Below are 57,671 nucleotides of genomic sequence, written 5' to 3' on the forward strand. Positions count from 1 at the left end.
TAACGAATTACCGATTTCTGTCCCACTCTCTCTTCTATTTATTCAGCTAAAAGCACTTCTTTGATGGTTTGCTTTTGGAGTTTTCTGTTGGATAGATAAAAGAGGCTTTCATAAACCACCGCAAAACCGATCAAAGTCCAGAAGCACACATTCCAATCAAAGTGATGCTCAATCTTTTCAGGAACCGTATCTTTGATCACACCGATCAAAATTTCCATGATACCGTATTGGTAAACCGTCCCAAGAACAAATCCTAGATAAGCCCAGAAACGATAGGGAGCGAGAATATGACTTTGGCATTCACGATCGGTGTAGCCAAAAGCCTTCATAAGAGCCAAAGTTTCGCGACTTTCAGAGACCACAATCCCCAATGACAAAAAGAGAATCGAGAAAGAAAGGATTAAACCAATCATAATCATCATGGTTTGGATGATATCATCTGTGTAATCCCTGAGGCCAAAGGACAATTGAACCATGGCCGCAAAACACATAGAGCCAAAGACCACAAAAAACAAGATCGATTTTCTCCCCCAAATCAGTGACGAGGATAGTTCTTTTAGGAAAGATTTGTCTTTCTTAGGAGCCCTCTTTCTCCTTTGGCCCTTGATTGGTGTTGGAGATTTTTTCAATAAGCGAAGCGCTGGCGTTTGTAGTTGTCTTCTAGCATAACCAATCGCGAGAAGCATAAAAAATGCTGTTGGAAGAATCACCAAAGCAAGCAAGAGCTGCCAGTGAAAATGAATGGTGATTTCTGGCAGAATCCCCTTTTCATTGCGGAAGTCATAAAAATGTCCCATCATGAGAAAGGAAGCAAAATAACCAAGAAACGCTCCAGCCCCAAAACTGAGTCCAAAGGCCCAAAATCGTTTCGCCAACTGGCCATTGCTATAGCCCAAAGCCTTTAAAATTCCTAATTGTTCCTTGTGGTCATCGACAAATTGTTTGATATAAAAACACATGAGAAGGACCGACGTCAAAGACAAGACAACTCCACTGACCATGGCCACCATCCAGGAAAGCGAAACTTGGGCATTATAGTAGGTCTGAATCATGGGATTGGTTTTCGAAATCTCCAACTGCTCGATATCCAGGTAAAAATTCAAGAAGAGATTGGCCACAAAGACCGCACAGGCTCCAATGATACTAACGACAACTAATTTTCGAATATCTTTTACTGAAAACATGGCTTACCATCCAATCTCATAAGCAGTCTGAGGTTGATCATTGGTCACAACTTCGGTAATTTTGCCACTATTGACACGAATGATGGTTCTGGCCATATCCGCAATATTTTGGTTGTGCGTCACCATAATCAAGGTAAAGCCTAGCTTTTCCTTCAGTTTCCAAATATAGTCGAGAATCTTGCGCCCTGTTTCTTCATCCAGGGCTCCCGTCGGCTCATCTAAGAAAAGAATCTCTGGCTTTTTGGCCAAGGCACGAGCAATGGAGACTCTCTGCTGTTCCCCACCAGACAATTCACTCGGATACTTGTCCAGCTTATCGCCAAGCCCCAAATCCTCGATGATCTGCAAAAAATCATGATTGTTTGCCAGGTCAGCACCCATCTTTACATTCTGTCTGACCGTCAGATTCGGCAATAAATAATACTGCTGGAAGATAAAGGCAATCTTCTCACGTCTAAAGGCTGTCAATTGAGCATCCGTGAGTTGTGATAAATCTTGTCCTTGAATAAGGATATGCCCTTCGTCTACCTTTTCTAAGCCTGATAACACATTTAAGAGAGTTGACTTGCCCGATCCAGAAGGACCGAGGATAACCACATCATCCTGGTCTTGTATCTGCAAATCAATCCCCTTTAAAACCTTGGTTTGGCCGTAACTTTTGTGTACATTTTCTAGTTGAATCATTTCTTTCCTACCATTTCTTTGATGAGAGATTGACAAACCTCTGTCAATAATCCAATCACTTCTTCCATGCCGAACTGATAAATACCAGAAGCAACCATAGAGGCCATCCCGTGTGAGTAGATAAATAGATGCTGGTACAAGCGACTAGCTTCCTCTACAGTCAAAGGATAGTCTGCAACAATCGAATCCAGAACCAATTGGTAACTATGATCCTTCATGGGAAGAAAATCTTGAAAGCGACGAATCGGATTTTTGCTAGGATTTTGGAAAAGCAATTGAAAGAGTTGTGGCTCTTTTGAGGCGAAAAGGATATAAGCAACCCCGACAGATCGAAAAGGCTTTTCATCTTCTAAGGCCTTGCGAATATACCCCACCACGACCATCTCCGCAGCACCAATAACCTCTGCTTGTAACTCAGACATATTAGCAAATTGCCCAAAAATGACTCTCGGTGTGGCTCCCAGTTTCTCCGCTAATGCTCTAGCTGTCAAACCAGCCATCCCCTCTTCTCTCACCAATTGTAAAGCTGTCCCAATGATAGCTTCTTTACTAAATTTAACCTTTGGTGGCATAAGACTCCTTTCACGCAACGTACGTTGCGCAACACTTGTTGCATAAAGAATACCATAAAATAGAAAGACTTGTCAAGAAAAATCTGAAAACTACCAAACAAAAAACCAGACCACCTATAAGAGTGGAATCTGGTTTACTAACAAGATTCTAAGGCAAATCATTTCCCGCCGCCAAGTAGATTTGGTACCATTCCTTGCGCGTTAGGGTGACTGTTGCTGCTTTCCCTGCTTCAAGGACATGCTGTGGCTTGGTCGTTCCAATGACGGCCTGCATCTTACCTGGATAGCGAAGGACCCAAGCGAGGGCAATGGCTGTCGGTGTGACTTGGTATTTTTTCGCCAAGTCATTGAGCACGTGATTGAGGGCCGCAAACTCTTCCTTGCCGACAAAATTCCCCTTGAAATAGCCATGCTGGAGGACAGACCAAGCTTGAATCACCGTATCAGTTAAGCGACAATACTCAAAGACACTACCATCACGAACTGCTGCTTTTGGCCCCTCCATGTTGACATGAAAACCAGCTTCAAAGCTCGGTGTAAAGGCGGCACTCAACTGCAACTGGTTGACCTTGAGAGGTTGTTTGACAGCCGTTTTAAGCAATTCCATCATCATAGGATTTTGATTGGACACCCCAAAATGACGGACCTTGCCCGCTTGCTCCAACTGATCAAAAGCTTCCGCCACCTCTTCAGGCTCCATGAGGGCATCCGGTCGGTGAAGGAGGAGACTATCTAAGCGCTCGATCTGCAGACGATCGAGGATGCCATCGACGGAGTCCAAAATATAGTCCTTGGAAAAATCAAAATAGGTAAAACCGTCTTTGCGAATGCCACACTTGGACTGGATCCACATCTGGTTCCGAAGATCCGGACGGCGCTTGAGAACCTTACCCAACAGGACCTCACACTGGCCATCACCATAGATATCCGCTAGGTCAAAGGTGTTAATGCCAATCGACAAGGCTGCCTCTACCAAGGCCTCCACCTCATCTTCACTCATCTGACTGATCCGCATCATCCCAAGGACAATCGTGGACAGACGCTCATTTTCAGCAAACTCAATATAGTTCATGTCCGCCTCCTTTTCTGTAGTTCTATTGTAGTGAAAAGGATTTCAAAAGTCAATTTGCAATCGAAAAGCCCCAGCAATAACTGAGGCTTGTTTGATTAGCGATAGCTAAGAGCACGTTTGATGGTCTTCCATGGTCCGAGGTCATCGGTCTGAAGGATCAGGCTGGCATAGATACGGGCGATGAGCACTGTTCCCACAATGGTAAAGAGAACCGCAATTCCCAATGAAGCCCAAGCTTCAAGACCAGTCGCATAGCCATTGATGGTACGGAAAGGCATGAAGAAAGTTGAAATGAATGGAATGTACGAACCGATCTTCAATAAGAAGACATCACCAGCACTTCCCAAGGTGGTTACCCCAAAGAAGCTAAAGAGGACTAACATCATCAGTGGCGAAATCGCTTTTCCTGAATCTTCAGGTCGTGCTACTGTGGAGCCTAAGAAGGCAGAGAGCACCACATACATAAAGACCCCAAGGATAATGAAGAAGACCGTATTGAGCGAGATCGCTTCTGCTAGGTGCTGGGTAATTGGAGAGTTTGGAGAGAGAAAATCCTTGACAACAGGGATATCTGCTCTAAAGATCCAAACGGCTACAAGCCCAACGACATAGACAAAAATGTGGGTAAAAATCACTCCGAAAAGTCCGAGCATGCGTGCGAAAAAATAGTCGGTTGCTTTGATACTAGAGAAGACCACTTCCATGATCTTGGTTCCTTTTTCACTGGCCACTTCTTGGGCTGTGATACCAGAGTAGAACATCAAAATCATATAAAGTAGCATTCCTAGAGCACCTGCAACCATGGTTTGCACCATTTTCAAGCCTTCTTTTTTCTCATCAATCTTTTCTTTCAGAGAAACCTGTTGAGACAAGGCTGTCAGTTGCTCTTTGCTTAAATTGGCACGCGCTAGATTGATTCCTTGTTGGACTTGGCTTAATTTTGCAGAGACAAGGGATTTCAATCCCATTTTCATGGCTTGGTCGCCCACATAAGTCGCTTCTAGCTGGCCATCTTTTTCATCGACCGTTAGGTAAGCAGCTGCTTTCTCATCCTTGATAGCTTTTTTAGCTGCAGCTTCATCTTTGTAGTCTAAGGTCAAGCCATCGGTTCCTTTGAGGCTTTCTTTGACAGCTACCACTTCTGTCACCAAGGCCACCTGGTTCTTGGCTTCTGTAGATGAACCTGTCAGATAACCGATTCCAATGCTCAACCCTAAAAAGAGGAAGGGACCGAAGACCATGAAGAGAAAACTCCATGATTTCACTTGTCTGATATAGGTTTCTTTCATTACGACAAACATCTGTTTCATACTTCTACTCCTGATTCAAGTTTAAAGATCTCATCAATAGTTGGGGCTTGGTGGTCAAAGGTCGCAAGGTAGTGGCCCTTGGTCAAGCGATCAAATAATTCTGGTCCAGCTGACGCATCATCCAAGATCAGCTTCCACGTCCCTTGCTTGGTCATGCTGACCTTGGTCACGTGTGGCAGAGCTTCTAGCTCTTCTTTGCTAAAGTCGTTTGAGACAAAGAGGCGAGTCTTGCCATAGCTATTCCGGACCTCTTGGACAGGCCCTGAAAGGACAACCGAACCATCACGGATCATTAGGATATCATCACACAACTCTTCGACGTTGGTCATGACGTGGTCAGAAAAGATAATGGTTGCCCCACGCTCTTTTTCTTCAAAGATGACCTGCTTGAGCACTTCTGTATTGACCGGATCCAATCCGCTAAATGGTTCATCTAAAATGATCAATTTAGGCTCATGGATCAAGGTGATGATCAGTTGCACCTTCTGTTGGTTCCCTTTTGAGAGGCTCTTGATTTTATCAGTCAATTTCCCCTTCACTTGGAGTTTTTCCATCCAAATCGGTAATTTTTCCTTGACCTCGGCAGTGCTCATTCCTTTTAAGGCAGCCAAATAGCGGACCTGCTCAAAAATTGTGAGTTTTGGCATGAGACTACGCTCTTCCGGCAAATAGCCAATTTCTTTGTAAGTTTCTTGCGTAATCGCTTTGCCATCTAGACGGATCTCACCGCTGTAGTCCAAAAAGCGCAGGATGCTGTGGAAAATGGTGGTTTTTCCGGCCCCATTTTTCCCAACCAAACCAAGGATATGACCTTGTTGAGCTGTCAGATCCACTCCAAAGAGGACCTGCTTATTGCCAAAGCTTTTTTCTAAATTTCTAATTTCTAACATGGATGACTCCTTTACTCTTTATAATAACGTTTGGTAATTTTGTATTGTGAAATAAGGATATAAATATAGAGAATGGATACGACGAACAAAGCTAAGAGGATATCCGTTTTGAAGGCAACTCCAATGAGGAGGAGAGCAAGGAGAAAGCTCGGCAAGATATAATTGCTTAACTTAACCACCACTTCGAAATTTTCCTCGTAGTTTATCTGTTTTTCTGCCTCATCCATCATACTCATCATAAATTCACGCATTTCCTTGGCATCGGCATTGCGGGGAATCGGTTTCCCATAAACCAAGTTAAAGGTCTTACGATAGAAGATACCCACTAGGAAAAATAGGACAATCAAGGCAAGAAAAAGGTAGAGCATGGTAAAAGGTCCAAAGATAAAAGCCGCAGGTTTATCCAAATTCACCAATTGAATATAAAAGATGATAATAAAAAAGTATGGCAAGATCATGATTCCTTTAAAGATGGTCGCTAACCCATACAGTTTTTCCTTCTGGATATCATAGTGATAGGCTTCATCCTCGTCTTCTATATGGAGAATCTTGTAATGAAGTTTACTTACCCGCATCAATAGGACCATCGTGATCATAAACACGACCAAGAATAAAACTACTGAGCCCAAAAGGAGCACCTCTTTACTAAAGAAGGATTGGATTTCCAGAGGCTTTTTGGATCCAAACATCCCTGTCAAAAATCCGATAACTCCTCCAATCAAGCCGGAAACTGTGATGATTCCCACATTTCTCCAAAAATGGTAACGATCAGATCGTTCTTGTTGTTGCTTTTTCATTTTTATTCTTCTCCCTCTACTAGACTAAAAACATTCTCCACCGGTTCCTTGAAAATCTGGGCGATGGTGATCGCAATGATAACCGAGGGGGTGTATTCCCCCCGCTCCAAGAGACTGATGGACTGGCGCGAGACTCCTGCTAGCTTGGCTAGCTCGGATTGATTGAGCCCATCACGCGCCCTCAGCTCTTTCAGTCGATTTTTTAAAATCATGGCTTTCGCCCCCTTATAGTTGAATACCTTGAATATCTTCGATGCGAACTAATTGGGTTTCCTTTTCTTTTTTCTTATTCTCACGGCTCAATTTGACCCAATCTTCGTCGATATCCAAAATTTCATACTCGAATCCAACACCACTCACTAAAACAGTGGCCGTTTGGCCTTTCAATTCTTCTAAAAGTCTAGACATGTCTTGATTTCCTTTCACTTGTTTTTCTAATCGTCTGATGCGTTTGTTCAACCTTTTTATCTTCTTTTCTGAGCTTGCATAAAATATAAGCAGAAAAAGGATAAAAATAATCCACACGGCTCCCATAAGAAAACCTCCTCTTCTTTCAACTGAAATCATTGTAACACTTCTTTTTCTTTTTGACAAGTATATTTTACAAAAAAATAAAAATATTTGTCAAAAATAGAAAGATGGTTGACATGTATATTTTGAGTACTTAAAGGAATTTCTTTATTTTTATAGGGTTTTAAGGCCTATAACTTGCAAATCCTGGAAGAAAAAAACAGCTGAGAAATTCTCAACTGTTTCATGTTTTTTAGATTTAGCGCACTTCTGCGTCGACTTTTTCTTCGAGGGAAGCTTGAATTTTTTCCATATAGCGAGCGACTTCTTCGTCAGTCAAGCTATCTTCTGGATTTTGGAAGGTCAAGCTGTAGGCCATAGATTTCATTCCAACACCTAGTTTTTCACCTGAGAAGACGTCAAAGAGTTTGATGTCTGTCAAACGTTTCACGCCCGCAGCTTGGATGGCATCGACCACTTCTTGGTGAGTCACTTCTGCTTTGAGGAGAAGAGCGATATCACGGCTGACTGCTGGGAACTTAGTAATTTCCACAAAGGCTGCTGCTGGTTGAAGGGCTGCTTCAATAGCTGAAAGGTTGATCTCAGCTACATAAGTTTCTGGAATATCGTAAGCCTTAGCCGTCACAGGGTGCACTTGACCGAGGAAACCGACTACTTGATCACCAAGTGAGATCAAGGCTGTGCGTCCTGGGTGAAGACTCTTGATCTCTTGCGTTGCTGTATAGGTCACTTCAAGACCCAAGCGAGCAAATAGAGCTTCCAAAATTCCCTTAGCATAGAAGAAGTCAACTGGAACAGCTGGAGTCTGGAAGTCTTTTTCAGCGACTAAACCAGTCAATGCAAAGGCAAAGCTGTTGATTTCATTTGGTAAGTCTTCTTTTGGATTACCCGTTTGCTCGAAAACTTTTCCAATCTCGTAAAGAGCCAAGTCTTTGTTCTTACGCGCTACGTTGTAGGCAACTGTATCCAAAATACCAGAAACCATATTTTGACGAAGGACTGAACGATCCACAGTCATTGGCCACATGAGCTCCGTTAAGTTACTTGGTGCAGTCGTGAACTCCACTGCTTTTTCAGGTGTTGTCAGTGCATAGGTGATGATTTCTGTCAATCCAGCACCTTCTGCAATGGTCCGAACTTGGCGACGCAATTTTTGAGTCGCTGTCAATTCACCGGCTGTCCCGTCATCTTTTGGAAGGGTTGCTGGTAATTTGTCATAACCATAAATCCGAGCAATTTCTTCAAAAAGATCCGCTTCGATAGTGATGTCCCAACGGCGACGAGGAACTCTGACTGTGAAGGCTTCTGCATTTCCAGAAAGGCCAAAACCAAGACGACGGAAGACATCCTCAACATCCGCGTAGGAAAGCTCTGTTCCAAGGACACGGTTAACGTCTGCAAGAGTGGAAGAAACTTCCACATCTGAAGTATCCAACTGACCTGCTGAAACGATGCCCTTACGCACGGTTGCACCAGCCAATTCAGCAATCATGCTCGCTGCTGCATCAAGGGCTTCATTAACAGTTGCCACGTTGATCCCTTTTTCAAAGCGAGAAGATGATTCAGAACGAAGGTTGAGGCGACCGCTGGTCTTACGGATCGATTTGCCATTGAAGACAGCTGCTTCAAGGACGACACGACTAGAGTTTTCAGAGATTTCTGTAGCCTCTCCACCCATGACACCTGCAAGGGCAACAGGTTTATCAGCAACCGTAATCACGAGGTCACTTGTTTCCAAGTCACGTTCTTCCCCATCCAAGGTCACCAATTTTTCGCCAGCACGCGCTTCACGTACTCGGATATCGTTTCCTTCAAAGGTATCCAGATCAAAGGCATGCATAGGCTGACCAAAGTAAAGCAGAATATAGTTGGTCACGTCAACCACATTATTGATGGGACGGATGCCTTCGTTCATGAGGAGGTTTTGCAACCATTGTGGACTTGGTGCAATGGTCACATTGTCCAAAATACGAGCTGCATAATAAGGAGCCTTGTCTGTGTCAATGCTGACAGAAAGAGCATCCGCTGCAGCTTGGTCTGTTTCGGTCAAGGTAAAGTCTTTGAAGCTCACTGCCTTGTCATAGATGGCTGCTACTTCGTGCGCTACCCCACGCATCGAAAGGGCATCTGCACGGTTTGGAGTGATAGAAAGCTCGATGATTTCATTATCCAAGTCTAAGTAAGAGAAGACTTCCTCACCTGGAACTGCATCATCTGGCAAGATTTGGATGCCATCTGTAAATTCTTTCGGTACAACAGAGTCAGAAATCCCTAATTCACCAAGTGAGCAGATCATTCCGAGAGATTCTAAACCACGGATTTTCCCTTTTTTGATTTTGTAATTGTCAGCGATACGAGCTCCCGGAAGTGCCACCATAACCTTGATGCCTGCACGCACATTTGGTGCTCCACAGACGATTTGACGGGCTTCTTCTTCGCCAACGTTAACCTGACAAACATGGAGGTGAGTTTCTGGCACATCTTCACAAGATAAGACTTCTCCGACGACAATTTTTGAGAGACCGGCAGCTGGTGATTCCACACCTTCTACTTCGATCCCTGTGGTTGACATTTTTTCAGCCAACTCTTGTGATGGTACATCAATGTCCACCAATTCTTTTAACCATTTATAACTAACTAACATATGTAAGATACCAAGGGCTAAGCAGAAATCTAGTTATCTTTCCTAGATCTCCATCCACCCTCGTTTAGATCCTTTCATTTTGTGTTTTCCAGCCCGAGGCTGGCTTAGGTAGGTCTAGTAACCTCCCCTTCTCTAGAATAGAAGTTTCTTGTTCCTTCTAGATCAATTTCTTTCTCAACAACCAGTCTGTATCCACGGTATCTCCGGTTATATACTGGTGTTCACTAAATCGTTCAAAACCAAAGCGGTAGTAAAAATCTTGCGCCTTAAAATTGCGTTCCCAGACACCTAGCCAGGCCCACTCAAAGCCACGTCTCTTGGCTTGATCCAGCGCAAAGGTAAACATTTCCTTGCCGAAACCAGCCCCATGACATTCCTTCTTGACATAGATCCGTTGGATCTCAAAGGACTTGTCCATCTCTACTGGCTCGGTCTGCGCTTGGCCCCAGTTAAACTTGAGAAAACCACAGATTTCTTGTTCTTCATTGAGGACAAAATAGGTTTCGGATTCTGGATCTAGCAGATCCTTCTCAATTTGCTCCAAAGAGAGCACAGTAGAGAAGTAATCTTCCAAATCTTCCTCAACAATATAGGGACCAAAGGTATCCCGATAGGTTTCCACTTCTAGGTCACGTAAGGTCTCTAATTGATCGATTTTTACTCTAACTAACATGATTATTTAAACTGTTCTGAGAAGCGAACATCCCCTTGATAGAAGCCACGGATATCATTGATTCCGTAACGAAGCATGGCCACACGCTCTTGACCAAGTCCAAAGGCAAATCCTGAATAGATTGTTGGATCAATGCCACTCATCTCAAGGACGCGTGGGTGAACCATACCAGCTCCCATGATTTCAATCCAACCAGTTTTCTTACATACGTTACATCCCGCTCCACCACACTTAAAGCAAGAAACGTCCACTTCAACCGATGGCTCAGTGAATGGGAAGTAAGAAGGACGCAAACGGATTTGACGTTCTGCACCAAACATCTTTTGCACGATCAATTGAAGCGTTCCTTGAAGGTCGGCCATGGAAATGTTTTTCCCAACGACCAAACCTTCGATTTGATGGAATTGGTGGCTGTGGGTCGCATCATCTGTATCTCGACGGAAAACACGCCCTGGAGAGATCATCTTCAAAGGCCCCTTGCTAAAGTCATGTGCATCCATCGCCCTCGCCTGTACAGGTGAAGTATGGGTCCGAAGCAAGATTTCTTCTGTGATGTAGAAGGTATCCTGCATATCACGAGCTGGGTGATCTTTAGGCAGATTCATCCGTTCAAAGTTATAATAATCTTGCTCCACTTCAAAGCCGTCTACGACTTGATACCCCATCCCAATAAAGATATCTTCGATTTCTTCACTAGTTTGGGTCAAAATATGACGGTAACCACTAGCAACTGGACGACCTGGAAGGGTCACATCGATGCTTTCGCTCGCTAGTTTAGCTTGGACTTTCTTTTCTTCCAAGAGTTTGGCGGTTTCTTCAAAGGCAGCCGTCAAGACATCACGGGCTTCATTGACGTGTTTTCCAATAACCGGACGCATCTCAGCAGAGACATCCTTCATCCCTTTAAGAATTTCCGTCAGAGATCCTTTTTTCCCAAGGACAGAGACCCGTAGTTCTTGCAATTCTTTTTTATTTTCAGCAGAGATCTGCTTCAAAGCTGCCAGCGTTTCTTCACGAAGCGCTTTTAATTGTTCTTCAATCGTTGACATATTTCCTCCATCATGGTCCCTCTACAGACATAGAAAAAACCACGCGCCAACACCCTCATTCGGAGCGTTGACACGCGGTACCATCCGTTTTTATCTGTAAACCAGACCTTAATTTCTAAATCCTTTACGCAAGTGAATTCACTCAGCTTTCATGCAAAGAGCTTTCAGTCACGGCCCTTCTCCCTGTCGCACTTCCCTTGAGGTACTAGTCTTGCAGATTTCTATTCAATTACTACATAGTTTATCAGATTTTTAGTTAAAAAACAAGTTAGATGAGACTAATTCAATAGAAAAAGGAACAAGAGACCGTGCATTATCTATTTGCCTTGTCTGTTTCATCTGATTGCCTTTTCAATAGAAGAGTTGCTGCTTGGTTAAAACCATCACACCAGTTATACCATTTTGCTTCATACTCATCTTGAGGTAAGATACGATGTTTTAAATCCAAAACAGAGGATATCTTTCTTTCCTCGCAAGCTTGCGCATAGAGAGCATACAATTCATCGCCACCATCTCTATCAAACTCAGCAGAAATCGTATCCCGACCTGCCAATAAAGCCTGATAAGCCCTGTGATGCCCGTCTGTAATCAAGAAGCGATTTCCAAATGCAAGAACACTAATTGGATCCACATTGATGATGTCTGCCGACTGATCCAGCATCTGGATAGCTTGTAACTTCTTTTCTGATAAATAAAGTTGGGTCGGATGAAGATCTGTTATCTTGACTTCCATTTCTTTCTCCTCTACCAAGAGTATAAAAGTTGGTTCTGGGCACTGGTAGACATTTTCAAAGGTCACGATTTAAAGACCTGCCAAAGCCAAATTCCCCCGCCATTCTTGTGATTCGTTTTCTTTTTATTTAATGACTTGTCCAGCATCTTTCAAGACAGATTCTGGAATAGTAATACCCAATTCATCTGCGACTTTTTTATTGATGACAGATTTTCCTTGGCTAAAGATTTCAACAGGTGTATCCGCAGGTTTTTGACCTTTCAAGATCTTCGCAGCCATTTTACCAGTTGCTACCCCAAGATCGTGTTGGTCGACAACGACTGAACCAAGACCACCAGCTTCTACCATAGCTGTCGCACTTGGGAAGATTGGTTTTTTAGCTGTTTTGTTGGCTTCGACAACTGTTGAGAAGGCTGAAGCGATGGTATTGTCGATTGGAACCCAGATGGCATCGACTTTGCCTGACATTACAGACACAGTGGAAGCAATTTCGTTTGTAGAAGGAACAGAATAAGGAACGACCTTGTAGCCTGCTTTTTCAGCCAATTTTGTAAATTCTTCTACTTGAGATTTTGAGTTATCTTCACTGGTTGAGTACAGGATCCCAATTGTTTTCACGTTCGGAGTCAATTCTTTGATTAATTTCAACTGTTGCTCAGTTGGATTGTGGTCAGATACCCCAGTGATATTGCCACCTGGTTTTTTCAAATCTTTGACCAAGTTTGCGCCGACCGGATCAGTGACAGCTCCCATAACGATGGGTTTGTCTTTTGTTGCACTAGCCAATCCTTGAGCAGATGGAGTTGCAATTCCAATCAAGACTTGGTTATCCTTGTCTACCAATTGTTTACTCATGGTTGCAACTTTGTTTTGGTCGCCTTCAGCATTAAGGAAATCAATGTCCACTTTATCCTTATCATAACCTTCTTCAGCCAAACCATCTTGAATTCCCTTGTAGATCAAGTCAAGCGAAGGGTGGCTGACCAGCTGTAAGACCCCAACTTTAGCCTTTTCATTGCTGCTTGCTGCCTTGTTGTCTTTGCCTGCTGTAGCTGAATAGATCGCTGTCCCAATGACTGCTGCTGCAATCAAACCAATAATTCCCATTAAACGTTTATTTTTCATTTTTAATACCTCTTCTATTTTTCATTTTCTTCTTTTTTTCATCCTCTAAAGAATGAGACGCCATCGTTTCTTCATATCTTTTCTCCCTTCTCATCTAAAACAAAAAACACGCCCACACATAGCAAAAGCTATGTGAGGACGTGTCATCGCGGTACCACCTCACTTATGGGAAAAGGATAGTCTCCCCCATATCTCTGTCTTGTCTAGCAACAAGTTGCACGATAAGGTGTGCCAACCGAATTTTTATTGTTTCAAATTCATCTCATCATTAGTCCAATTTCATAAACTGCCGCTACCTACTCTCAGCAACCGTAGGCTCTCTTGAAACTTTCATTTACTACTTTTCTAATTTCTTACATTTTAAAGTTTTCTTTCAAAAATGTCAATACTTTTTCTGCATTTTTTTGGAAACGTTCGCATTTTCTATTCAACATCCTCTTGCTTCTTTCTGGGATTTCCGCACTAATTTTGTTATAATTTACTAGAATAAACGCTAGAATGATGAGGAATCCCATGTCTTTTGATGGATTTTTTTTACACCATATGGTGCAAGAATTGAAGGCCGAACTCTTGAGTGGCCGCATTCAAAAAATTAACCAACCCTTCGAGCAAGAATTAGTGCTCCAAATCCGAGGCAATCGGAAAAACCAAAAACTCTTACTCTCAGCCCATTCTGTCTTTGGACGGATTCAACGGACCCAGACCAACTTTGAAAATCCTGCCTTTCCCAATACCTTTATTATGGTTATGCGCAAATATCTTCAAGGCGCTGTCATCGAAGGGATTGAACAAATGGAGAACGACCGGATTCTCGAAATCCGTGTCTCCAATAAAAATGAAATTGGAGATGCTATTTCTGTCAGCCTCATGATCGAAATCATGGGCAAGCACAGTAATATTATTCTCCTGGACCGCACCAGCAATAAAATCATCGAAGCTATCAAACACGTCGGCTTCTCACAAAATAGCTACCGGACCATTCTCCCTGGATCAACTTATGTAGCTCCTCCGAAAACCGACGCTGTCAATCCTTTTACTATTGGAGATGAAGCCCTTTTTGCCCTTCTTCACAAGGAAGAGTTAAGTCCAAAGAACCTTCAAAAATGTTTCCAAGGTTTGGGGCGAGATACGGCTCAAGAATTAGCCAAGCGACTTGAGACGGATGGAAAATTAAAGACCTTCCGTGCCTTTTTCCAAGCTCCAACTGAGCCACGCCTAACAACCAAATCCTTCTCGGCTATCCCCTTTGCAGATGCGACTAGTCAAACGTTTGAGACACTTTCCGATCTGCTGGATGACTATTACCGAGACAAGGCTGAGCGCGATCGGGTGCAACAACAGGCCAGTGAGTTGATCCGCAAGGTCGAAAACGATCTTGAAAAGAACCGGAAAAAATTAGCCAAACAAGAGGCGGAGTTAGCGGCGACCGACAATGCGGAAGAATTCCGCCAAAAAGGAGAATTGCTGACAACCTTCCTCCATCAGGTACCAAACGACCAAGACCAAGTTGTCCTGGACAATTACTATACCAACGAGCCCATTACCATCCAACTCAACAAGGTCCTGACCCCCAATCAAAATGCCCAACGCTACTTTAAACGCTACCAGAAGTTAAAAGAAGCCGTCAAACATTTGACCATCCTCATTCAAGAAACCAAGGAAACCATTTCTTATCTTGAAACGGTTGAAACAGCCCTTTCTCAAGCGAGCCTAGCTGAGGTGGCAGAAATTCGAGAAGAGCTAATCCAGACCGGCTTTATCAAACGGCGCAATCGCGAAAAAATTCATAAACGGAAAAAACCTGAGAAATACCTAGCTAGTGATGGAAAAACCATCATTTTAGTGGGTCGCAATAATTTGCAAAACGATGAACTGACCTTTAAGATCGCTAAGAAAGATGAGCTCTGGTTCCATGCCAAAGATATCCCGGGAAGCCACGTCGTCATTACAGGAAATCTAAATCCATCGGATGAAGTGAAGACCGATGCTGCAGAGTTGGCCGCCTACTATTCCAAGGCCCGTCTCTCAAACCTGGTCCAAGTAGATATGATCGAAGTCAAGAAACTCAATAAACCAACTGGTGGAAAGCCAGGTTTTGTCACCTACACCGGCCAAAAGACTCTGCGGGTCACCCCAGAAGAAGAAAAAATCAAAGCCATGAAACTAAAGGACTGATTTCAAAAATAAAAGAGAGTGGGACAGAAATCGGTAATTCGTTAGTATTCGATTTCGTTGTCCCACCTCCGCACAGTTGAGTAAGGCTGTAAAAGCTGATGAAATCAGCGTAGTATATCCCACTCAACCACTGCGTCTTGCTCGACAGTCCAAAAACAATTGAGAGGCCAGGAGTTTTGTCCCAGCCTCTTTTTATTCTGCTTTATTGATGTCCTCTTTGACCTCATCAACATTGAATTTGGCAAAGAGGTACTGACGGTCTTGAACTGGGAAACGTTGATCCAGCTGATCGATGGCCCCCACCTCTACAATCCCTTCTGTGATGACAAAATCCATGACATGGCCACCAAAGGTGTGGTCATCTGAAATAAAGTGCAAATGATAACCAGCCACACTCACGCCATGGAAAATTTCGGGTGTCCAAAAACCGACGATGGTTCCAGTGACATTTTCCCGTGTATACTCTGGCTGATGGGTTGCAACCTCTGCAAACTTCATTTCTGGCGTTGATTTTGGAATCATACGGACATGCATCTTGGCAAAGTCACCACGAATCTTAATGGAGCGGAAAAGATTTTCCCCATCATAATAAGACTCAATACGGGCTTCCAATTCCTCGTCCGTCATTTCAAAGCGTTGGCGGAAAATCACTTCTGCTTGGTGAGGGACGACTGCTGCATAAGGAACCTTAGCATCCGGAGAAACTTCGACTATTTCAGGATGGTCCCCTGATCCCTTTGCCTGATATGCCTTACCATCTAATACAATCAACTCTCCATCAATAGAATCAAGCGTCCCAACTCCTAGATCTCCGTGTTCCAAGAGTTCTCCAATCGTAAATGAACCCCCGTACAGACCCGCCATTAGGGCACCTAAGGTATTGTATTGAAAAAGTTTCACTGGTTCCATGTTTTTCTCTCCTCATTCTATCTTCTACCAGTATACCACAAACTATTCCGAATCTTCACGATATGGTTTTGATTAGAGGCTATCATAGAGGGTTTGCATCTGTACATCGTCTGGTACGATAGCCAAATACTGATTAGCCACTTCACGCGCCTTCGTCACATCTCCAGCCTCACGCAACAAATAAACATAGGCTTCGAGGAATTCTGGGTTGTCCTTTAAGTCCTCATAGAGCTCTTGGTAGGCTAAGACGGCCTCTTCTGTTTTCTCCAAGGCAGCCAAGGCACGGGCAATGTTCCACCGGGTAACAACTGTTTCGACTTCTTCATTTTGCCAAGCCAAGACTTGGTCAAAGCGTTCCTGTTCCAAATAAAGGGTAGTCAGGCGAAGAGCAATCTCTTCGAGATCATCTGCCACTTCTTTAGCCTCTAATAGATAAGCTTCTGCCTGTTCAGGCTGGTGAAGTTCATAAGAAAGCTGAGAAGCAAGAAGCTTCAACTGGGCATCAAAGGGATTCTTCTGGATCCCTTGTTTAGCAATCTCAAGCGCTTTTTCACGGTCATTTTCAGCCTGTAAAGCCAAGGCATAACCATACTCATAGCCCTCAAAATCAGGCGACAAGGTATCAATTTGTTTGTAGTAAATCAAGGCTTTTTGGAATTCTTCTTGGTCAGACAATAGGGTCGCTAATTCGTAAGCAATCTGGTCATCAAACTCAATCTCCAGAGCTTTCTCTAAGAAGGGAACAGCTGCTTCAAACTTACCAAGATTGGCATAGGCAAAACCAATTCGTTGATAGGTGGAAATTCCTGTTGCTTCCAAAATCTCCCGATTGTCCAACTGGGCATACTCTTGGATAGCCTCTTGGTAGCGTTCCAATTCCAGATCAATTTCAGCTAGTCCTAATTGAATGATGGGATCATCAGACAGACGGGCTGCTTCAACTAATTTTTCACGCGCCACATCTGCTAAACCTTCCATCTGATAGAGATCCGCCTTAACCAAGAGACTCGCCACATACCAGTTAGAGTCTGGCTCAATTTCTTCTAAATAAGCAAAGGCCTCTTCCATTTGTCCTTCCTCTGCAAGGATAGTTGCCAAACTTAGATACACTTCTGGATAGATTTCTGCAATCTGTTCATAGATCTCTTTTGCCTGAGGGTAAAAACCGATACTTTCAAGATATTGACCTAAATCCAATAATTGTGCTTCACTATCTTCTAACAAAGCCTGTTGAAATTGAACTTCTGCCTCTTCTAGCTTTTGCCGATCGAGAGCCTCTACCATTTGTTGACTATGACTCACTGTGTGTTTCCTCTTCTACTTCATTATGTTCTTCATACAAACCACTGACGACCTTATACCATTCAAAGATAGCTCCAATCACCACCTTAGCAGATGCATAGACTGGAATTCCAAGGAAAACTCCCCAGATTCCAAACATAGATCCTGACGTCAAGAGCACAAATAAAATGGTAATCGGGTGGATATTTAACTGGCTTCCCAAAACCAACGGTGATACAAAACGTCCTTCAATGGTTTGCTCCACTGCAAATACAATCAAGACCTTGATAAACATCTCTGGTCCTGCTACCAAGCCCAATACTAAGGCAGGTAACATGGCTAAAAAACTACCCAAGTAAGGGATCAAATTCAAGATCCCCGCAGAGATCCCAAGTGTCACCGCATAGCGCAAACCAATGATCTTAAAGAAGATGATGAACATAATGGCGACGACAATAGCTACCGTAATTTGCCCTCGAACGTAGTTGGAGAGTTGAGTGTTGACATCTGAGAGAACTTGTTCAGCCGATTTACGAATCTTAGTCGGTAAGAAGCGAACAATGTGGCCCTTTAAATTTTTTCCATCTCGCAGAAGATAAAAGACAATAAAAGGCATGATGATCAAGGCAACAATAACTTGCGAAGCCACTCCGATCAAGTTGCTGACCCAATTGACAGCCCGCCCAGAGATCGAACTGGCCCAAGAAGTAATGTTTGCAGACAATTCCTTGGTAATCTCATCTAACTGGGGTTTGATATCAGAGGAGACGCGATTATCTAGAAAATCATCGATGGTTGCATTGGCCTTTTCCAAATAAGTTGGCAGGTTATGAAAGAAACTCACCACTTGTCGTTGGACGGATGGAATCACTACAGCTAGACCCCAAATTAAAAGCACTGCAATCAAGAAAAAGACTAAGGAAATCGCAAAAATTCGCTTAAGTCCTTTTCTTTCAAGAAAGTCAACAATGGGGTTAAGCAGGTAATAGAGCAAACCAGAAATAATGACAGGCAGCATGACGGCTCCTGCAAACTCAAAAATAGGAATAAAAATAAAGGTGATTTTACTCAAAACCAAAAGGTTCAAGCCCAACAGCAAGGTAACTAAAAATACGGTAATGGCCTTGTTGTCTAAAAACCATCTAAAAAACCAAGACAAACTAAACTGTTTTTCTTTATTATCCACAGAGAACTCCTTTTCATTTCAATCTGTTTCTATTTTAGCATTTTTTGAGCTTGAAGTTACGAAAAAACTAGCAAAATAAGAAAGAAAGGCCCTCCCCTTTTCAACTAGCAATTGCCTTCCAATAGGACCTTTGATATAATAAACCTAACAAATCATACGAGGTGACCTATGTCTCAAACCATTTATTTCGGTACCTATACCAAAAAAGAATCCAAAGGAATTTACAAGGCACAATTTGATCCTGAAACAGGGGCATTGAGCCATCTTGAACTAGTGGCAGCTGAACCCAATCCAACCTATATCGCTTTTTCTGAAAAAGGAAACCTCTACAGTGTCGGAGCTGAAGAGGGTAAAGGAGGAATCGCAAGCTTTACAGCTGATTTTCAGCCGCTCAATCACGTTGTTGAAGAGGGGGCTCCACTCTGCTATGTCTCTGTCGATGACAAGCGTCAACTGGTCTATGGAGCCAACTATCACAAAGGCCAAGTTCTCGTATATAAGATAGAGGCAGATGGGCGTTTGTCCTTTGTCGATCAAGACACCCACAAAGGAAGTGGTCCTCATGCCAATCAAGCAAGTCCACATACCCACTATGCAGACCTTACGCCAGATCAGTACTTGATCACGTGTGACCTAGGAACTGATAGTTTTCATGTCTATGATGTCAGTGAGGAAGGAAAACTGACCCTGATCAATCAGTATCAAACAGCTCCAGGGGCAGGACCTCGTCACCTGGTCTTTCATCCTCACTATAAGACTGCCTATCTCATCAATGAATTAAATGCTACGATCGATGTACTCTTTTATGACGGTATGGGTGAATTCGAACACTTCCAAACTGTTTCCACACTTCCATCAGACTACGATGGTCAAAAATGGGCTTCTGCAATCAAGCTCTCAGCTGATGGAAAATTCCTCTATGCATCTAACCGTGCTCATAATTCCATCGCTGTCTTCAAAGTTGTGGCTGATGGTAGCCTAGAACTGATTGAAATTGTTCCAAGTCAAGGGCTCAATCCACGTGATTTTACGCTTAGTCCTGATCAAAACTATTTGATCGCAGTCCATCAAGATTCACCTAATGCCACCGTCTTCAAACGAGATTCTGCTAGCGGAAAATTGACCCTTCTATCCGACGACTTCTATGTTCCAGAGGCCGTTTGTACGGTTTTTCATTAAGTCGTTTTAGTTGTCAAACCTCTAAAAAAATGATTAAATAGATGAGAAAAAGGCGCGAGCCTGACTTCACAACTTATATTTTAGGAGACCCTAACATGAATCCATTAGACTTATTTAACCAAGTGAAAGAAATGATCGAAAAGAAAGATTTCGACGCTGCAAAGAAATTTGTTGAAGACAACAAAGACAACCTCGGTGACTACCTTGAACAAGCAAAAGGGCTTGTTTCTGGAAATGAAATGGTCAGCGGTGCCTTGGACAAAATCAAAGGCTTGTTCTAATAACACTACTCCTCAACGCTGTAGTTGAGGAGTTTTTATTTGAGCTGATCGCAAAAAAGATCCTTGAGAAAACTCAAGGATCTTTTTAGTCTAGTAAACTAGATTATTTCTTAAGGTTGTAGAATGATTTCAATCCACGGTATTCAGCTACTTCACCAAGTTGATCTTCGATACGAAGCAATTGGTTGTATTTAGCGATACGGTCTGTACGTGAAAGTGAACCAGTCTTGATTTGTCCTGCGTTTGTTGCAACTGCGATGTCAGCGATTGTTGAATCTTCAGTTTCACCTGAACGGTGTGATACAACGGCAGTGTAACCAGCTTCTTTAGCCATTTCGATAGCATCGAATGTTTCAGTAAGAGTACCGATTTGGTTAACTTTGATAAGGATTGAGTTAGCAGCACCTTCTTCGATACCACGTGAAAGGTAGTCAGTGTTTGTTACGAAGAAGTCGTCACCAACCAATTGAACTTTCTTACCAAGACGTTCAGTAAGAGCTTTCCAACCTTCCCAGTCGTTTTCATCCATACCATCTTCGATAGTGATGATAGGGTATTTGTCAACCAATCCTTCAAGGTAAGCGATTTGTTCTTCAGCAGTACGAACAGCAGCGCCTTCACCTTCGAATTTAGTGTAGTCGTATACTTTACGTTCTTTATCGTAGAATTCTGATGAAGCACAGTCAAATCCGATAAATACATCTTTACCTGGAACATAACCAGCAGCTTCGATAGCAGCGATGATAGTTTCTACACCATCTTCAGTTCCGTCGAAACGAGGAGCGAATCCACCTTCGTCACCAACGGCTGTTTCAAGACCACGACCTTTAAGAATTTTCTTAAGTGCGTGGAAGATTTCAGCACCCCAACGAAGAGCTTCTTTGAATGTAGGTGCACCAGCAGGTACGATCATGAATTCTTGGAAAGCGATTGGAGCATCTGAGTGAGATCCACCATTGATGATGTTCATCATTGGAGTTGGAAGAACTTTAGTGTTGAATCCACCAAGGTAGCTGTAAAGTGGGATTTCAAGGTAGTCAGCAGCAGCACGAGCTACAGCAATAGACACACCAAGGATTGCGTTTGCTCCCAATTTACCTTTGTTAGGAGTACCGTCAAGAGCGATCATTGCACGGTCAATAGCTTGTTGGTCACGTACATCGTAGCCGATGATTGCTTCAGCAATGATGTTGTTTACATTGTCAACAGCTTTTTGAGTTCCAAGACCACCGTAACGAGATTTGTCACCGTCGCGAAGTTCTACTGCTTCGTGTTCACCAGTAGAAGCTCCTGATGGAACCATACCACGTCCGAAAGCACCTGATTCAGTATAAACTTCTACTTCAAGTGTTGGGTTACCGCGTGAGTCTAGGACTTCGCGAGCGTAAACATCAGTAATAATTGACATTTCTTACTCTCCTTATTGAGTTATATTTTTTACTCCTCTATCATATCGTAATTAGGCTATTTTTTCAAGAAAAAACAAGGAAATCTACGAAAATTGAGAAGTTTTTAACAAGAAAACGGTTGCACTATCTTATTTTCTTCCATTTCTCCTCCTTATTTAATTTTTTAGCATTCTTCTACTCTTCTGCTACGCTTTATGCTATACTAAACTTATGACAGATATTAATAAAACGATTTTAGAAAAAGCTGCTGGTCCTACTCGGTTCAATCCTGATGAACAGCGTCGATTTTTGGAGACTTATGAGGAGCGTGTGATTGCATCATGTACCTTGGAGGAGGCAAGGGACAATCTCTATTTGGAGCACTATTCTTCAATTCTTACGAACATTTCAGAACGCTTTGAACCTGTATTGGTCAAGATTTCGCCTGCCTTGGATGAAAGCAGCCAACTTCAATATTTGAAAAAGACAAAGGATCTTGGACTTGTGGCAAGTATCGTTTCGGATGACTGTCGCCATTCTCCATTTGGTCTCATCATCCATACTGACCACCCATCTGGAATTTCACCAACAGATATGAGTCTCCAGTATCCAAATTTATTTGAAAAGAAAGAAGAGACTGCCAGTCCAGAAAAGAAATCATTTTGGAAACGTCTCTTTAGCTAAAGAAAAACCAATGGAAGGGAACATCCCTTTTCCATTGGTTTTTTAGTTTGCTTTTATTTTTAAAAGGTTCCCAATATTTCGAGCACAGGAAATCAGATTCCTTTCAGCATGAGCGAGTGCATCTGCTACCTCACAAGGACCAGGTACGATAGAGAAGGCAGCATCAATGTGATGACTAGGAAAAACAGGCAAATCCTCCGCTAAGCTACCACAAATAGCAAGCACTGGGATCTTCTCTGGTGTTCGTTTGGCCACCCCGACAGGTGCTTTCCCAGAAAGGGATTGGAGATCCATCCTACCTTCCCCGACCACGACCAGATCAGCTTTTTGTACTTTGTGATCAAAGTCAATCAAATCGAGGCTTTTTTCAATTCCTGAGGAGATCTGACCACCGGAAAAAGCGACCAAGCCAGCAGCCATGCCACCTCCAGCTCCGGCACCAGGCATGGGCAATATTCGTGCATCTACTAATTGGTAAAAACCCTGCATAGCCTGATCAACAGCTGGAAACAGAAGGGGATTTAATCCCTTTTGCCCACCAAAGATATAGGTCGCTCCTTGACTGCCACAGAGAGGATTGGTTACATCCGTTAAGACTTGGAGCTCGATGTCTTCTAAAACTTTTGGAACCGCACTGGTATCTATTCTAGCCACACGACCGAGCGAAGCCCCGACAGGACGAAGCAGATGGCCTTGTTCATCATAGAAGGCTACCCCAAGTCCAGCAGCCATCCCAATCCCACCATCATTCGTTGCAGAACCGCCAATTCCCACACAGATTGTTTTAACCCCTTGGTCAACCAATTGCAAAATAAGTTCACCAATGCCTCGTGTTTCCAGTTCAAGAGGATTTCGTTTTTCAGCTGGAATGGAGCCTAAACCGACAAGTGAGGCCATTTCAAAAAAAGCCATCTCATCTTTTTGGTAGTAAGACATTGAAACAGGCTGTCCAAATGGTCCGGTTACTTGAGTTTGGTACTCCGTTACATCCAGAACTCCAGCTAGAGTTTCCATGGTGCCTTCGCCACCATCCCCTATAGGAAGGAGGTCAAAAGTTGCATCTGGTAGAGCCTCTTGAAATCCTTTTTTCAAGGCTTCTGCCACTTGTTTGGCAGATAATGATTCTTTAAATGAATCCGGGGCTAGTAGGATATGCATGCTGTTTCCTTTCTATGCTGGTCTAGAATTTCAAGAACAAGGCTTAAATCCCTCTTCTCGATACGATATGGGGCTCGCTCAGCGACGATTGGCTTGGCCATAAAGGAAATCCCGATACCGGCTGTTTCAATCATCGGAAGATCATTGGCACCATCTCCCATCGCAATCGTCTGACTTCGTGGGACATGATTTTCTTTCGCCCAGGTTAAAAGTGCCTCTTTTTTCCTTTCAGGAGTGATTATCCCACCGAGGACTTCCCCTGTTAGACGGCCATCAAAAGTCCGCAAACGATTGGCAAGGACCAGATCAATTCCTAAAGACCTTGCGATGGGATCAATGACTTCATGAAATCCCCCCGAAACAAGACCAACCTTGTAACCTCTTTGATGCAGTTCCATGATCAATGTCTCAGCACCCGGTGTGACTTCCATCTGCTCCAAAATTTTCGGAAAGATAGAGGTCTCTAATCCCTTCAATAAAGCAACACGCGCCTCTAAAGATGCTGAAAAATCCAGCTCCCCTTTCATCGCTTGTGCTGTAATCTCTGCCACTTTTTCTCCCACGCCAGCTTCTTGAGCTAGTAGATCAATCCCTTCCTGTCGGACCAAGGTTCCATCTACATCCATAACGAGGAGACCTGTTACTTCTTTCATCGCTTTCCTTTCTTATTTCTCCCTTACTATACAAAAATAGGGTTTAAATTTCAAGTTTCAATGATGATTTGAAGATAAAAAAATGACCTCCTAAAAGGTCATTTTTCTGTTATTAGAAGCGAATTTGCTCCCGGGTTTTTTCGTATGAAGTAACAAAGCGATCAGTTACGCCAGCTTCTACCATTTCCAAAGCATCTGAGATAACTTTGAAGGAAGCCGCATAGTCATATTCTCTTTCGAAAATATAAAGCGACTCATCAAAGGCTGCCTGCACATGATCATCAAATGAACGGTAACGGTTCGAGTATTGCAACAATTGTTCTGTCAATGTCGCATTTTGAACAATTCGATACGCCGCTTCTTCCAATTCATTCATATCATTGGTCAAGATTTCCAACAAACGATTGGTTGATTCGATGTTGATCTTATCCCCTTCCAACTCATCCATCAAAGCTTCTGTATTGTTACTTGCAGTGAAGAAAATTTCTAAGAATTCTTGAGGAATTCCTGGCAAGTTTCGTTTGTCCATATAGCGTTTAATGGCATGCAAACGGTTGGCATAGATGTTGACTTTTTGGCGAGCGTTGGCATCGTCTTTTTCAATTTTTGAAAGAGAATCACTTAAGCCAATTTGCTCATCTTCGATTTCTTTCAAGCGAGCTTCGATAGCTTCTAACTCTTCTTCTACGATAGAATAGGCCTTTTGTGTTTCAGATGAATCTTTCAAGGCATCTTCTACTACATTTTCTTGTGAAGATAGCTCAGCTTCCAACTCTTTTAACTGTTGGCTGAAGCTTTCATTCAAGACAAATGTTTTACCAAGACGTTCCACTTCTGCCGCAAGGTTGCTATTGTTATCTTTAGCATGTTTCAAATAGCCAGGCAGTTGTTTCACTAACTTCTTCACAACTTTTTGTGATTCAATTTCACGGGTAAAGATGTGATACAAGGCATCGATTTCTTCTTGAATTTGTTCATTTTCGTAAATGGCATTGTCCAATTCAAGGGCAGATACATTTGCCATATTGTTCTTCAAGGAAGCATGCAATTGTTGGAAACGAGATTCAATATCTGTTTCAGTGAAGTGGTAACCAGATTCCAAAAGCTTGCGGTAGCCACTTTCCAAATCCTCTAATTGATCAGGAAGTTTTGTTTGAAGGGCAGTGACAATTTCTGGCACTCGCTCAACAATTTGTTTTAAGGCTACAATATGATTTTCAGCTGTATCAAGGATTTCAGCAGCTTCAACAGGGTCACCTGAAGAATTCAAGGTTACAAATTGTGAAAACTCAGATTGAATATTTCCAATTTGTTTTTCAATTTCAGGAAGCGCACTGCCATAACGATCTGGGTCTGAAGTGACTTCTTTTTGAAGTTCTTCAAACATATCCAAGGCATGAACCACACGACCGCTATTCTTTTGTTCCTGCTCTTCCAGATCAGAAAGGGCTTTCCGAATCGCCTTGATATCTTCGTCAATCAATTGGATCTGACTTTCGATATTGTCAATGGCTTGTTTAGCCTTCATGAAACGGAAAGAATTGTTATAGCCTTCCGCTTCAAACAGATTGTTTTCAATATCAGCAAATGAATTTAAGGATAAATCTACCCATTTTTGATTCCATTCACGAAATGCAATTTGACTTTGACCAATCAAATGCATATTTTTTACGGCCTCTACTTCATCGTTGACCGGAAGGTTGTATAACTTTTCTTTTCGTTCTTCCAGTGCTGCCAGTAAGGCTTCATTTCGTTTTCTCAAAATGACTGCAACCACATATCCTACAATCAAGATAAGGGCGACAATAAAGATGAGAACAATTAGTCCACTAGACATATAAAAACTCCTTCATCGTATTACTTGAACGTAATCCTAGTAATTATACCATAAAATATCCATTAATGGGAAGCGTTCGGTGAATTTTATACATCGAGTGTACTATATTCAGCGTTTTCTTCGATAAATTCACGACGTGGTTCCACACGGTCCCCCATCAACATATCAAAGATCTTATCTGCTTCCGCAGCATCGTCTACTGATACTCGTGCCATCAAGCGGTGTTCTGGATTCATGGTTGTTTCCCATAATTGGTGATCATCCATTTCTCCAAGACCTTTATAGCGTTGGATGGTTGGTTTTGAGCGACCTTCTGAATAACGTTCCAAAGCTGCAGCTAATTCAGCTTCTTGGTTGGCACCAGGTTGGATATATTCTTTGATTTCACTACCGACTTTGACCCCATAGATTGGTGGTTGCGCGATGTAAACATATCCCGCTTCCAAGACTGGTTTCATATAGCGATAGATCAAGGTCAATAGAAGGGTTCGGATATGAGCGCCATCGACATCGGCATCGGTCATGATCACTAATTTTTGATAACGCGCTTTTGTAACATCAAATTCGGCACCAAATCCAGTTCCCATAGCAGTAAATAAACTACGGATCTCTTCATTGGCTAGAATTTTGTCCATACTTGCTTTTTCAACGTTCAAGATCTTACCACGGATTGGGAGAATCGCTTGGAATTCCCGATTTCGACCAGATTTTGCAGATCCACCGGCTGAATCCCCTTCGACGATAAAGAGTTCTGTTTCTTGTGGATTATTTGAAGAACAATCTGCCAATTTACCAGGTAGGTTGGAAATCTCAAGCCCTGATTTCTTACGGGTCACCTCACGCGCTCGCTTAGCAGCCACCCGAGCTTTCGCCGCTAAAATCCCTTTTTCGACGATTTTCTTAGCAATTTGCGGATTTTCCAAAAGGAAATCAGAAAAGGCATCACTAAAGAGTCGATTGGTAATCTTAACAACTTCTGAATTTCCAAGCTTGGTCTTGGTTTGTCCTTCAAACTGTGGATTTGGATGTTTAACCGAGATCACTGCTGTTAAGCCTTCTCGAACATCTTCCCCTGTTAGATTGTCTTCGTTTTCTTTTAAGAGCTTATTTTTCTTAGCATAATCATTGATCACACGAGTGAGAGCTGTACGGAAGCCCTGTTCATGAGTCCCACCTTCATGGGTATGAATGTTATTCGCAAAACTCATGACCGTCTCATGGTAGCCTGTGGTATATTGCATAGCTACTTCAACTGTAATATCATCCATTTCACCATCTGTGTAGATTGGTTTTTCAAAGATGACATCTTTGTTTTCATTGATGTATTCGACGTAACTAGAGATCCCACCTTCGTAGTGGTAATGCTTTTCTTGCTCCAGGCCTTCTCGCTTATCCGTCAAAGAAATACGCAAGCCACGATTCAAAAAGGCTAACTCTTGAATCCGTTTATTTAATTTTTCAAAATCATACTCGGTGGTTTCCGTGAAGATTTCTGGGTCTGGAATAAAGTGGACGGTTGTCCCTGTCCGATCTGTCTCCCCGATGACTTTCAAATCATCCACAACGTGTCCACGTCGATACTCTTGGTAATGGATACTGCCATTTTTATAGACGCGAACATCGAGGGATGTGGAGAGGGCATTGACAACGGATGACCCTACCCCGTGAAGACCACCAGAAACCTTGTAGCCGCCTCCGCCGAATTTTCCTCCTGCGTGAAGTACGGTAAAGACAGTTTCGACGGCAGGTCGACCTGTCTTTTCTTGGATATCCACTGGGATCCCACGACCATCATCGACAACCGTGATCGAATTATCTGCTTCAATGAAAACTTCAATATGGCTAGCAAAACCAGCTAAGGCTTCGTCAATCGAGTTATCTACGATTTCCCAGACCAGGTGATGAAGACCTTCTTTTGAGGTAGAACCAATATACATTCCCGGACGCATCCGAACGGCTTCTAGTCCTTCCAAGACCTGAATCTGACTGGCATCATATTCTTGTGCTTGATTTTCTTGCTGTTTATCCTCTGTCATAATTTCCCTTTTCTATTCAAATATAAACTGGTGTAAGTGTGGCATGGAATCAAATAAATAGGTCGAAAGCCCTGCAGCCTTTCCAGCTTCTATATCGATCGGACGATCTCCGATGACCAGACCGTCTTGAATACCATATTTTTCCTTCAAATAAAGCATAGAGGCTGGGTCTGGTTTTCGAGGAAAGCCCTCGTCTGCCGTTACAATCTCCGTAAAGTAGGGTGCAATGCCTGTCTGTTCAATAAGGGTCAAAACTTGGCGATCCCGATGAGATACCAAAAAATGGCGTCCTCCATGTGCTTGGATCTCTTCTAGTAACTCTTTTGCTCCCTCAAATAAGACCGGCTCTTGCAAGCCCAAGGCTTCTTTTTTCTTGTATTCCGTACGAAAATTAGGAATATGAGGCGCAAAGGTATGGATTGCATCCTGTGTTGAGATTTTTAACGCTGCATAAACAGAATCATGATCGGCTTGGATATGAAAGTCCTTCAATGTCGCTACAAAGGCATTTGTGGACGTTTCGTAATTATCCAATAGCGTCCCACCAAGATCCCATATAAAATCATGATAATTCATAGTCAATATTATACCACAAATGGACAAAAAAAATAAGCTAAAACCCTCATTTAGGGGGGATTTTAGCCATTTTTTACGGTCATTTCATCTTAAATCAAATAAAACTCATTTCACACTATAAAAAGTGATCTATCACCAGAAACCGTTGTGTCCAAAAGAGCCCTTTTATGCACCTCCAAAGACATCCTGATAGAGCATTCCTTGCCGAAGGCTTTGGGCATCTCCTCCAAAATGATCCACCAAGGCATAAGCTAAGGCTAGGGCTGTTGAAGGACCACGACTGGTGAGAAGATTACCGTCTTTCACCACTGTTTCTTTCTGATAATGGCCATCTTGAATCTCTTCTTCAAAGCCATCGTAACACGTATAGTGTTTATCTTTTAAGAGACCTGCACGCGCCAAAACAATGGGAGCGGCACAAATTGCAGAGATGGTTTTTCCTTTGCCACTTTCTTCCTGAAGAGCTGTGATCAATTCTGCATTATCCCTCAAATTCGCTGCTCCTGGCATCCCACCTGGTAAGAAGATTCCATCATAATCTGAAAGATCTCCATTCCAAAGGCGATCTACTTCCACTGTAATTTGGTGAGAACCTGTGACTGTTTCTTCCATGCCAATGAGGTCGCAGTCAATCCCAGCACGTCTCAAAACATCGACAATGGTCAAGGCTTCAATTTCTTCAAAACCGTTTGCTAAAATCGTTGCTACTTTTTTCATTTTCATTCCTTCTTTCTAACTATTGCGCCTTTTTAAGGACTACTTTTTTACGGATTGGAACCTCTTCTTCTGGTCCTTTCTTTTTACTACTATGATTATATATTGAGAGTACTAGACCAATACCAATCAGATTACTAATAATAGAGGAACCTCCTTGTGAGATAAAGGGGAGAGGAATCCCCGTCAAGGGGAGAAGGCCCGTTACCGCTCCGACATTTTCAAAAATATGAAAGACCAGCATCATAATAAATCCAATAGAAATATAGGTATAAAATTGGTTGTTGGACTGGAGGGTGATTTTTAAAATACGGTAAATCAGGGACACATATAAAATCAACAGCACAAGAGCTCCAACAAAGCCAAAGTCTTCTGCTACTACTGTAAAAATCATATCACTTTCCCTTACGGGAACCAATAAATTAGAGACATTAAATCCTTGACCAAAGAGGCCACCACTGGCAATGGCTAGCTGTCCTTGCGCCTGCTGGTAGGTGGTTGTTTGTGCATAGTCAAAAGGATTTAACCAGGCTAAAATACGGTTCATTTGGTAGGTTGGCATCCCTACTTGCTGGTGCAGAAAAGCCCGACCCCCTTCTGATAGAAAGAGAAAGAGAAAGCCTGCTAACCCACCTGCTAGAAGCAAGATGACCGGCAAGATTATTTTCCAAGAAACTCCTGAAACGAGCACTAAGCCCGCAAAGATGGCCAAGAATACTAAGGCCGTTCCCAAGTCCTGCTGGAGGGCCAATAAGGCAAAGACCGGAATTGTATAGATGGTCAACTCTAGAATTAAAAACCAATCTTGTCGTAACAATCGCTCACGCCCCTTATTTCTTTGTAAAAATCGAACAATAGAACGTGACAGCATCAGGATGAAGGGAATCTTCATAAATTCTGAAGGCTGAAATAAGGTGATGTTTCCATAAGCTACCCAGTTTTTTGCACCTGTTGAAGCCACCAAGTTTGGATTATAAAAAACAAGAGGAAGAACCATCAAGGCCAAGCCTAGTAGGTAAAGAAAGGGAGTGATTTTCCAAAGAAATTTCGTACTAAAAATCGTCACAATCAGGCAAATGATACATCCCACACCAATCCAGGCTAATTGCTGCCCCAAAAAAGGCCACACCATTTGGGGATAATCATGAGAAACTGCCACATAAACGGATAAGATCCCTATCATAAGTAGGGTGAAGACAATTCCAATGATCGAATAATCCAGGTGGATCGTCCAAAAATGATTTTTCTTCATTCACGTTCCTTTCTGTGAGAATCATCAAATTAATTAATAGAACAACATCTGTAGAATCAAGCTAGATCCTGCCACACAGAACCAAGCAATCAAACCTACCAGAAGGGGGGCTGCTCCTGCCGCACGGAACTGTTTCCAAGAAACCTTGCTTCCGATTCCAACCAAGGCCATGGCCATAAAGAGGTGAGAAAGGTCATTTAGGTAAGGTAGGACCACTTTAGGTACCAGGCCAATAGAAGAAAGAATGGAAGCCACAATAAACCAGATAATAAACCAAGGAATAATTTTCTTTAACATTCCTTTGTTTCTTCCTTGTTGTTTACTCCTATACCATTTTAAACCGATCAAGCCCAAACAAACTGGTACAATCATCAGGGCGCGTGTTAACTTAACAATTGTAGCCATTTGCCCCGCTGCTTTACTGTAAGAAAATGCTGCTGCTACAACAGATGACGTATCGTTAATGGCTGTTCCTGACCAGAGGCCAAATTGGAAATTAGACATATGCCATAAATGCCCTAATACTGGAAAGATAAAGACAGCCAAAATGTTGAAGAAGAAGATAGTTGACATAGATAGGGCAATTTCCTCTTCGTCTGCTTCAATGATCGGAGCTGCTGCTGCAATAGCAGATCCACCACAAATAGCTGTACCAAACCCAATTAAGGTCCGTAGATGAGATTTCAGGTGGAAGACTCTCCCAAAAATAATCGCTGCAAGAAAGGCAACGGTTATCGTCGGCAGACTAATCTTTAAAGAAGATAAACCTGTAGAGGCAACTGTCGCAATGGGCAAGCTAAATCCCATGAAGATAATCGAATACTGCAACAATTTCTTACCGGACCAGTTCAAGCCTGGTCGTGAATTCTCCGGCAAATCCACAAATTCATTAAGGACAATTCCTAAAATTAAGGCAAAAACACTGGAGCCAATAATGGGAAAGAAAGTTCCCAACAACATAGCACAAAGTGCCAGTACAAATGCAATTGCAAGTCCAAATCCTTTATTTTTCATTTTCTCAATTCCTTTCAAAAAAGTCAGCTGCTTGCTCAACAAGCCGCTCTCTCAATGTCGTGTGAAGGGGCAACACTTGTTGCAACCCGTCCAAAATTTGTTTTCCATATCGCTTGGTTACCACCCGCTGATCCAATAAGAGGACCAGAGATTCCTGATCTTGAAAACGGCTGGTTCTCCCAATAGCCTGTTTTAGCCTTAAAATCGCGACTGGAAGACTATAGTCGTAAAAGGGATTTTTCCCCTGTTCTCTGAGTTTTGTATTCAGCTTTTGAACCATATAATCTTTAGGATTGTCAAAAGGAAGGCGCGTGATGATTTGAATCACTTCTTTTTGTTGAGAGAAATCGACTCCCTCCCAGAAGCTTCCTGTTCCCAATAAAATGGAGCTTTCTCCTCGGTCAAATCGCCGCTTAATATTGGCTGCATCCCCATTTCGATACTGGGCCAAATGAGGAAACTTCAAGGCGTTTGACGTCTCCAGTAACAATTCTTTTGAGGTAAACAAAAGAAAAATTGGTTTTCTTAGAGGAAGGAGTTCATCGATGAGCTGACAAATCTCTCCTGCATACTCCACGGAAGATAAAGAAACGACATCTGGAAAATCTATCGGCACCAACAATTCCTGGTGTTGTTTGACTGTTATTGGCACCCGGTAGATTTGCTGCTCTTGGTATCCCAAAAGGGCAGGTAAATGCACCTTTTTACTGATCGCGATCGTCGCTGATACAAAGAGCACGGGCACTTCTTCAGGCACAAACTCCTTAAAGGATAGCAAGTCCTCAACTCCTCCATGGAGACGAAGAATCTGGTGGTTTTCGACCACTTCTTTGTCCATCCAAAAGGTTTGGTAGCGCTCATCAAACAATTCCCTTAGATTCTCTAGAGATTCGTTTTTTAATTCCGATACATCCTGTCGAATTTTTGCCACTGTTTGATCTGATAAGATCGCTGTTTTTCCTTGTACAACTTCCTTAGAGCAGGCATTTAGTTCAAATTGAATACTCTCCAGCAACCGTCGCTGCAGCAGATCTTTTTCCTCTTCGATGGCGTGTTGCAAGCCTAGAAGAAGAGATTGCAAGGTTTCTTCTCTCTGTGAAAACTGCTCTAAAGCAAAGAAGAGTTTTTGCGCTTCATCCACTACCAGAACAGATTCTTGAAGTAGACTCTTATCATCCTCTAGACGAGTTAACAGATAGGCATGATTGGTCAGAATTACCTGGCTGGTTTTCACTTTTTCCTGGCCGAGGCGCCAAAAATCTTCCTGATAGAAAAGTGAACGCTTCGACAATTGGCCATCGTGGCAAATGTCAGCTACAAAATGAAGATGACGATAGAGTTGGCCAATTTCACTGAACTCTCCCGTTTCTGTCATCGTCAGCCAAACCAAGAGTTGCATTTTAAAGCGTCGAATCATCCCATTATCTGACCCACTCTGTAAGGCCTCATAAAATTTATCGAGTTGGATGTAATCCTTGGGACTTTTCAGGCTATGAAAGGGAATTTGGAAAAGATCTTGGATGGTCTTTCCTTCCTTCTTCATAATTTGATCTTGAAGAATTTTAGTGGGAACACTGACAAGAATGCGCTTGGAGGTTTTCGCTAAAAGCGTTAATAGATAGGCATAGGTCTTCCCGATACCCGTTGGCGCTTCAATAAAACTCGGAAGTGGCTGTTGCAAACTGTCCTCGATATAGGCAACAAATTCTCTTTGTTCCGGATAAGCCTCCATTCCCAACAGCTGCATATTGAGTTCAAACTGTTCAGACAAATGACGACTTTCTAAAAACTGCTGTGGCTTGCGCAGATAGAGACCATGAACTTCTGCTAAATGAGCTGGTAAAAAAAGGCTACTGTCTTCAAGCGCATCTTCTATTAAGAGTCGTGATTCATAAATCAAACAATCTGCCATCGAAAGAAGTTTTTCGATCAATCCTCTTGGTAAGCTCGCAATTTTCTCTCTCAATTTCAACAGCAGCTGGGCTGTTGCCATAGCATCAGCTAAAGCGGAGTGAGCATGGTGCAACTCAATTTCTAGTTCAGCTGCAAGCGCTCCTAAATTGTAGCGTTCTAAAGTCGGATAGAAAATTTGAGACAATTCAACCGTATCAATCCGAGGAGTCGTTAGCTCAAATCCTTCCCAAAAGAGGGCTTCTGCCAATAAATTCGCATCAAATTTGACATTATGGGCCACAAAGACGGCATCTTCTATTAATTCAAAAATTTCTTTTGCCACTTGTGCAAACTCTGGAGCTTTTTTCAAGCGAGCATCTGTCAGGCCAGTCAATTGTTTGATATGCTCATCCAATCGTTCATGGGGATTCACATCCGTCTCATAGGATTGCGTAATCCTCCCATCTTCGATGATGACAATCCCAACCTGAATGATCTTAGCATTGCTTCCAGCACTAGTCGCTTCCAGGTCCACAATGGCATATTTCCGTTTCTGTCTTGTCATAATACTTAAAATTATATCACGTTTGAGCAAGCTCTGCAGATTTTTTTCTCCTTTCATGCTGACTTCAATCCTGTTATTTTCCTGACAATTTGATACACTATTCTAGAAAGGAGTCCTTATGAAAATCTATCGTACTGTTAATCCTGTAGCTTATGAAAACACCTACTACCTTGAAAATGACCACTCCCTCATTCTTGTCGATCCAGGTAGCGACTGGGCGACCATTCAAAAACAAATTGATCGCATCGGAAAACCAATCGTAGCGATTCTTTTAACCCATACCCATTACGATCACATTATGAGTCTTGAAAAGGTTCGTCAGACGTATCATTTCCCACCTGTTTATGTCCATTCAGCAGAAGCCAGTTGGTTGTCTTCTCCTGTCGATAATTTATCTGGTTTGGATCGTCATGCGGATTTAGAAGATGTTGAATGCAAGGAGGCCGACTTCCTTTATGAAATTCGCTCCGATTACCAAATAGCTGATTTCCACTTTTATGTTCTGGAGACACCAGGCCACTCTGCAGGAGGGGTTTCCATCGTCTTCCCTGAGGATCACCTGGTTCTATCTGGTGATGCCCTTTTTCGCGAAACCATTGGACGGACCGATCTTCCAACAGGGAATGCGGCACAGTTACTTAGCAGTATCAGAGAAGAACTCTTTCCCCTTCCATCTTCCTACACTGTCTATCCCGGTCATGGCCCTGAAACTTCTATTGGTCACGAGAAGATGTTCAATCCCTTCTTTAGACAATCCTAAAGAGTCCTTATCATCCTTCCTGTCCTCATAAAGTAGACAAAAAAAGCAAGTTCGCACTTGCTTTTTTATTATATCTTAAGAAAACGTCTCATGGAGATTGAAGAACCAATCGCCCCGATCAAAATTCCTAATCCAAAGAGGCCTCCCACCATAATCGGTACCAAGACATGTGGACTATAGAGATACAAGTTTTGATCTGCCAAGTTATTGTTCATTGATGTATAGACAACATTATAAACATAAAAAACCAAAACTGAAGGAACTAAGGCTCCCAAGAGACCAATCCAAGCACCTTCTAAAAGGAATGGTGCACGAATATAGCCATTTTTTGCTCCTACCAGTCGCATAATCTTAATCTCACGACTACGTGAAATGATGGTAATCCGAATGGTATTAGAAATCAAGAAAACTGCGATGAAGATCAATAAAGCTACACCAATTAAGCCCCAGTTTCGGATAAAGGTTCCAAGAGCAAACAAGCGTTGGGTATCGACCCCACCATCTTTAACCTCAGAAACTCCTTCAATTTTTTTGGCATCAGCAGAAACTTGCTTTACATATTTAGGAGCCGTTGTCTCTACATAATAAGCATCATAGAGAGGATTAGCATCTCCATCAAAAATCTTCCAGTTGTTCCCAGCCGTTTTGATCAGTTTATCGTACTGTTCTTCCTTGCTAGAAAAATCAACCTTGTCAACATGTTTCATGGCTGTTAGAGCATCGTAAACCTTATGGTAGTTTTCATTGGTCACGGTTTGACCGTCTTTTTCAATCTGCTCGCTCTGATCTTGAATATCTTTGCGCATGTATACTACAACCCGCACACTATTTTGAATATCATCTGAAAGCTTGATAGTATTGGCAATAACTGAGGCGAAAATAGCAACCAAGCTAAGGGTAATCATAACCGAGCTGACTGCTGCAATCGTCATCCAACCATTTCGTTTCAAGCTTTTAAGCGACTCGATCAAGTGTCGGAAAAATCTTCTAATCATCGTATCCGTACTCTCCTTCCGCTTCATCACGCACTACACGACCATTTTCAATCGCGATGACACGGTGACGTAAAGTATTTACAATTTGACTATTGTGGGTCGCCATCAATACTGTAGTCCCTTGCAAATTAATTCGCTCCAAAAGATTCATGATTTCCCATGAATTATCTGGGTCCAAGTTACCCGTTGGCTCATCCGCAATCAAGACTTTCGGATTATTGACGATCGCACGAGCAATCGCGATCCGTTGTTGCTCCCCGCCGGACAATTCATTCGGGAATGAGCGGACCTTGTGTTTCAACCCAACAAGATCCAAAACTTCCATAACGCGCTTTTTAATATTGCGACGACGCTCTCCAATAACTTGCATAGCATAGGCAATATTTTCATAAACAGTCTTCTTTGGCAGTAATTTATAATCTTGGAAAACCACTCCCACATTGCGTCGCAACATTGGAACATCACGTTTTTTGATTTTATCCAAATCAAAATCAGCAACTTTCAGTGTTCCTTTATCGTGTTTAACTTCACGGTATAAAAGTCGAATAAAGGTCGACTTTCCTGCACCAGAAGGTCCTACAATATAGGCAAATTCTCCCGGTTCAATTCGGACAGATACTCCCCGAAGAGCTGTTGTCCCGTTGTCGTATTTTTTGACAACATCTTTCATTTCAATCATTGACATGTAATGAAATTCCTTTCATTCTTTTCTGGGTTATTCCATGTAGATTACTGGAGACGCCATTTAAGGTAGGCATCGATAAAGCCATCGATATCTCCATCCATCACCTTGTCCACCTGCGCTACTTCATAGTTGGTCCGGTGATCCTTCACCATGGTGTATGGGGTAAAGACATAAGAACGGATTTGACTTCCCCAGGTAATTTCTTTTTTGTCCCCTTTTAGAGAATCCACTTCTGCTGCCTTTTTCTCTTGCTCCAATTGGTAGAGTTTGGCTTGCAACATCTTCATTGCTCGATCACGGTTTCCGTACTGAGTCCTGTCCACAGTGGATGCCACTACAATCCCTGTCGGAATGTGGGTCAAGCGTACCCCTGTAGAAACCTTGTTGACGTTTTGTCCACCAGCTCCACCTGAGCGGAAGGTATCCATCTTGATATCATCGTCACGAACTTCGACTTCGATGGTATCGTCTAATTCAGGCATAACCTCAACAGATGTAAAGGAGGTATGACGCCGTTTAGCAGAGTCAAATGGAGAGATCCGAACCAAACGGTGTACCCCCATTTCAGATTTCAGAAGACCGTATGCATGAGGCCCTTCAAAAGATAAGGTCACAGACTTGATTCCAGCCTCATCTCCAGCCTGATAGTCCAAGATTTCAACCTTGAAGCCATGGGCATTGCCAAAACGAGTATACATCCGAAGAAGCATGTCGCCCCAGTCCTGAGCTTCTGTTCCTCCTGAACCTGGGTGGATTTCTAGGATGGCATTATTATTGTCATAGGGTTCAGACAATAGCAAGGTCATCTCATAGCTGGTCATGCGTTTATCCAGCTCCTCCAACTTCTCGATCAATTCTTCTTTGACCGAATCATCTTCGGTCAAAAAGTCCAGTAAAATTTCTGACTCATCAAAGAGATCCACCATTTGATGGAAATTTTCATAGGTCTGCTTGAGTTCATTTAATTCTTGAGATGTCTTTTGCGCAGCAATGTTATCATCCCAAAAATCAGATTCTGTCATTTTATTTTCTAAAATGGCAATTTCTTCTTCCAATGTCTCTAAGTCAAAGAGACCCCCTGAAAGAAGCTAATTTTTCACGATTTGCATCAATTTTTTGACGAATTTCTGAAATGTCCATAAGTACCTCTTTCTATGTATCTAGTCTATTATATCATAACCTTCACTATTTGCCCACCTTCCAATATTGGATCTACTGGTTGACCACTGCCAAGCCAGCTGATTTTCAGCATTTTTTCTATTCATTTGTAACCTAATTGTTAGAAAAAAAGATTCTCTTATGCTAGACTGGTAGCATGACAACAGTAGCTTTTATGTCCGATTTACATATTGATTCAAACAACTTCGGCAAAGAAGAATTAGAGACCCTGATCACTCTTTTCAAGGACAAAAAAATTCAACATCTCCATATTGCAGGAGATATTGCCAACGGCTTTGAAAAGACCTCACAGGAATTTTTAGACCAACTTCAATGTCACCTTCCAGTGACCTTTAGCCTAGGAAATCATGATATGCTTGGCCTGTCAGAAGAAGCCATAAGACCTTTTGAATTTCAAAAGATTCCCTTCTCCAATCATACGCTTCTTGCCTTTTCGGGCTGGTATGACTACAGTTTTGTTCCTGCCATCTCTCCCCAAAAACATCTCCAAACCAAAAATCTATTTTGGTTTGACAGACGCCTCCAACGAATAGGATCTGATCCAGCCATTACCAAAAATCTTTTGCAAGAGCTGAAACAAGAGCTCATGCGTGTAAATCAACCTTTGATTATCGCCATGCACTTTGTTCCTCATAGTCAGTTTCTCCTACGCCATCCTTATTTTGAACGCTTTAATGCTTTTCTAGGGAGCCAAGCCTTTCATGAGCTTTTTAGACAATATCCAGTCAGAGAGGTGATTTTTGGTCATAGCCACCACCGAATGCCAGCGACAACGATTGACACCATCACCTATCATGCCAGACCTTTAGGCTATGTCCGAGAATGGGAGCTTTTCAAACAATTTTTCGAAGCTTTTCCTGAATATGATTTTCCAAAACAATACGATCCCTACAAACGCTATCGCAGAATTAAAGACCTCCCCGAATTTAAAGCATACAAGAAAAAACAGCTCGCTCATGAATTTTCTCAAGCCATGACGATTCTTGAACTATAAAAAAAAAATTGGTCCCTCTGGGACCAATTTTTTTACTCTTCTGTATCTAAGAGATTTTTTGCAACGATTGCTGCGAGAATTCCTCCGACAATTGGAGCCAAGATAAAGATCCAAATTTGTTTAAGAGCCGCACCACCAACAAAAAGGGCAGGCGCCAAGCTACGAGCTGGGTTAACGGAAAGTCCTGTAATGTTCAAACCAACAAGAATAATCAAAGTCAAGCTCAAACCGATCACAAGACCAGCGATCTTCCCATTACCTTTGGTAGCTGATGTCACAGTCATGATGACCAAAATAAAGATAAAGGAAGCAATTACTTCAAACAAGAATCCGCCAAATGGAGTCACACCCTTCGCTAGGGCATTTTCACCAAGACTAGCTGTTGACATACCTGAATTTGACAAGAGGAAGAGTACTGTTGCAGATGCGAGTACCGCACCCACTACTTGCGCTGCAATATAATTAACCAAGTCCTTTGAAGACAAGCGTTTGTTCACAAACATGGCAATCGAAACAGCCGGGTTCAAGTGGGCACCCGAAACAGTCCCAATTGAGTAAGCTGCTGCAACAATGGATAAACCGAATGCCAAGGCAATTCCTAAATGTCCCAGACCTTCTGTCCCATTTCCAAAAACAACTGCGCCAGTCCCGATAAAGACAAGCATAAATGTGCCAATTACTTCAGCAAAAAACTTTTTCATAACTAAGTTTCCTTTCTTCAAACTGTTGACTAGTTTATCAAAAATCCACACGTACCTCAAGAAATATGCCCAGTCTATTTTGCACGCAAAAAAAGCCATCCGAAGATGACTTTTTTTATGCTTAAATGGCGTTTTTATCTTTTCCAAGTGCACGTTGAACAGCTTTAACAATCTCAACGAGAACAACAATCAAGAGCGAACCAATCATAACAGCTAACCATTGTGTCAAACTCAAATGAGAGACATGGAAGAGTTTGTTAAATCCAGGGACAATGATGGTCGCCATCAAGAGAACAAAGGCAACTGGAATCGACCAGTTAAAGGTCTTGTTCTTGAAGAGTCCCACTTTAAAGATGGATTGGTAAACCGATTTAACGTTAAAGGCATGGAGCAATTGGATCAAACCAAGAGTTGCAAAGGCCATGGTCAAAGCGTCTGCATGGATTTCGGCACGAGTCGCATGTTCTGGATAGAGTAAGGCCCAGCCATAAACACCAAGAACCAGCATGGTTTGGAAGACACCTTGATAAAGAATAGCTCCGAAGACCCCACCGTCAAAGAAGTTAGATTTACGTCCACGAGGTTTGTGGGTCATGACACCTGGCTCAGCTGGTTCCACACCAAGAGCGATGGCTGGAAGAGTATCGGTAACCAGGTTAATCCAGAGAAGATGTACTGGTTGAAGAACATCCCATCCAAAGAGGGTTGCAAAGAAGATGGTAAAGACTTCAGCCATATTGGCAGACAAGAGGTATTGGATAGATTTTTGGATATTTGAGAAGACCTTACGTCCTTCTTCTACCGCTACGATAATGGTTGCAAAGTTATCATCTGCAAGGACCATGTCTGAAGCTCCCTTAGAAACCTCTGTACCTGTAATCCCCATACCGATACCGATATCAGCTGTCTTAAGTGATGGTGCATCGTTGACCCCGTCCCCTGTCATGGCAACAACTTTTCCTTCATTTTGCCAAGCTTTAACGATCCGAACCTTGTGTTCAGGTGATACACGCGCATAGACAGAGTATTGCTTGAAGACTTTTTGGAATTCCTCATCAGAGAGTTCATTCAACTCAGCCCCTGTGAAGACATGGTCTTCTGTATCATTTGGATCGATGATCCCAAGACGTTTGGCAATGGCTTCTGCCGTATCTTGGTGGTCACCTGTGATCATGATCGGACGGATACCTGCTTCCTTAGCGACACGGACAGCTTCTGCAGCTTCTGGACGCTCAGGGTCAATCATACCGACCAAACCAGAGAAGATCAGGTCAGACTCAACAATTTCAGACTCCAAAGTTGGAATTTCGTTGCTTGTCTTATAAGCCATCATCAAGACACGAAGGGCTTGTTTAGCCAAGTCTTTGTTGGTAGCAAGGATAGCTTTCTTATCTTCATCTGTGATAGGACGAACTTCCCCATTGACTTCAATACGCGTCACACGTTTGAGCAATTGGTCAGGAGCCCCCTTGACAGCGATAAAGTATGAACCGTCTGCTTCCTTATGGATAGTAGACATAAGCTTACGGTCTGAGTCAAATGGCAATTCAGCCACACGTGGCTCATCCTTCAAGACTTCACGAACATCAAAGTTGTGGTCCAAACCAAACTGTACCAAAGCAGTCTCTGTTGGGTCCCCAATCAACTTGCCAGATGGGTCCACCTTGGTATCATTGGCAAAGTTCATGATGCGAAGCGTATTATTGTTTGATCCAATTTCGGTTGCTGCACTTTGTAATTGACCGTTGGTATAGACTTTTTCAACCGTCATTTGGTTCATGGTCAAGGTACCTGTTTTATCAGATGCAATGATTTCTGTTGAACCAAGTGTTTCAACGGCTGGCAATTTACGAACAATCGAATTGCGTTTGGCAAGGGTTGTTGTTCCCAAAGAGAGAACAATGGTTACAATGGCAGGAAGTCCTTCTGGAATCGCCGCAACCGCAAGAGCAACTGCTACCATCAAGCCTTCCAATGGATGTTCCCCACGAACGAAGACACCAACAAGGAAAGTCACTGCAGCAATGGCTACAATGAGGTAAGTCAAGGCTTTAGAGAGTTGTTCCAAACTTTGCTTCAACGGTGTTTCCGTTTCATCGGCATTGGCCAACATATCTGCAATCTTACCAACCTCTGTATACATACCTGTGTTGGTCACGACCCCTGTACCACGACCATAGGTTACGTTTGAATTTTGGTAACCCATATTGACACGGTCTCCGATACCAGCATCTGCCTCAACAAGGCCAGTCACATCTTTTTCAACTGGAACCGATTCCCCTGTAAGAGCTGCTTCTTCGATCTTAAGAGAAGCTGCTTCCAACAAGCGCATATCAGCAGGAACCACATCTCCAGCTTCCAGAAGAACGATATCACCTGGGACCAATTCTTTGGAATCAATTTCAATCACGTGACCATCACGGCGGACACGCGCTAATGGACTTGACATGTTTTTCAGTGCTTCGATAGCTGCTTCGGCTTGTCCTTCTTGGTAGACACCAAAGGCTGCATTCAAAACAACAACGGCTAAGATGATCATGGCATCTGTAAGGCCGTCCATTCCTTCTGTGATCACAGAGAGAGCTGCGGCGGTCAACAAGATGATGATCATCAAATCTTTAAACTGATCGATAAACTTAGACAAGAGGCTACGTTTTTCACCTTCGTCCAGTTCATTATGACCATAAGTCGCTAAACGTTCTTGAGCTTGAGCAGCTGACAAGCCTTCAATTGAAGAGTCTAATTCCTTTAGAACTTCTTCTTTACTCTGTGTATAAAACAAAGCTTTATTTTGTTCTTTTGACAAAATAATTTCCTCCTTATATCTTTCTACTAAGTCTCTTTTGCACAAAAAAGAGACCTGTTTGAAAAAACAAGTCTCGCCGTTTAATATAGTGCCGGAAATAATTTCGTAATGACGACACTATCGCGGAAAACCGCCAGCTACTCCCTTGAGTGGTTTTATTATACCATTTTTATAGAATAAAGCAAGCGGGATCTCTAATAATTTAATGAGGTCTACTCTTCCCATTCCACCAGTAATTGATAATTGGCAAATTCCTGTTCTCCATCAAGAGTTAACAAGCGATAAGACACTTGCAAATGCCCTTCCTCTAATTGAAAGAGATCTGTCGTAATCAAAAACTGCTGAATGCCCATCGGAGTTGGGATGATCGCCCCACCATCTTCATTTTTGTAGAAGCGCATGATGGATTTGGGAGTTGAAAATCGTGTCATGACCAATTCATCGTTGGAAAATTTCAAAGCAACCTTTTCATCTTCTTCATTGGTATACAAGAGATATTGAAAACCTGCTTTTTCCTTCCATTCACCTTGATAGTACTGATCAACGATTTCCATTTCTTCTCCAAATCGAATGGTATTTTGAATGCGAACTTGCATCTTTGTCTCCTTCTCTTCTTTTCTTGCCTTACTATTCTATCAAATTTTACGCATTTTGACTGCCCCTATTAGCCTCTAGATCGCAAAATAGGCTTTTTTTTGCTATAATAGACCCATGAATGAAAAAGTCTTTCGCGATCCCGTTCATGATTACGTTCATGTGGATCATCCCATCATTTATCAATTAATTAATAGTAAAGAATTTCAACGACTACGCCGCATCAAACAACTGGGGACATCTGGTTTTACCTTCCACGGTGGGGAGCATAGTCGTTTTTCTCACTGTCTTGGCGCCTATGAAATTTCAAGACGCATTCTGTCCATTTTTGAGGAAAAGTATGCAGAGCAATGGAATTCTGATGAAAACTTACTGACCATGACAGCCGCTCTTCTTCATGACATTGGACATGGTGCCTATTCCCATACCTTTGAAGGACTGTTTGGGACCGATCATGAAAAGATGACCCAGCTGATCATCACCAGTCCAGAGACGGAGGTCAATCAAATCCTCTTGCAAGTGGCTCCTGATTTCCCAAATCGTGTAGCCAGCGTCATTGATCATACCTATCCCAATAAACAAGTGGTGCAATTAATTTCTAGTCAAATTGATGTGGACCGGATGGATTATTTACTGCGGGATGCCTATTTTACAGGGGCTTCCTATGGAAAATTTGACTTGACCCGTATTTTGCGCGTCATTCGACCGATTGAAAATGGCATTGCCTTCCAACAAAATGGCATGCATGCTGTCGAGGATTACGTGGTCAGCCGTTACCAAATGTATATGCAGGTCTACTTCCACCCGGCTACTCGTGCCATGGAAGTCCTCCTTCAAAATCTACTCAAACGCGCTAGAACCATTTATCCAGATCAGAAAGAGTATTTTCAACTGACTTCACCTCGCTTGATTCCATTTTTTGAAGAAGAGGTCACCATTCAAGACTACCTAAACCTAGATGACGGTGTGATGAATACCTATTTCCAAGTCTGGATGGATAGTCCGGATACCATCTTGTCTGATCTTGCTCAGCGCTATATTAATCGGAAAGTCTTTAAATCGATTCTATTTACAGAAGATAAGCGAAATGACTTAGCAATCCTTGAAAAACTGATTAAAGAGATTGGGTTTAATCCAACCTACTACACAGCTATTCATCAAAATTTTGACCTGCCCTACGATATTTATCGACCAGAGCTTGAAAAACCGCGGACCCAGATCGAGATGATCCGAAAAGATGGGAGTCTCGCTGAATTGTCTCAGTTGTCTCCACTCGTCGCTGCTTTAGCAGGAACTCGCTATGGGGACAACCGCTTCTATTTCCCCAAAGAAATGCTGGAGGTTAATGGACTTTTCAGTAAGCAAGTAGAGGAATTCACTTCCTATATCACCAATGATTATTTTACAGGAGAGACGGATGTCCATTAAATTAGTGGCGATCGATATCGACGGTACACTTCTTAATTCAAAGAAAGAAATCACACCTTCCGTATTTGAAGCCATTCAAGATGCTAAAGCTGCAGGCGTTAAAATCGTGATCACAACCGGTCGTCCTATCGCAGGGGTCTCAAAAATTTTAAAAGAACTCCATTTGATGGATCCTGGAGACTATGTTATTACCTTTAATGGCGGTCTGGTGCAAGAAACCGCTACTGGAAAAGAACTCATCAAAGACCTTTTGCATTATGAGGACTATCTCGATATCGAGTCTCTTGCTAACAAACTCCAAATCCACTCTCATGCAATTACTAAAGACGGCATCTATACCAGCAACCGCGATATCGGACGCTACACCATTCATGAATCTCAACTGGTCAATATGCCCCTTTATTACCGGACGCCTGAAGAAGTTCTTGAGAAAGAATTTGTCAAGGCCATGTATATCGATGAACCAGACATTCTAGATGCTGCGATTGCAAAAATCCCTAAAGAATTCGAGGACCGCTTCACTATGGTCAAATCAGCCCCTTTTTATTTAGAAATTCTAGGGAAAACAACCAATAAGGGATCAGCTGTTCTTCATCTAGCTGAACGACTTGGAATTCAGCAAGAAGAAACCATGGCCATCGGAGATGAGGAAAATGACCGTTCCATGCTAGAAGTCGTGGGACATGCCGTCGTTATGGAGAATGGCAATCCAGCTCTTAAAAAAATTGCTACAACTATTACCAAATCAAATGATGAATCTGGCGTTGCATACGCCATTAGAAAGTGGGTATTATAAGAAATGTACCATTACCAGCTAGGAATTTCAGCTAGTGAGCATGATGACTTTGTTATTCAGAGTGATCAAACCAATCTCTTACAAAGCAGCTCATGGGCAAAAATCAAAGATAATTGGGGAAATGAACGGGTTGGTTTTTATCAAGAAGACCAATTAGTCGCTGTTGCTAGCATCTTGATTCAACCCCTGCCACTTGGCTTTTCCATGCTTTACATTCCTCGAGGCCCAATCATGGATTACCAAAACAAAGAGCTGGTTTTCTATGTGATCCAGTCTCTTAAAAAAATTGCCAAACAATACAAGGCCTTGTTTGTGAAATTTGATCCAAGTCTTTTCTTGAGTAAACATTTGATTGGACAAGAACAGACGCAATCTCCTGCTGTGCAAACGATGATCGACACCTTAACTAAAGAAGGGGTTGAATGGACTGGCCGAACCAGTGATATGGCAGAAAATATCCAACCACGCTTTCAAGCAAATATCCACAAAGAGTTTTTCACTGAGCAAGATCTTTCAAAATCTACTCGACAAGCCATCCGAACTGCTCGAAACAAAGGGATCCATGTCCAATTTGGCGGGACTGAATTGTTGAAGGACTTTGCTTCTCTCATGAAAAAGACTGAGGCTCGTAAAAGCATTCATTTACGTGGAAAAGACTACTACGAAAAACTGCTCACTACCTACCAAGGACAATCCTACATTACTTTGTCTACTCTAGATCTCGAGGAACGGAAAACCTTCCTTATAAAAGATCTTGAAAAAAACAAGGCAGAGGCTGAAAAATTCACAGAAAAAACAAAGCCTGGCAAGGTTGAGAACAACCAAAAAGAAAAAGAGCGGATAGAGGAAGAACTGCAATTTCTTGAACAGCATCTCCAAGCAGGTAGACAGGTTGTTCCTTTATCTGGGACCTTAACCCTTGAATTCGGTGGGACGTCTGAAAATGTTTATGCAGGGATGGATGAAGAATTCCGCCGTTACCAACCTGCTATCCTCACCTGGTATGAAACTGCCCAACACGCTTTCGACCGTGGTGCTTCTTGGCAAAATATGGGGGGCATTGAAAATTCACTCGATGGTGGTCTCTATCATTTCAAATCTAAATTTAATCCTGTCATTGAAGAATTTGTTGGGGAATTCAACCTCCCAACCAGTCCACTCTATCCACTTGTAAACAAAGTCTACAAGATCCGGAAAAAATTAAGGAGTAAATAAGTTACATGACTCTTACGATAATTTCAAAAGAAGAATTTACCTCATTTGCAAATACTGTCTCACATCGTTCCTTCATCCAGTCTGCTGAAATGGCAGATCTGCTCGAAAAGCGAGGAAACACGGTCCAATTTATCGCTTGGAAACAAGAAAATCAAGTCCAAGTGGCAGCAATCTTGTACAGTCTTCCTATGACAGGTGGTCTCCATATGGAAATCAATTCTGGCCCTCTTTACCAAGAGGAGACTATGCTAGAACCCTTCTATGCAGCCTTAAAAGACTATGCGAAAGAAAATGGGGCTATTGAACTCGTTATCAAGCCCTATGATACCTATCAAACCTTTGACAGTGACGGCAATCCAACCAGTGAAGAGCAAACCCATTTCATGGATACCCTAAAAAAATTGGGCTATCAGCATGATGGTTTAACAACAGGTTATCCAGGAGGAGAACCTGATTGGCATTATGTAAAAGACATGGAGGGCATCACCGAAAAAAATCTTCTTACGAGCTTCAGTAAAAAAGGAAAGCCACTTGTTAAGAAAGCTAAGGCTTTTGGCATTCAATTGAAACGGTTAAACAGAGATGAACTGCAGCTCTTCAAGGAAATTACTTCTTCTACCAGTGACCGTCGAGACTATCAAGATAAGACCTTAGATTATTACCAAACCTTCTATGATAGTTTTGGCGACAAAGTGGAATTTATGATTGCGACACTGAATTTCGAACACTATCTAGCAATATTACAATCAAAACATAATGATCTTCAATCTCAAATTAACCCTCTAATAGAAAAAGTTTCATCAGGTATTAATTCTGCGAAAGTAAATAAACAAATATCACAATTAAATCTGCAAATAAGTAAACTTTCCATTCGGATTAATGAAGCAAAGGAATATATTGAAAAATATGGAGATCAAGACGTCATTCTTGCAGGTAGCCTCTTCGTCTATATGCCACAAGAATCCACCTATTTATTCAGTGGCTCTTATACAGAATTTAATAAGTTCTATGCTCCTGCTGTTCTCCAAGAATATATGATGCTTGAAACCATCAAACGTGGTATCCCAAAATATAACTTCCTGGGTATTCAAGGAATCTTTGACGGGTCAGACGGTGTGCTTCGTTTCAAACAAAACTTCAATGGCTACATCGTTCGTAAGATGGGGACCTTCCGTTATTATCCCCGTCCTCTTAAATACAAACTGATTTCTCTCATTAAGAAACTATTAGGACGTTCCTAACTTAAAAGACCAGCTTTGTAGCTGGTCTTTTCTACTATAAAAAAAGACGAGAAACCTCTCGCCTTTTTATATGTCATTATTTAACAAAGTCAAGCAATGCCAAGAAGCTTTCAGCTTCAAGTGATGCACCACCAACAAGAGCTCCGTCAACGTCTGGACAAGCCATGTATTCAGCAACATTTTCAGGTTTAACTGATCCACCATATTGAACACGTACTTTGTCAGCAACTTCTTGACCAAAGTCAGCAGCTACAACGTCACGAACAACTTTACACATTTTTTGTGCGTCGTCTTGTGAAGCTGATTTACCAGTACCGATAGCCCAGATTGGTTCGTAGGCGATTACTGTTGAAGCGACTTGTTCTGCAGTCAATCCAGCAAGGGCAGCTGAAACTTGAGCACCTACGAATTCTGCTGCTTTACCAGCTTCGTAAGTTTCAAGGCTTTCACCACAACAGATGATTGGAAGCATGCCGTTCGCAAAGATTGCTTTTGCTTTTTTGTTGATGTCTTCATCTGTTTCGTGGAAGTAATCACGACGTTCAGAGTGACCGATAACAACGTAGTTAACACCCATTTCTGACAATACTTTTGGAGAAGTTTCACCAGTAAAGGCACCAGCATTTTCAAAGTAAGTGTTTTGGGCAGCAACTTTAAGGTTTGAACCTTTAGCAGCAGCAAGAACAGTTGCCAAGTCAACTGCAGGAGCTGCGATACCAGCTTCAACAAGGTCAGCTGAAGGAAGTTTTGATGCTACAGCTTCAACGAATGCTTTTGCTTCTTCTGGATTTTTGTTCATTTTCCAGTTACCAGCGATAAATGGTTTACGTGACATTTCACATACCTCTTTTTTCTAATTTTATACTATCTATTTTACCATAATTTTCGTCATAATGAAAGGTTGCACAAGCTCATTTTACTTTTTACCAAAATAAAAACCCCGTCTTCACGGGGTTTTCTGTCTGTCTATATAATTGTTAATCTGGGAACTAGATCGAATTAAGCTTCGATTTCAGTAACCATACCTGAACCAACAGTACGTCCACCTTCACGGATTGAGAATGTAGTACCTTGTTCAACGGCGATTGGGTGGATCAACTCAACGTCGATAGTCACGTTATCACCAGGCATTACCATTTCAGTTCCAGCTGGAAGTTCGATAGATCCAGTTACGTCAGTTGTACGGAAGTAGAACTGTGGACGGTAGTTGTTGAAGAATGGAGTATGACGTCCACCTTCTTCTTTAGTAAGGATGTAAACTTCACCTTTGAATTTAGTGTGTGGGTTGATTGAACCTGGTTTAGCGATAACTTGTCCACGTTCGATTTCATCACGTTGGATACCACGAAGAAGCACACCAACGTTATCCCCTGCAAGACCTTCGTCAAGTTGTTTACGGAACATTTCAACACCAGTAACAACTGCTTTTTGGATTTCGTCTTTGATACCAACGATTTCGATTTCGTCGTTGACACGAACAACACCACGGTCGATACGTCCTGAAGCAACTGTACCACGTCCAGTGATTGAGAATACGTCTTCGACTGGAAGAAGCAATGGTTTGTCAGTATCACGTTCTGGTTCTGGGATGTACTCATCAACAGTATCCATCAATTCCATGATGATGTCTTCATATTTAGAGTCACCTTCAAGAGCTTTAAGAGCTGAACCTTGGATAACTGGAAGGTCATCACCTGGGAAATCGTATTCTGAAAGAAGGTCACGGATTTCCATTTCAACCAATTCAAGCAATTCTTCATCGTCAACCAAGTCAACTTTGTTCATGAAGACGATCAAGTGTTTAACACCAACCTGACGTGAAAGAAGGATGTGTTCACGTGTTTGTGGCATTGGTCCGTCAGTTGAAGCTACTACAAGGATAGCTCCGTCCATTTGAGCGGCACCAGTGATCATGTTTTTAACGTAGTCCGCGTGTCCTGGAGCGTCGATGTGAGCGTAGTGACGTTTAGCAGTTTCGTACTCAACGTGTGCAGTGTTGATGGTGATACCGCGTTCGCGTTCTTCTGGAGCAGCATCGATAGACGCATAGTCTTTAGGTTGGTTAACTGATGAAGGCAAGCGACGTGCCAAAACAGTTGTGATTGCTGCAGTTAGGGTAGTTTTACCGTGGTCAACGTGTCCGATTGTACCGATGTTAACGTGCGGTTTACTACGATCGTATTTTTCTTTTGCCATTTGAGTAAAAGCCTCCAATAAAATATATTTTATAGATAGACAGTAGGCAATACAGTCTAACTTTCCTTACTATTCTATCGAATTTTAGATGAAATTGCAAGCCTTTTACCTATATTTTCTTAATTATTCCTCTTCTTTTCTTTTATTTTATCATCTTGCTGAAAGATCCTGATCTAGCTTTGAAAATTCTCATTTAAAATCTTCAATTTAAGCTCGTTAAGCATCTTCTATCACTTCATTTCAGAGCAGAAAAAATCGGAACAATGTTCCGATTTTTTTAACCTGAATTTCGTAATCCTGTAGCCACTCCATTGATCGTAATATGGATCAGCTTGTCTTGATCGGCTGGTAGTTGTCCAGTCCGTTGACGTCGAATCAATTCTAACTGAATATAGTTCAGGACGTTAAAGTACGGCATCCGGTAATCCAAACTTTCTTTCAGATAAGGGTTCTCCGCGAGCAACTCGTCTTGTTCCTCAATCATCAAGATGATGTCCTTGGTCAATTGCCATTCATGTAAGATAATCTGATAAATATTGCTAACTTCTTCTTCTTCACACAATTGAGCGTACTCAAAGGCAATGTCCATGTTGGCTTTGGATAAAACCATGTCCACATTTGACAAGAGAGATTGGAAGAAAGGCCAGTTTTTATACATGTATCGAAGGGTTTCGATATTCTCAGGATCCTCATCGATAAATTCCTTAAAGCTAGAACCTACTCCGTACCAACCAGGGAACATCACCCGACTTTGTGACCAAGAGAAGACCCAAGGGATAGCACGCAAACCACCGATTTCTGTAATGGTCTTACGAGCAGCAGGACGTGAACCAATATTAAAGCTTGAAATTGCTTTGATCGGACTTGATTCAAAGAAGTAATCATAGAAGTGCTCATTTCCAAAGACCAAATCACGATAGATATCGTAACTGCGATTCACGACTTTATCCATGACTTCCCCGAAACGATCAAACATAGAGAATGGACTCTTTTGTTCTGCAATCATTCGGTTAATGGTTGCAGAGACGAGCATTTCAAGGTTGTAGTAGGCGGCATCTTTGTTTCCGTATTTATTGCCGATCACTTCCCCTTGCTCGGTTAAGCGGATACGGTCATTAATGGATTTCAATGGTTGAGAAGTGATGGCTTCATAAGTAGGACCTCCACCACGGCCAACAGTACCACCACGACCATGGAAGAAGGTAATCTTCACTCCAAACTCGTCTCCGATAGCGGTCAATTGTTGTTGAGCTTTAAAGAGGGTCCAGCAAGAAGACAAGTATCCACCATCTTTGTTGGAATCAGAGTAACCTAACATAATCTCTTGGTAGTTGTTCTTAGAAGCAATCCAACGTTTGGCAATCGGAAGAGACAAGTAACTTCTCATGGTTTCTTCTGAGTGATCCAAGTCTTCGATCGTTTCAAACAACGGTACGATTTGAACGCGAGCTTTTTCCGTATCGACTAAGCCCACTTCTTTCAACATCACAGCCAATTCCAACATATCTGATACACTTGTTGCATGAGAAATGATGTTTTGACGAATGACTTCTTCTCCTAAACGATCCTTCAATTCACGGGCCGTTTGGAAAATCGCTAATTCTTTTTCAAGCAGTTCAGATTTTTCAGCATGAGTTGCTGATAAAATTCGTGGGTCTTCTAAAAGTTCTTTCAAGAGAACTTGACACTTTTCATCCTCTGATAAATCAGAATAATGGTCATCAATCCCTGCTGATTTCAATAATTCTGCCACACAGGCTTCATGCACACTCGAATCCTGGCGCATATCAATAGAGGCCAGATAGAATCCAAAAACATCGATGGCTTCTAGAAGTTCTGCAAACTCACCAGAAATTAAATACTCTGATTTGTTTTCTAACAAGGAATCTTTGATCTTTTCAAGGTCTTCTTTGAATTCTTGAGCTGAGGCATAAGCTGGAGCTTCTTTCTCAGAAATTTTCTTTAAAGCTCCAGAGATACGATTGCCAATATAATCAGAAACCGGCCCTTGTTGGTGATTATTTGCTCCCAACAATCTCTCGACCGCATAACGATCTTCTCTGGTTTCTCCCACCATCGTCCATTCTTTTAAATTGACCAAGGTTTGGATCAATTTTGATTGGATATAGTGGAAAGCCCGACGGTAAGGTTCTTTTTCACGAAAGACGGATGTATCACTTGATAGGGCTGCCATTTCAGCTACTGCTTCACTTGTTTTAGAAAGACTCGTTGAAAGGGAGAAATGACGGTATAATTTTGAAATCTTTTCGATGTAATAGTTCAAAATGACTTCACTTTGAATAGTTGCTGAACGCTTCAAGGTCTCAGCTGTTACAAACGGATTCCCGTCCCGGTCTCCCCCGATCCACATGCCCATTGTGATCGGACGTGGTTGTTCAAGCTCTAATCCATGCTCTTTTGCCAAGCGTTTGTATTCCAACATCAGGTTTGGAACAGCTTGCAAGAAGGAGCTATTGTAATATTCCATGACGTTGGTGATCTCATTAGTAACCTTCAATTTTTTATCACGAATCATATCCGTTTGCATCATGATTTCGATATTACAACGAAGGTTGTTATACCACTTATTCTCATTCATTAAACCAGCTTTAACATCCCGGTGCTGACGAAGAAGAGCATGAATATGATTGGTTAGATCCAGCATGGTTTTTCGTTGCACTTGAGTTGGATGGGCTGTTAAAACAGGTACAATATTGAGATTTTCAAGAATTTCTTGTGCATCTTCATTTTTTGCAACTTCTTTAATGGTTGAAGAAAGTTTTCCGAGGTATTCACCATCCACGTTATTCAAATGATTAATTTCATAGGCCAAATCGACATCTTCTGAGATGTTAATCAAGAGTGGTAAAATGGCAAAATAACGTGAAATCACTGTCATTTCTTCATTTGTCAATTGTTCCACTATTTGATTTAACTCACGATAGTTCTGTGTTTTTGATAGATCCTTCAACTGTCTAATTTTATCAAAGGTTTCCGGACGAACCAAATTTTTCGTAATATCATCTAATAAATTAGTTAAAATTTCGGCTTCTTCTTTGATAATATCTTTATTTGTGAAGTTCTCTAATTTTTGTAAGACCATTTTTTCTCCTTTTTGAATAGCCATTCAACAATTCCCTTTTAATAATAAGGTTTGATTTTACCTTTTTCTTCAAAAACCATGCCTTCTTGTTCCATCTTAGCCCGTTTTTCACTAGCATCGATATTCAAAACGAAAGCAATCGCTACGGATAAGACCCATAAGCTATTTCCCCCTTGGGATAAGAAGGGGAAGGTCACTCCTGTAGACGGAATCAAACCAGAAATTCCTCCGATGTTAATGAAGGTTTGTACCAAGATCATCCCACCGATCCCAATAGCCATCATTGAATTAAAAGGATTCTTTGCTCGAATACCGACTAAAATGATCCGAAGAATCAAGAAGAATAAGAGAGCAAGAATCAAGCTAGCTCCAACAAAACCTAATTCTTCAATCACGATCGCAAACACAAAGTCTGTGTGCGCTTCTGGTAAGTAACCTTGTTTTTCAATGGAATTTCCTAGCCCCAAGCCAAACCAACCACCGTTACTCATGGCATAGTATGAATTAGCTAATTGGTGGCCTGCGCCAGACAAGTCATTAAAGGGGTTAAAGAAGGCACTAAAACGTTTGGCCACATAACCAAATACAGGAATTTTAGCGACACGGTCCACACCGATGATCCATATTGAACCAAGGACAATGGTGGATGCTCCAACAACTAAACCAAGTAAAGAGGTAAACCAACGGTAGCCCACTCCACTAGCCGTAATCATGATCAAGACCGTTAAGGCCAAGATCGTCGCATTTCCCAAGTCCGGCATAATCACAACGATTCCAATCAGAGTCAAGGTCAGCCAACGCCAATCGTTTAAATTCCTTGGAATCCATTCATTATGGGTCAAGGCTTGATAATCATAATCACGGATTTCATCTTGTCGTTTCGAAAAGATCAAGGCCAGATACCAGACTAAGATCACCTTAAGGTATTCAGCTGGCTGGATACTAAACCCTCCTGGGATCGTCAACCAACCGTGAGCTCCGTTGACCGTATCTGTGATAAACCTAGACAAAATCAACAAAATCACTTCAATAAAGATGACAAAAGCCAATACTTTTTTATTTCGAAGAAAGTTTAAGCTAAATTTATAAATCAAGGCGATGGTTAGGAGACTTAGGATGAAAAAGAACCCCTGTGTCCGGACCATCCGAATCGAACTCACTCCACTTTGAATCGCCAAGGCACTTGTTGTCGAATAGACTACAATCAAGCCAATGATGGATAAAATCAAATAGGGAATGAGGATGGAATAATTTAAAAGATGTCTTTTTTCAATTTTCATAATTCACCATATTCCTAATGTTCAACCCTCATTATATCATTTTTAAGAAGCAAAACCAAGGAAAGGCCAGAAAAGATTCGGCTTCTTCCCTTTTTTCAAGAAATATTCTAATCATTCTTCTTATTTTCATATATTTTTATCCTTTTTCGATGAAAAGATTCCTTTTTTTTGAAAATAATGGCTGAAATCAGCATCTTTTAAGCATTAAGTTTTGCCTTTTCGTATTTTTTACGGTAAAATGTTTCTGTATGAGAAAAAGGATAAAACCCGTTGTTCTCTTTGTCTTTTTTATCGGTATCATTTCTTTTCTCGTTCTTTCACGAACGATTGCCGATCTACAAGCCAGAGAACGACTAGAAACAACCAAAACCATTCCGAACTCCAATACACCTCGAAAAACAACTACTGCAAGCTCTTCTTCAAAAAAAGAAGAAGACATCAATCCAGAACTGGTTGGCCGCCCGATCATTGATATTTCAGGCTGGCAATTGCCTAGTGAAATTGATTACGATGTCCTCTCCCAAAATGTGGGAGGTGTGATCGTTCGTGTCCATAGTGGGGCTCAAGCTAAAAAGGAAAATGCGGCAACCTACTTAAATGGTCTGGATAAATCTTTTAAAACCCATATTCAAGAATTCCAAAAACGAAATATCCCTGTTGCAGTCTACGCTTATGTCGCTGCTAAGGATAAAAAAGAAATGGAAAAAGAAGCAGAAGAATTTTACAAGGCTGCTTCTCCTTACAAACCGACCTACTATTGGTTAGACGTTGAGGAAAAAACCATGAAGGATATGAATGCAGGTGTTGAAGCTTTCCGAGCAAAACTACAAGCTTTGGGTGCAAAAAATATTGGACTCTATATCGGAACCTACTTCATGGAAGAACATAGTATCTCCACTGATAAATTTACAGCTCTTTGGATTCCTACTTATGGATTTGATGATGGCTACTATAATGCCGCGCCAGATACCAATACGGAATACGACTTGCATCAATATACCTCTCAAGGGCAATTAAATGGATTCTCACACTACTTGGATCTCAACCAAATTGCTCCGACGCAAGACCAAGAAGCGATTTATCGGAAACTATTCAAGGTACAAAAAGATAACTCTTCCTAATAGCCTTAAAACAGCAGATTAAGTGATCTTCACTTTTTCTGCTGTTTTCTATTTTTAAGGAGAATACAATATCGTCGCTATTATATGTTATAATGGTCTAATGAAATCTGATTTTGTAGAGAAAAAGAGAAAAGGAGAAAGCCATGGCAAAAAAAAATAAAGTGAAAAAAACCTTGGTCGAGCAGATCTTGACAAAAGCAAAAATTGAGCACATAGGCTTACAAATCAACGCTTTAGAAGGGATCTTACCAGAAGGAATTGATCGCTCTACTATTTTCAAAACCCTAGCTCTCAAAGGAGATAAAACGGGGCCCGTGATCGGGATCATTCCTATTACAGAGCATCTTTCAGAAAAAAAATTGGCCAAATTATCGGGAAATAAGAAAGTGGCTATGATTCCTCAAAAGGATCTCGAAAAAACAACTGGTTATATTCATGGTGCCAATAATCCGGTGGGCATTCGTCAAAAGCATCCTTTCCCAATCTTTATCGATGAATCAGCCCTTCAGTTAGAGACCATGATCGTATCTGCCGGGGAAATCGGCCATAGTATTCAAATCAAACCACAACTTCTAGCAGACTTCGTACAAGCGACTTTTGCAGATATTTTGGAATAAAGACAGAGAAGGAGACAAGATTGTGAAACTATATTTTATTCGACACGGACGGACAGAATGGAATGAAGAAGGACGTTTTCAGGGATCAAATGGCGATTCTCCGTTGTTACCAGCCTCTATTCATCAGCTTGAAAAATTAGGAAAGCACCTAGCTACTGTTCCTTTTGATGCAGCCTTTGCAAGTGATCTGCCACGGACAGTCCATACCGCAAAGATCATCCTCGATCAATTGGAGACACCTCTAGAATTGCAAGCAACGCCTGCTCTTCGTGAATGGAATTTGGGAAAACTGGAAGGTGCTAAAATTTCTACCATTTCAGCTATCTATCCCCAACAAATGGATGCCTTTCGCCATAACCTAGCCCGCTTTCAAAATGAAATCTTTGATGCAGAATCTGTCTATGAAACGACCAAACGTACCTGTGATTTTGTAAAAAGCCTGAAAGGAAAAGAGCTCGATACTGTTCTCATCGTTGGACATGGGGCTAATTTGACAGCTTCTATTCGAACCTTGCTCGGTTATGACACAGGAGAACTCCGCAAAAATGGCGGACTAGATAATGCCAGCGTGACGATTCTGACAACAGATGATTTTGAGCATTATCACTTAGATACTTGGAACGACACCTCTTATATGGAAGACTAAAAAACACTGATCTTTCGATCAGTGTTTTCTTTTAGCTTATTTCATAGTTGGGAAGAGAAGAACGTCGCGAATTGTTGTTACATTGGTCAACAACATAACGAGACGGTCAATACCAATTCCAAGTCCACCTGTTGGTGGCATACCATATTCAAGGGCTTCAACATAGTCATAGTCGATGCCTGTAGCTTCGTCATCTCCCAATTCTTTGGCACGCGCTTGCGCTTCAAACCGTTGTAATTGATCGATTGGATCATTCAATTCCGTGAAGGCATTGGCATACTCTTTGGTCATGATGAAGAGTTCGAAACGGTCAGTGAAGCGTGGATCTTCTGGATTTTTCTTAGCCAATGGAGATACTGCTACTGGGTGACCGTAAACAAATGTTGGTTGCGTCAAGGTTTCTTCAACGAATTCTTCGAAGAAGGCATTAATAATTTGTCCCACTTCTGTGTAGTGTTTTTCAACCGGTACATGTTTTTCGTTTGCAAGTGCTACAGCTTCTTCAAAGGTCATGTCTTGCCAGAAGTCAACACCTGTGATTTCTTTGATCGCATCCACCATGTGAACCCGTTTGAATGGTTCGTTGATTTTGATTTCTGTTCCTTGATAGTCAATTGGACCATCACCATGGACCGCTTTCGCAGCATGTTGGATAATGCCTTCTGTTAAGTCCATGATATCGTGGAAGTCAGCGTAAGCTTGGTAGACTTCGATCGAAGTAAATTCAGGGTTGTGAGTAGCATCCATTCCTTCGTTACGGAAGATCCGTCCGATTTCATAAACGCGTTCCATCCCACCAACAATCAAACGTTTCAAGTGGAGCTCAGTCGCGATACGAAGCACCATGTCAATGTTTTGTGCATTGTGATGAGTGATAAATGGTTTGGCAGCCGCACCCCCAGCTTCATTGTGAAGCACTGGTGTTTCCACTTCAAGGAATCCTTGACCATCTAAATAACGACGGATTTCAGAGATGATTTTTGAACGAGTTACAAAGCGTTCGAAGCTTTCACGGTTTGAAATCAAATCCAAATAACGTTTACGATAGATGGTTTCAACGTCTGAAAGTCCGTGGAATTTTTCAGGCAAAGGACGAAGGGCTTTTGACAAGTGAGTGATATGAGTTGCTTTAATCGAAAGTTCACCCATGTCTGTGCGCATGATTTCCCCTTCAACACCAAGGAAATCACCAAGGTCTGCTTTTTTGAAGATTTCGTAGTTTTCTTCTCCAACAGCATCCTTACGAACGTAGATCTGAATTTGACCTTC

The 57,671-nt window shown here is 42.0% G+C and carries 51 protein-coding genes and 1 other annotated feature (1 of these 52 cut by a window edge); of the genes, 13 read left to right on the forward strand and 38 right to left on the reverse strand.

Annotated elements, in window-relative coordinates; all coding sequences use genetic code 11:
• Nucleotides 1-38: 38 nt before the first annotated feature.
• From HMPREF2832_RS08235 to trpX, 14 genes are all read right to left on the reverse strand, one after another.
• The gene (locus HMPREF2832_RS08235) at nucleotides 39-1,184 is read right to left on the reverse strand and encodes an FtsX-like permease family protein (protein ID WP_070506491.1); all 1,146 of its coding nucleotides are present in this window, start codon (nucleotides 1,182-1,184) and stop codon (nucleotides 39-41) included.
• Between the two features lie 3 nt (nucleotides 1,185-1,187).
• Nucleotides 1,188-1,868, reverse strand: coding sequence for an ABC transporter ATP-binding protein (locus tag HMPREF2832_RS08240; RefSeq protein WP_004182281.1), 681 nt, complete (start codon nucleotides 1,866-1,868; stop codon nucleotides 1,188-1,190).
• Nucleotides 1,865-2,440, reverse strand: coding sequence for a TetR/AcrR family transcriptional regulator (locus HMPREF2832_RS08245; protein ID WP_070506495.1), 576 nt, complete (start codon nucleotides 2,438-2,440; stop codon nucleotides 1,865-1,867). The genes HMPREF2832_RS08240 and HMPREF2832_RS08245 overlap by 4 nt, the downstream gene beginning before the upstream one ends.
• Before the next feature lie 148 nt (nucleotides 2,441-2,588).
• Nucleotides 2,589-3,512: an aldo/keto reductase gene (locus HMPREF2832_RS08250; protein ID WP_070506500.1), complete on the reverse strand. Its 924-nt coding sequence runs from the start codon at nucleotides 3,510-3,512 to the stop codon at nucleotides 2,589-2,591.
• Between the two features lie 95 nt (nucleotides 3,513-3,607).
• Nucleotides 3,608-4,822, reverse strand: a complete 1,215-nt coding sequence (locus tag HMPREF2832_RS08255) for an ABC transporter permease (RefSeq protein ID WP_070506505.1) — start codon at nucleotides 4,820-4,822, stop codon at nucleotides 3,608-3,610.
• Nucleotides 4,819-5,712 carry an ABC transporter ATP-binding protein gene (locus HMPREF2832_RS08260; protein ID WP_049506271.1) on the reverse strand — a complete coding sequence of 298 codons (894 nt, stop codon included), beginning with the start codon at nucleotides 5,710-5,712 and terminating at the stop codon, nucleotides 4,819-4,821. The genes HMPREF2832_RS08255 and HMPREF2832_RS08260 overlap by 4 nt, the downstream gene beginning before the upstream one ends.
• 11 nt (nucleotides 5,713-5,723) lie before the next feature.
• Nucleotides 5,724-6,509 carry a DUF3169 family protein gene (locus HMPREF2832_RS08265; RefSeq protein ID WP_049506274.1) on the reverse strand — a complete coding sequence of 262 codons (786 nt, stop codon included), beginning with the start codon at nucleotides 6,507-6,509 and terminating at the stop codon, nucleotides 5,724-5,726.
• A 2-nt stretch (nucleotides 6,510-6,511) separates the two neighbouring features.
• Nucleotides 6,512-6,721 carry a helix-turn-helix transcriptional regulator gene (locus HMPREF2832_RS08270; protein ID WP_003002675.1) on the reverse strand — a complete coding sequence of 70 codons (210 nt, stop codon included), beginning with the start codon at nucleotides 6,719-6,721 and terminating at the stop codon, nucleotides 6,512-6,514.
• Nucleotides 6,722-6,734: 13 nt separating this feature from the next.
• On the reverse strand, nucleotides 6,735-7,043 hold the full coding sequence (locus HMPREF2832_RS08275; protein WP_049506276.1) for a hypothetical protein: 309 nt from the start codon (nucleotides 7,041-7,043) through the stop codon (nucleotides 6,735-6,737).
• A 235-nt stretch (nucleotides 7,044-7,278) separates the two neighbouring features.
• Nucleotides 7,279-9,684: a phenylalanine--tRNA ligase subunit beta gene (pheT, locus tag HMPREF2832_RS08280; protein ID WP_070506509.1), complete on the reverse strand. Its 2,406-nt coding sequence runs from the start codon at nucleotides 9,682-9,684 to the stop codon at nucleotides 7,279-7,281.
• Between the two features lie 157 nt (nucleotides 9,685-9,841).
• Nucleotides 9,842-10,357, reverse strand: a complete 516-nt coding sequence (locus HMPREF2832_RS08285) for a GNAT family N-acetyltransferase (protein WP_070506514.1) — start codon at nucleotides 10,355-10,357, stop codon at nucleotides 9,842-9,844.
• 2 nt (nucleotides 10,358-10,359) lie between these two features.
• Entirely contained in the window at nucleotides 10,360-11,406 is a 1,047-nt protein-coding gene (gene pheS, locus HMPREF2832_RS08290) for a phenylalanine--tRNA ligase subunit alpha (RefSeq protein WP_070506517.1), read from the reverse strand.
• A 313-nt stretch (nucleotides 11,407-11,719) separates the two neighbouring features.
• The gene (locus HMPREF2832_RS08295) at nucleotides 11,720-12,139 is read right to left on the reverse strand and encodes a chromosome partitioning protein ParB (RefSeq protein WP_049482289.1); all 420 of its coding nucleotides are present in this window, start codon (nucleotides 12,137-12,139) and stop codon (nucleotides 11,720-11,722) included.
• Nucleotides 12,140-12,262: 123 nt separating this feature from the next.
• On the reverse strand, nucleotides 12,263-13,264 hold the full coding sequence (trpX, locus tag HMPREF2832_RS08300) for a tryptophan ABC transporter substrate-binding protein (RefSeq protein ID WP_024055230.1): 1,002 nt from the start codon (nucleotides 13,262-13,264) through the stop codon (nucleotides 12,263-12,265).
• 131 nt (nucleotides 13,265-13,395) lie between these two features.
• Nucleotides 13,396-13,627 (reverse strand) — a binding site (T-box leader).
• Nucleotides 13,628-13,777: 150 nt separating this feature from the next.
• Here trpX and HMPREF2832_RS08305 point away from each other — a divergent pair.
• The gene (locus HMPREF2832_RS08305) at nucleotides 13,778-15,439 is read left to right on the forward strand and encodes an Rqc2 family fibronectin-binding protein (RefSeq protein ID WP_070506522.1); all 1,662 of its coding nucleotides are present in this window, start codon (nucleotides 13,778-13,780) and stop codon (nucleotides 15,437-15,439) included.
• A gap of 192 nt (nucleotides 15,440-15,631) precedes the next feature.
• Here HMPREF2832_RS08305 and budA read toward each other — a convergent pair whose 3' ends face one another.
• From budA to HMPREF2832_RS08320, 3 genes are all read right to left on the reverse strand, one after another.
• Entirely contained in the window at nucleotides 15,632-16,348 is a 717-nt protein-coding gene (budA, locus tag HMPREF2832_RS08310; protein ID WP_021153550.1) for an acetolactate decarboxylase, read from the reverse strand.
• 72 nt (nucleotides 16,349-16,420) lie between these two features.
• Nucleotides 16,421-17,650 carry a tetratricopeptide repeat protein gene (locus HMPREF2832_RS08315; protein ID WP_070506527.1) on the reverse strand — a complete coding sequence of 410 codons (1,230 nt, stop codon included), beginning with the start codon at nucleotides 17,648-17,650 and terminating at the stop codon, nucleotides 16,421-16,423.
• A complete protein-coding gene (locus HMPREF2832_RS08320) occupies nucleotides 17,640-18,815 on the reverse strand; it encodes an AI-2E family transporter (RefSeq protein WP_070506531.1) in 1,176 nt (391 codons plus the stop codon). Before HMPREF2832_RS08320 ends, HMPREF2832_RS08315 begins: the two co-directional genes overlap by 11 nt.
• A 168-nt stretch (nucleotides 18,816-18,983) precedes the next feature.
• Between HMPREF2832_RS08320 and HMPREF2832_RS08325 the strand changes: the two genes are divergently transcribed.
• Nucleotides 18,984-19,994, forward strand: a complete 1,011-nt coding sequence (locus tag HMPREF2832_RS08325) for a lactonase family protein (RefSeq protein ID WP_070506536.1) — start codon at nucleotides 18,984-18,986, stop codon at nucleotides 19,992-19,994.
• Between the two features lie 95 nt (nucleotides 19,995-20,089).
• Nucleotides 20,090-20,275 (forward strand): hypothetical protein, encoded by a 186-nt coding sequence (locus HMPREF2832_RS08330; protein ID WP_061590990.1) that lies wholly within the window; start codon nucleotides 20,090-20,092, stop codon nucleotides 20,273-20,275.
• Nucleotides 20,276-20,378: 103 nt separating this feature from the next.
• Here the strand turns inward: HMPREF2832_RS08330 and eno are convergent, their stop codons facing one another.
• Entirely contained in the window at nucleotides 20,379-21,683 is a 1,305-nt protein-coding gene (eno, locus tag HMPREF2832_RS08335; RefSeq protein WP_061590991.1) for a surface-displayed alpha-enolase, read from the reverse strand.
• Between the two features lie 211 nt (nucleotides 21,684-21,894).
• Here eno and HMPREF2832_RS08340 point away from each other — a divergent pair, with 211 nt between their 5' ends.
• On the forward strand, nucleotides 21,895-22,347 hold the full coding sequence (locus HMPREF2832_RS08340; RefSeq protein ID WP_070506540.1) for a DUF1694 domain-containing protein: 453 nt from the start codon (nucleotides 21,895-21,897) through the stop codon (nucleotides 22,345-22,347).
• Between the two features lie 42 nt (nucleotides 22,348-22,389).
• Here HMPREF2832_RS08340 and HMPREF2832_RS08345 read toward each other — a convergent pair whose 3' ends face one another.
• The 9 genes from HMPREF2832_RS08345 to HMPREF2832_RS08385 all read right to left on the reverse strand — a co-directional run bounded on the left by HMPREF2832_RS08345 (nucleotide 22,390) and on the right by HMPREF2832_RS08385 (nucleotide 34,045).
• Entirely contained in the window at nucleotides 22,390-23,505 is a 1,116-nt protein-coding gene (locus tag HMPREF2832_RS08345; protein ID WP_070506545.1) for a glycerate kinase, read from the reverse strand.
• A complete protein-coding gene (serB, locus tag HMPREF2832_RS08350) occupies nucleotides 23,490-24,158 on the reverse strand; it encodes a phosphoserine phosphatase SerB (RefSeq protein ID WP_070506548.1) in 669 nt (222 codons plus the stop codon). The genes HMPREF2832_RS08345 and serB overlap by 16 nt, the downstream gene beginning before the upstream one ends.
• A 112-nt stretch (nucleotides 24,159-24,270) precedes the next feature.
• Nucleotides 24,271-25,995 carry a septation ring formation regulator EzrA gene (gene ezrA, locus HMPREF2832_RS08355; protein WP_070506553.1) on the reverse strand — a complete coding sequence of 575 codons (1,725 nt, stop codon included), beginning with the start codon at nucleotides 25,993-25,995 and terminating at the stop codon, nucleotides 24,271-24,273.
• A gap of 86 nt (nucleotides 25,996-26,081) precedes the next feature.
• A complete protein-coding gene (gene gyrB / locus HMPREF2832_RS08360; RefSeq protein WP_049475345.1) occupies nucleotides 26,082-28,031 on the reverse strand; it encodes a DNA topoisomerase (ATP-hydrolyzing) subunit B in 1,950 nt (649 codons plus the stop codon).
• Between the two features lie 12 nt (nucleotides 28,032-28,043).
• A complete protein-coding gene (locus HMPREF2832_RS08365) occupies nucleotides 28,044-28,607 on the reverse strand; it encodes an HAD-IA family hydrolase (protein ID WP_070506564.1) in 564 nt (187 codons plus the stop codon).
• 165 nt (nucleotides 28,608-28,772) lie between these two features.
• Nucleotides 28,773-29,324, reverse strand: a complete 552-nt coding sequence (locus tag HMPREF2832_RS08370) for a DJ-1 family glyoxalase III (RefSeq protein WP_045759665.1) — start codon at nucleotides 29,322-29,324, stop codon at nucleotides 28,773-28,775.
• A gap of 19 nt (nucleotides 29,325-29,343) precedes the next feature.
• Nucleotides 29,344-30,573, reverse strand: a complete 1,230-nt coding sequence (locus HMPREF2832_RS08375) for an FtsW/RodA/SpoVE family cell cycle protein (RefSeq protein ID WP_070506568.1) — start codon at nucleotides 30,571-30,573, stop codon at nucleotides 29,344-29,346.
• Nucleotides 30,574-30,606: 33 nt separating this feature from the next.
• Nucleotides 30,607-31,587: a YeiH family protein gene (locus tag HMPREF2832_RS08380; protein WP_049472428.1), complete on the reverse strand. Its 981-nt coding sequence runs from the start codon at nucleotides 31,585-31,587 to the stop codon at nucleotides 30,607-30,609.
• 4 nt (nucleotides 31,588-31,591) lie between these two features.
• Nucleotides 31,592-34,045, reverse strand: coding sequence for a bifunctional DnaQ family exonuclease/ATP-dependent helicase (locus HMPREF2832_RS08385; RefSeq protein ID WP_070506986.1), 2,454 nt, complete (start codon nucleotides 34,043-34,045; stop codon nucleotides 31,592-31,594).
• Between the two features lie 118 nt (nucleotides 34,046-34,163).
• Here HMPREF2832_RS08385 and HMPREF2832_RS08390 point away from each other — a divergent pair, with 118 nt between their 5' ends.
• Nucleotides 34,164-34,805, forward strand: coding sequence for an MBL fold metallo-hydrolase (locus tag HMPREF2832_RS08390; RefSeq protein ID WP_070506572.1), 642 nt, complete (start codon nucleotides 34,164-34,166; stop codon nucleotides 34,803-34,805).
• A gap of 68 nt (nucleotides 34,806-34,873) precedes the next feature.
• Here the strand turns inward: HMPREF2832_RS08390 and ftsX are convergent, their stop codons facing one another.
• The 3 genes from ftsX to prfB all read right to left on the reverse strand — a co-directional run bounded on the left by ftsX (nucleotide 34,874) and on the right by prfB (nucleotide 37,625).
• Nucleotides 34,874-35,800 carry a permease-like cell division protein FtsX gene (ftsX, locus tag HMPREF2832_RS08395; RefSeq protein ID WP_013903864.1) on the reverse strand — a complete coding sequence of 309 codons (927 nt, stop codon included), beginning with the start codon at nucleotides 35,798-35,800 and terminating at the stop codon, nucleotides 34,874-34,876.
• Complete coding sequence (gene ftsE / locus HMPREF2832_RS08400; protein ID WP_003018939.1) at nucleotides 35,793-36,485, reverse strand: cell division ATP-binding protein FtsE; 693 nt, start codon at nucleotides 36,483-36,485, stop codon at nucleotides 35,793-35,795. Before ftsE ends, ftsX begins: the two co-directional genes overlap by 8 nt.
• Before the next feature lie 44 nt (nucleotides 36,486-36,529).
• Nucleotides 36,530-37,625 (reverse strand): peptide chain release factor 2 gene (gene prfB, locus HMPREF2832_RS08405; RefSeq protein ID WP_148131359.1). Its coding sequence is split into 2 segments (ribosomal slippage): nucleotides 36,530-37,552 and nucleotides 37,554-37,625, totalling 1,095 coding nucleotides; the frame shifts between segments, so codons are not numbered across the junction.
• A 175-nt stretch (nucleotides 37,626-37,800) separates the two neighbouring features.
• On the opposite strand from prfB, the gene HMPREF2832_RS08410 reads away from it, so the two are divergent.
• Nucleotides 37,801-38,658 carry a metallophosphoesterase gene (locus tag HMPREF2832_RS08410; protein WP_070506575.1) on the forward strand — a complete coding sequence of 286 codons (858 nt, stop codon included), beginning with the start codon at nucleotides 37,801-37,803 and terminating at the stop codon, nucleotides 38,656-38,658.
• Nucleotides 38,659-38,690: 32 nt separating this feature from the next.
• Here the strand turns inward: HMPREF2832_RS08410 and HMPREF2832_RS08415 are convergent, their stop codons facing one another.
• The 3 genes from HMPREF2832_RS08415 to HMPREF2832_RS08425 all read right to left on the reverse strand — a co-directional run bounded on the left by HMPREF2832_RS08415 (nucleotide 38,691) and on the right by HMPREF2832_RS08425 (nucleotide 42,761).
• Entirely contained in the window at nucleotides 38,691-39,359 is a 669-nt protein-coding gene (locus tag HMPREF2832_RS08415; RefSeq protein ID WP_049497435.1) for an MIP/aquaporin family protein, read from the reverse strand.
• Between the two features lie 121 nt (nucleotides 39,360-39,480).
• On the reverse strand, nucleotides 39,481-42,165 hold the full coding sequence (locus HMPREF2832_RS08420) for a cation-translocating P-type ATPase (protein WP_070506581.1): 2,685 nt from the start codon (nucleotides 42,163-42,165) through the stop codon (nucleotides 39,481-39,483).
• A 212-nt stretch (nucleotides 42,166-42,377) separates the two neighbouring features.
• Entirely contained in the window at nucleotides 42,378-42,761 is a 384-nt protein-coding gene (locus HMPREF2832_RS08425; RefSeq protein WP_049497432.1) for a YwiB family protein, read from the reverse strand.
• 115 nt (nucleotides 42,762-42,876) lie between these two features.
• Here HMPREF2832_RS08425 and HMPREF2832_RS08430 point away from each other — a divergent pair, with 115 nt between their 5' ends.
• From HMPREF2832_RS08430 to HMPREF2832_RS08445, 4 genes are read left to right on the forward strand one after another with little or no spacing between them, the layout of a single operon-like run.
• Nucleotides 42,877-44,187, forward strand: a complete 1,311-nt coding sequence (locus HMPREF2832_RS08430; RefSeq protein WP_049497430.1) for an HD domain-containing protein — start codon at nucleotides 42,877-42,879, stop codon at nucleotides 44,185-44,187.
• Nucleotides 44,177-44,983 carry a sugar-phosphatase gene (gene yidA / locus HMPREF2832_RS08435; protein WP_070506587.1) on the forward strand — a complete coding sequence of 269 codons (807 nt, stop codon included), beginning with the start codon at nucleotides 44,177-44,179 and terminating at the stop codon, nucleotides 44,981-44,983. Before HMPREF2832_RS08430 ends, yidA begins: the two co-directional genes overlap by 11 nt.
• A 3-nt stretch (nucleotides 44,984-44,986) precedes the next feature.
• Nucleotides 44,987-46,198, forward strand: a complete 1,212-nt coding sequence (locus HMPREF2832_RS08440) for an aminoacyltransferase (protein ID WP_070506592.1) — start codon at nucleotides 44,987-44,989, stop codon at nucleotides 46,196-46,198.
• A 5-nt stretch (nucleotides 46,199-46,203) separates the two neighbouring features.
• Complete coding sequence (locus tag HMPREF2832_RS08445) at nucleotides 46,204-47,439, forward strand: aminoacyltransferase (protein WP_070506596.1); 1,236 nt, start codon at nucleotides 46,204-46,206, stop codon at nucleotides 47,437-47,439.
• A gap of 76 nt (nucleotides 47,440-47,515) precedes the next feature.
• Here HMPREF2832_RS08445 and tpiA read toward each other — a convergent pair whose 3' ends face one another.
• From tpiA to ftsW, 4 genes are all read right to left on the reverse strand, one after another.
• Nucleotides 47,516-48,274, reverse strand: a complete 759-nt coding sequence (gene tpiA, locus HMPREF2832_RS08450; RefSeq protein ID WP_070506603.1) for a triose-phosphate isomerase — start codon at nucleotides 48,272-48,274, stop codon at nucleotides 47,516-47,518.
• Nucleotides 48,275-48,438: 164 nt separating this feature from the next.
• Complete coding sequence (tuf, locus tag HMPREF2832_RS08455; protein ID WP_003008055.1) at nucleotides 48,439-49,635, reverse strand: elongation factor Tu; 1,197 nt, start codon at nucleotides 49,633-49,635, stop codon at nucleotides 48,439-48,441.
• 277 nt (nucleotides 49,636-49,912) lie between these two features.
• Nucleotides 49,913-52,738, reverse strand: coding sequence for a phosphoenolpyruvate carboxylase (gene ppc / locus HMPREF2832_RS08460; protein WP_070506994.1), 2,826 nt, complete (start codon nucleotides 52,736-52,738; stop codon nucleotides 49,913-49,915).
• Nucleotides 52,739-52,776: 38 nt separating this feature from the next.
• Nucleotides 52,777-54,018 carry a cell division peptidoglycan polymerase FtsW gene (gene ftsW, locus HMPREF2832_RS08465; protein ID WP_070506608.1) on the reverse strand — a complete coding sequence of 414 codons (1,242 nt, stop codon included), beginning with the start codon at nucleotides 54,016-54,018 and terminating at the stop codon, nucleotides 52,777-52,779.
• Nucleotides 54,019-54,266: 248 nt separating this feature from the next.
• Here ftsW and HMPREF2832_RS08470 point away from each other — a divergent pair, with 248 nt between their 5' ends.
• The 3 genes from HMPREF2832_RS08470 to HMPREF2832_RS08480 all read left to right on the forward strand — a co-directional run bounded on the left by HMPREF2832_RS08470 (nucleotide 54,267) and on the right by HMPREF2832_RS08480 (nucleotide 56,402).
• On the forward strand, nucleotides 54,267-55,139 hold the full coding sequence (locus tag HMPREF2832_RS08470; protein ID WP_070506613.1) for a GH25 family lysozyme: 873 nt from the start codon (nucleotides 54,267-54,269) through the stop codon (nucleotides 55,137-55,139).
• 143 nt (nucleotides 55,140-55,282) lie between these two features.
• Nucleotides 55,283-55,756, forward strand: coding sequence for an aminoacyl-tRNA deacylase (locus HMPREF2832_RS08475; protein ID WP_070506616.1), 474 nt, complete (start codon nucleotides 55,283-55,285; stop codon nucleotides 55,754-55,756).
• Nucleotides 55,757-55,778: 22 nt separating this feature from the next.
• Entirely contained in the window at nucleotides 55,779-56,402 is a 624-nt protein-coding gene (locus tag HMPREF2832_RS08480; protein WP_070506622.1) for a histidine phosphatase family protein, read from the forward strand.
• A gap of 36 nt (nucleotides 56,403-56,438) precedes the next feature.
• Here HMPREF2832_RS08480 and lysS read toward each other — a convergent pair whose 3' ends face one another.
• On the reverse strand, nucleotides 56,439-57,671 hold the 3' portion of the coding sequence (lysS, locus tag HMPREF2832_RS08485) for a lysine--tRNA ligase (RefSeq protein ID WP_003016025.1). 258 nt of this gene lie beyond the right edge of the window; 1,233 of the gene's 1,491 nt are visible here — the last part of the coding sequence; its start codon lies off the right edge, out of view; its stop codon occupies nucleotides 56,439-56,441.

Source organism: Streptococcus sp. HMSC073D05 (assembly GCF_001812015.1).
Lineage (GTDB): Bacteria > Bacillota > Bacilli > Lactobacillales > Streptococcaceae > Streptococcus > Streptococcus parasanguinis_D.

Coding starts and splice junctions, on each gene's coding strand:
- eno (WP_061590991.1), bottom strand. CDS start 21,683: ATGTCAATTATTACTGATGTTTACGCTCGCGAAGTCCTAGACTCACGC.
- HMPREF2832_RS08385 (WP_070506986.1), bottom strand. CDS start 34,045: ATGACAAGACAGAAACGGAAATATGCCATTGTGGACCTGGAAGCGACT.
- HMPREF2832_RS08240 (WP_004182281.1), bottom strand. CDS start 1,868: ATGATTCAACTAGAAAATGTACACAAAAGTTACGGCCAAACCAAGGTT.
- HMPREF2832_RS08305 (WP_070506522.1), top strand. CDS start 13,778: ATGTCTTTTGATGGATTTTTTTTACACCATATGGTGCAAGAATTGAAG.
- HMPREF2832_RS08285 (WP_070506514.1), bottom strand. CDS start 10,357: ATGTTAGTTAGAGTAAAAATCGATCAATTAGAGACCTTACGTGACCTA.
- HMPREF2832_RS08325 (WP_070506536.1), top strand. CDS start 18,984: ATGTCTCAAACCATTTATTTCGGTACCTATACCAAAAAAGAATCCAAA.
- ppc (WP_070506994.1), bottom strand. CDS start 52,738: ATGGTCTTACAAAAATTAGAGAACTTCACAAATAAAGATATTATCAAA.
- pheT (WP_070506509.1), bottom strand. CDS start 9,684: ATGTTAGTTAGTTATAAATGGTTAAAAGAATTGGTGGACATTGATGTA.
- tuf (WP_003008055.1), bottom strand. CDS start 49,635: ATGGCAAAAGAAAAATACGATCGTAGTAAACCGCACGTTAACATCGGT.
- HMPREF2832_RS08295 (WP_049482289.1), bottom strand. CDS start 12,139: ATGGAAGTCAAGATAACAGATCTTCATCCGACCCAACTTTATTTATCA.
- HMPREF2832_RS08275 (WP_049506276.1), bottom strand. CDS start 7,043: ATGGGAGCCGTGTGGATTATTTTTATCCTTTTTCTGCTTATATTTTAT.
- HMPREF2832_RS08475 (WP_070506616.1), top strand. CDS start 55,283: ATGGCAAAAAAAAATAAAGTGAAAAAAACCTTGGTCGAGCAGATCTTG.
- yidA (WP_070506587.1), top strand. CDS start 44,177: ATGTCCATTAAATTAGTGGCGATCGATATCGACGGTACACTTCTTAAT.
- serB (WP_070506548.1), bottom strand. CDS start 24,158: ATGAAAGAAGTAACAGGTCTCCTCGTTATGGATGTAGATGGAACCTTG.
- HMPREF2832_RS08260 (WP_049506271.1), bottom strand. CDS start 5,712: ATGTTAGAAATTAGAAATTTAGAAAAAAGCTTTGGCAATAAGCAGGTC.
- tpiA (WP_070506603.1), bottom strand. CDS start 48,274: ATGTCACGTAAACCATTTATCGCTGGTAACTGGAAAATGAACAAAAAT.
- HMPREF2832_RS08250 (WP_070506500.1), bottom strand. CDS start 3,512: ATGAACTATATTGAGTTTGCTGAAAATGAGCGTCTGTCCACGATTGTC.
- HMPREF2832_RS08375 (WP_070506568.1), bottom strand. CDS start 30,573: ATGAAGAAAAATCATTTTTGGACGATCCACCTGGATTATTCGATCATT.
- HMPREF2832_RS08410 (WP_070506575.1), top strand. CDS start 37,801: ATGACAACAGTAGCTTTTATGTCCGATTTACATATTGATTCAAACAAC.
- ftsE (WP_003018939.1), bottom strand. CDS start 36,485: ATGTCAATGATTGAAATGAAAGATGTTGTCAAAAAATACGACAACGGG.
- pheS (WP_070506517.1), bottom strand. CDS start 11,406: ATGTCAACGATTGAAGAACAATTAAAAGCGCTTCGTGAAGAAACGCTG.
- HMPREF2832_RS08380 (WP_049472428.1), bottom strand. CDS start 31,587: ATGAAAAATAAAGGATTTGGACTTGCAATTGCATTTGTACTGGCACTT.
- HMPREF2832_RS08390 (WP_070506572.1), top strand. CDS start 34,164: ATGAAAATCTATCGTACTGTTAATCCTGTAGCTTATGAAAACACCTAC.
- HMPREF2832_RS08415 (WP_049497435.1), bottom strand. CDS start 39,359: ATGAAAAAGTTTTTTGCTGAAGTAATTGGCACATTTATGCTTGTCTTT.
- HMPREF2832_RS08340 (WP_070506540.1), top strand. CDS start 21,895: ATGACAGATATTAATAAAACGATTTTAGAAAAAGCTGCTGGTCCTACT.
- ftsW (WP_070506608.1), bottom strand. CDS start 54,018: ATGAAAATTGAAAAAAGACATCTTTTAAATTATTCCATCCTCATTCCC.
- HMPREF2832_RS08255 (WP_070506505.1), bottom strand. CDS start 4,822: ATGAAACAGATGTTTGTCGTAATGAAAGAAACCTATATCAGACAAGTG.
- HMPREF2832_RS08245 (WP_070506495.1), bottom strand. CDS start 2,440: ATGCCACCAAAGGTTAAATTTAGTAAAGAAGCTATCATTGGGACAGCT.
- HMPREF2832_RS08345 (WP_070506545.1), bottom strand. CDS start 23,505: ATGCATATCCTACTAGCCCCGGATTCATTTAAAGAATCATTATCTGCC.
- budA (WP_021153550.1), bottom strand. CDS start 16,348: ATGGAACCAGTGAAACTTTTTCAATACAATACCTTAGGTGCCCTAATG.
- HMPREF2832_RS08440 (WP_070506592.1), top strand. CDS start 44,987: ATGTACCATTACCAGCTAGGAATTTCAGCTAGTGAGCATGATGACTTT.
- HMPREF2832_RS08425 (WP_049497432.1), bottom strand. CDS start 42,761: ATGCAAGTTCGCATTCAAAATACCATTCGATTTGGAGAAGAAATGGAA.
- gyrB (WP_049475345.1), bottom strand. CDS start 28,031: ATGACAGAGGATAAACAGCAAGAAAATCAAGCACAAGAATATGATGCC.
- HMPREF2832_RS08470 (WP_070506613.1), top strand. CDS start 54,267: ATGAGAAAAAGGATAAAACCCGTTGTTCTCTTTGTCTTTTTTATCGGT.
- ftsX (WP_013903864.1), bottom strand. CDS start 35,800: ATGATTAGAAGATTTTTCCGACACTTGATCGAGTCGCTTAAAAGCTTG.
- HMPREF2832_RS08430 (WP_049497430.1), top strand. CDS start 42,877: ATGAATGAAAAAGTCTTTCGCGATCCCGTTCATGATTACGTTCATGTG.
- HMPREF2832_RS08370 (WP_045759665.1), bottom strand. CDS start 29,324: ATGAAAAAAGTAGCAACGATTTTAGCAAACGGTTTTGAAGAAATTGAA.
- HMPREF2832_RS08365 (WP_070506564.1), bottom strand. CDS start 28,607: ATGAATTATCATGATTTTATATGGGATCTTGGTGGGACGCTATTGGAT.
- ezrA (WP_070506553.1), bottom strand. CDS start 25,995: ATGTCTAGTGGACTAATTGTTCTCATCTTTATTGTCGCCCTTATCTTG.
- HMPREF2832_RS08445 (WP_070506596.1), top strand. CDS start 46,204: ATGACTCTTACGATAATTTCAAAAGAAGAATTTACCTCATTTGCAAAT.
- trpX (WP_024055230.1), bottom strand. CDS start 13,264: ATGAAAAATAAACGTTTAATGGGAATTATTGGTTTGATTGCAGCAGCA.
- HMPREF2832_RS08235 (WP_070506491.1), bottom strand. CDS start 1,184: ATGTTTTCAGTAAAAGATATTCGAAAATTAGTTGTCGTTAGTATCATT.
- HMPREF2832_RS08330 (WP_061590990.1), top strand. CDS start 20,090: ATGAATCCATTAGACTTATTTAACCAAGTGAAAGAAATGATCGAAAAG.
- HMPREF2832_RS08265 (WP_049506274.1), bottom strand. CDS start 6,509: ATGAAAAAGCAACAACAAGAACGATCTGATCGTTACCATTTTTGGAGA.
- HMPREF2832_RS08270 (WP_003002675.1), bottom strand. CDS start 6,721: ATGATTTTAAAAAATCGACTGAAAGAGCTGAGGGCGCGTGATGGGCTC.